At 36.2% G+C, this 41,979-nt stretch carries 39 protein-coding genes; 38 read left to right on the forward strand and 1 reads right to left on the reverse strand.

From position 1 onward, the window contains the following. Nucleotides 1–355 precede the first annotated feature (355 nt). The gene (locus JUJ52_RS13785) at nt 356–991 is read right to left on the reverse strand and encodes a YigZ family protein (protein ID WP_026682034.1); all 636 of its coding nucleotides are present in this window, start codon (nt 989–991) and stop codon (nt 356–358) included. A gap of 162 nt (nt 992–1,153) precedes the next feature. On the opposite strand from JUJ52_RS13785, the gene JUJ52_RS13790 reads away from it, so the two are divergent. From JUJ52_RS13790 to JUJ52_RS13975, 38 genes are all read left to right on the forward strand, one after another. Continuing rightward, nucleotides 1,154–2,293 (forward strand): sensor histidine kinase, encoded by a 1,140-nt coding sequence (locus JUJ52_RS13790; protein WP_026682033.1) that lies wholly within the window; start codon nt 1,154–1,156, stop codon nt 2,291–2,293. A gap of 120 nt (nt 2,294–2,413) precedes the next feature. Further along, a complete protein-coding gene (locus JUJ52_RS13795) occupies nt 2,414–3,106 on the forward strand; it encodes a response regulator (RefSeq protein ID WP_026682032.1) in 693 nt (230 codons plus the stop codon). Between the two features lie 707 nt (nt 3,107–3,813). After that, on the forward strand, nt 3,814–4,656 hold the full coding sequence (locus tag JUJ52_RS13800) for a DegV family protein (protein WP_026682031.1): 843 nt from the start codon (nt 3,814–3,816) through the stop codon (nt 4,654–4,656). Nucleotides 4,657–4,988: 332 nt separating this feature from the next. Next, the gene (locus JUJ52_RS13805; RefSeq protein WP_121605939.1) at nt 4,989–6,371 is read left to right on the forward strand and encodes an ATP-dependent helicase ComFA; all 1,383 of its coding nucleotides are present in this window, start codon (nt 4,989–4,991) and stop codon (nt 6,369–6,371) included. Nucleotides 6,372–6,375: 4 nt separating this feature from the next. Further along, the gene (locus JUJ52_RS13810; RefSeq protein WP_026682029.1) at nt 6,376–7,053 is read left to right on the forward strand and encodes a ComF family protein; all 678 of its coding nucleotides are present in this window, start codon (nt 6,376–6,378) and stop codon (nt 7,051–7,053) included. Between the two features lie 43 nt (nt 7,054–7,096). Further along, complete coding sequence (locus JUJ52_RS13815) at nt 7,097–7,507, forward strand: TIGR03826 family flagellar region protein (RefSeq protein ID WP_026682028.1); 411 nt, start codon at nt 7,097–7,099, stop codon at nt 7,505–7,507. A gap of 89 nt (nt 7,508–7,596) precedes the next feature. After that, nucleotides 7,597–7,857, forward strand: a complete 261-nt coding sequence (flgM, locus tag JUJ52_RS13820) for a flagellar biosynthesis anti-sigma factor FlgM (protein WP_026682027.1) — start codon at nt 7,597–7,599, stop codon at nt 7,855–7,857. Between the two features lie 136 nt (nt 7,858–7,993). After that, the gene (locus JUJ52_RS13825) at nt 7,994–8,488 is read left to right on the forward strand and encodes a flagellar protein FlgN (protein WP_026682026.1); all 495 of its coding nucleotides are present in this window, start codon (nt 7,994–7,996) and stop codon (nt 8,486–8,488) included. A 23-nt stretch (nt 8,489–8,511) separates the two neighbouring features. Continuing rightward, complete coding sequence (gene flgK, locus JUJ52_RS13830) at nt 8,512–10,038, forward strand: flagellar hook-associated protein FlgK (RefSeq protein ID WP_026682025.1); 1,527 nt, start codon at nt 8,512–8,514, stop codon at nt 10,036–10,038. Between the two features lie 9 nt (nt 10,039–10,047). After that, the gene (flgL, locus tag JUJ52_RS13835; protein WP_205388819.1) at nt 10,048–10,917 is read left to right on the forward strand and encodes a flagellar hook-associated protein FlgL; all 870 of its coding nucleotides are present in this window, start codon (nt 10,048–10,050) and stop codon (nt 10,915–10,917) included. 67 nt (nt 10,918–10,984) lie between these two features. Then, nucleotides 10,985–11,548: a DUF6470 family protein gene (locus JUJ52_RS13840; protein ID WP_026682023.1), complete on the forward strand. Its 564-nt coding sequence runs from the start codon at nt 10,985–10,987 to the stop codon at nt 11,546–11,548. A 15-nt stretch (nt 11,549–11,563) separates the two neighbouring features. Then, a complete protein-coding gene (gene fliW, locus JUJ52_RS13845) occupies nt 11,564–12,013 on the forward strand; it encodes a flagellar assembly protein FliW (protein ID WP_121605681.1) in 450 nt (149 codons plus the stop codon). 3 nt (nt 12,014–12,016) lie between these two features. Then, nucleotides 12,017–12,235 carry a carbon storage regulator CsrA gene (csrA, locus tag JUJ52_RS13850; protein ID WP_205388818.1) on the forward strand — a complete coding sequence of 73 codons (219 nt, stop codon included), beginning with the start codon at nt 12,017–12,019 and terminating at the stop codon, nt 12,233–12,235. Between the two features lie 71 nt (nt 12,236–12,306). Further along, a complete protein-coding gene (gene flaG, locus JUJ52_RS13855; RefSeq protein ID WP_226983542.1) occupies nt 12,307–12,669 on the forward strand; it encodes a flagellar protein FlaG in 363 nt (120 codons plus the stop codon). A gap of 26 nt (nt 12,670–12,695) precedes the next feature. Continuing rightward, complete coding sequence (locus tag JUJ52_RS13860) at nt 12,696–14,174, forward strand: flagellar hook-associated protein 2 (RefSeq protein WP_205388817.1); 1,479 nt, start codon at nt 12,696–12,698, stop codon at nt 14,172–14,174. Between the two features lie 30 nt (nt 14,175–14,204). Further along, on the forward strand, nt 14,205–14,606 hold the full coding sequence (gene fliS / locus JUJ52_RS13865) for a flagellar export chaperone FliS (RefSeq protein WP_205388816.1): 402 nt from the start codon (nt 14,205–14,207) through the stop codon (nt 14,604–14,606). Continuing rightward, nucleotides 14,606–14,959 (forward strand): flagellar protein FliT, encoded by a 354-nt coding sequence (fliT, locus tag JUJ52_RS13870; protein ID WP_205388815.1) that lies wholly within the window; start codon nt 14,606–14,608, stop codon nt 14,957–14,959. The genes fliS and fliT overlap by 1 nt, the downstream gene beginning before the upstream one ends. 477 nt (nt 14,960–15,436) lie before the next feature. After that, entirely contained in the window at nt 15,437–15,994 is a 558-nt protein-coding gene (hpf, locus tag JUJ52_RS13875) for a ribosome hibernation-promoting factor, HPF/YfiA family (protein ID WP_026682016.1), read from the forward strand. A 544-nt stretch (nt 15,995–16,538) separates the two neighbouring features. Further along, the gene (gene ahpC, locus JUJ52_RS13880; protein ID WP_026682015.1) at nt 16,539–17,102 is read left to right on the forward strand and encodes an alkyl hydroperoxide reductase subunit C; all 564 of its coding nucleotides are present in this window, start codon (nt 16,539–16,541) and stop codon (nt 17,100–17,102) included. A 12-nt stretch (nt 17,103–17,114) separates the two neighbouring features. Beyond that, a complete protein-coding gene (ahpF, locus tag JUJ52_RS13885; RefSeq protein WP_205388814.1) occupies nt 17,115–18,644 on the forward strand; it encodes an alkyl hydroperoxide reductase subunit F in 1,530 nt (509 codons plus the stop codon). 712 nt (nt 18,645–19,356) lie between these two features. Then, a complete protein-coding gene (secA, locus tag JUJ52_RS13890; RefSeq protein ID WP_026682013.1) occupies nt 19,357–21,870 on the forward strand; it encodes a preprotein translocase subunit SecA in 2,514 nt (837 codons plus the stop codon). Between the two features lie 71 nt (nt 21,871–21,941). Continuing rightward, a protein-coding gene (gene prfB, locus JUJ52_RS13895; protein WP_205388813.1) for a peptide chain release factor 2 occupies nt 21,942–23,043 on the forward strand; the annotation gives its coding sequence in 2 pieces (ribosomal slippage) (nt 21,942–22,013 and nt 22,015–23,043; 1,101 coding nt in all). Between the two features lie 231 nt (nt 23,044–23,274). Beyond that, entirely contained in the window at nt 23,275–23,643 is a 369-nt protein-coding gene (cccB, locus tag JUJ52_RS13900; protein WP_166530823.1) for a cytochrome c551, read from the forward strand. 484 nt (nt 23,644–24,127) lie between these two features. Beyond that, nucleotides 24,128–24,814: a cell division ATP-binding protein FtsE gene (gene ftsE, locus JUJ52_RS13905; protein ID WP_026682010.1), complete on the forward strand. Its 687-nt coding sequence runs from the start codon at nt 24,128–24,130 to the stop codon at nt 24,812–24,814. Further along, nucleotides 24,804–25,697 carry a permease-like cell division protein FtsX gene (gene ftsX / locus JUJ52_RS13910; protein WP_026682009.1) on the forward strand — a complete coding sequence of 298 codons (894 nt, stop codon included), beginning with the start codon at nt 24,804–24,806 and terminating at the stop codon, nt 25,695–25,697. The genes ftsE and ftsX overlap by 11 nt, the downstream gene beginning before the upstream one ends. Nucleotides 25,698–25,775: 78 nt before the next feature. Continuing rightward, nucleotides 25,776–27,146: a murein hydrolase activator EnvC family protein gene (locus JUJ52_RS13915; protein ID WP_205388812.1), complete on the forward strand. Its 1,371-nt coding sequence runs from the start codon at nt 25,776–25,778 to the stop codon at nt 27,144–27,146. Nucleotides 27,147–27,382: 236 nt separating this feature from the next. Then, nucleotides 27,383–28,840, forward strand: coding sequence for a S41 family peptidase (locus tag JUJ52_RS13920; protein ID WP_205388811.1), 1,458 nt, complete (start codon nt 27,383–27,385; stop codon nt 28,838–28,840). Nucleotides 28,841–28,950: 110 nt separating this feature from the next. Continuing rightward, on the forward strand, nt 28,951–30,150 hold the full coding sequence (locus tag JUJ52_RS13925; RefSeq protein ID WP_226983541.1) for a PDZ domain-containing protein: 1,200 nt from the start codon (nt 28,951–28,953) through the stop codon (nt 30,148–30,150). A gap of 335 nt (nt 30,151–30,485) precedes the next feature. Further along, a complete protein-coding gene (locus JUJ52_RS13930) occupies nt 30,486–30,680 on the forward strand; it encodes a hypothetical protein (protein WP_121604059.1) in 195 nt (64 codons plus the stop codon). A gap of 392 nt (nt 30,681–31,072) precedes the next feature. Beyond that, complete coding sequence (locus tag JUJ52_RS13935; RefSeq protein ID WP_162986481.1) at nt 31,073–32,818, forward strand: cache domain-containing sensor histidine kinase; 1,746 nt, start codon at nt 31,073–31,075, stop codon at nt 32,816–32,818. Then, nucleotides 32,815–34,311, forward strand: a complete 1,497-nt coding sequence (locus tag JUJ52_RS13940; RefSeq protein ID WP_121605672.1) for a response regulator — start codon at nt 32,815–32,817, stop codon at nt 34,309–34,311. The genes JUJ52_RS13935 and JUJ52_RS13940 overlap by 4 nt, the downstream gene beginning before the upstream one ends. A gap of 184 nt (nt 34,312–34,495) precedes the next feature. Beyond that, nucleotides 34,496–35,803: an extracellular solute-binding protein gene (locus tag JUJ52_RS13945; RefSeq protein WP_121605671.1), complete on the forward strand. Its 1,308-nt coding sequence runs from the start codon at nt 34,496–34,498 to the stop codon at nt 35,801–35,803. A gap of 25 nt (nt 35,804–35,828) precedes the next feature. Then, complete coding sequence (locus JUJ52_RS13950) at nt 35,829–36,719, forward strand: carbohydrate ABC transporter permease (protein WP_121605670.1); 891 nt, start codon at nt 35,829–35,831, stop codon at nt 36,717–36,719. After that, nucleotides 36,716–37,540, forward strand: coding sequence for a carbohydrate ABC transporter permease (locus JUJ52_RS13955; protein WP_051388225.1), 825 nt, complete (start codon nt 36,716–36,718; stop codon nt 37,538–37,540). Before JUJ52_RS13950 ends, JUJ52_RS13955 begins: the two co-directional genes overlap by 4 nt. 31 nt (nt 37,541–37,571) lie before the next feature. Further along, nucleotides 37,572–38,144 carry a DUF624 domain-containing protein gene (locus tag JUJ52_RS13960; RefSeq protein WP_226983666.1) on the forward strand — a complete coding sequence of 191 codons (573 nt, stop codon included), beginning with the start codon at nt 37,572–37,574 and terminating at the stop codon, nt 38,142–38,144. Between the two features lie 407 nt (nt 38,145–38,551). Then, on the forward strand, nt 38,552–40,036 hold the full coding sequence (locus JUJ52_RS13965; protein ID WP_228089008.1) for an alkaline phosphatase family protein: 1,485 nt from the start codon (nt 38,552–38,554) through the stop codon (nt 40,034–40,036). Between the two features lie 100 nt (nt 40,037–40,136). Continuing rightward, nucleotides 40,137–40,685 (forward strand): YkoP family protein, encoded by a 549-nt coding sequence (locus JUJ52_RS13970; protein ID WP_228089009.1) that lies wholly within the window; start codon nt 40,137–40,139, stop codon nt 40,683–40,685. Nucleotides 40,686–40,726: 41 nt separating this feature from the next. Beyond that, the gene (locus tag JUJ52_RS13975; RefSeq protein ID WP_121605668.1) at nt 40,727–41,845 is read left to right on the forward strand and encodes an MGDG synthase family glycosyltransferase; all 1,119 of its coding nucleotides are present in this window, start codon (nt 40,727–40,729) and stop codon (nt 41,843–41,845) included. Nucleotides 41,846–41,979: the final 134 nt, after the last annotated feature.

The raw sequence follows: 41,979 nt of genomic DNA on the forward strand, positions 1-41,979 counted from the left end.
ATACTCGGTGACAACCTTCACTTTAAATTCTTCACTATATTTAGCCACAAAAACACCCCCTGAAATTAGATTTTTTACTCTAACTTCAGGGGGTCGGTACCTAATTAGTTAAAATTAATTATCGTTCGTTTTTGATGAAAATTATAATTTAGCACCTGAAATAGGCGAGACTCCGGCGGGAACAGCACGAGTCCGCAGATCCACTTGGTAACGTGTTTTTCTTTACCAGGTTAGCTGTGGCCGTGCCCACGGAAAGAGCGTATAGTTTCACAGTGCGGCGATGATAATCCTATTGATAACATGATTATTCGTATTTTGAGTAAAGAAGTTGTGTTTTGTCTCAGCTTCCTTAATATCAATTCATATCTATTTCCATATAAATCGTATTCGTTGGAGTCATTACAGCCTGATCACTTGTTAAATCTACGATCGTTTCTTTAAATTCCTCTTCTTGACCAATTTCAACGAAGACTACAAACTCTACTTTGTCTGAATAGTTTATCCCCTCTAATCGATATTTGGAACGACGAATTTCATGTTCTAGCTTCCCTGATTGCGTATAATCAACCGTAACCGAAAAACCTTGCATCCGTTGACGTTTTACTACACCAGTAGTCTTAATCGCTTGTGAAGTAGTACTTCCGTAGGCGCGGATTAAACCACCAGCACCTAATTTTATACCACCAAAATAACGGGTAACAACCACAACCGTATCCTTTAGGTGTTGTTTTTTTAATACTTCTAGTATTGGAACACCAGCAGTCCCGCTTGGTTCACCATCGTCGTTTGCCTTTTGAATTTGATCATGTTCACCTACTAGATAGGCTGAGCAATTGTGTGTGGCATCATGATGCTTCTTTTTTATTTCTTGGATAAATGACTGTGCAGCTTCTTCTGTCTCTACACGCTTAACGTAGCCGATAAAACGAGATTTTTGGATGGTTAGCTCATCTCGACCTTCAAGTTTTACTGTTAAATAACTATCTAGCACCTGTGTTCACTCCTCCTATTCAAGCATGATAGAATAAGGGATATAAAAATTAACATACCATAAGAAAAAAGTTTCACAATAAATAATCACTAAGTATGCAAAAAGACCCTATAAAAAATATTAATATGTGCGTATAATTATAACATAGGTTGGTGGATAATGATGGCGCAGAAAATCAGTGATAGAGCATTAGATTATATTATCAATGAAATGATTGAAGTGGTTGAGAACAGCAAAGATGAAATTTTTAACATTAGTGAAGAAGCTAGAAATGAACATGAACATCTCGTTAAGGAATTGAAGGAAACAAAGGTCAAGGTAATGCAACATATCGAAGACGGGGATCAGCTCGAGCAAAAAGTCCGATTTTCTCGACAACGGTTAGCTGAAGTTAGCAAATATTTTGATCGTTATTCTGAAAATGAGATACGAGAAGTGTACGAAATGACACATGCCATGCAAACAAAGCTAGCTGTTCTGCGTCAGGAAGAAAGTGTTTTACGTGAAAAGCGAGACGATCTGGAGCGAAGGTTGATTTCTTTAAATCAGACGATAGAGCGAGCAGAAGGATTGGCTGGGAAAATCTCTGTCGTACTAAATTATTTACATGATGATTTTCGACAAGTGAACGAAATGATTGAAGAAGCAAAGGAAAAACAAGAATTTGGTCTGAAAATTATTGAAGCACAGGAAGAAGAACGAAGAAAGATTTCTAGAGAAATACATGACGGCCCAGCACAAATGCTTGCGAATATCCTCTTGCGTTCTGAATTGGTAGAAAGAAATTTCCGTAAGCAGGATATCGATCAAGGACTTATTGAGATTAAGAGTGTTAGGAAGATGATCCGCTCTTCTTTATATGAAGTACGTAGAATTATATATGACCTTAGACCAATGGCGCTTGATGATTTAGGACTAATACCTACGATAAAAAAATATGTCGCTACTATTTCTGACTATAACGATTTGAAAATTGAGTTTACATCTATGGGAGAAGAAAAGCGATTAAATCAGAAATATGAGATTGCTTTTTTTCGGCTCGTACAGGAAGCGCTACAAAATGCGGTAAAACACGCTGAAGCATCGTTAATTCAGGTTAAGCTTGAAATAGCAAAAAATAATTTAACGATGATTATTAAAGATAATGGAAAGGGATTTGACCCATCCATGAAGCGAGATAAGTCGTTTGGATTAATTGGAATGCGTGAACGCGTAGAGATGCTAGAAGGAAAAATGGATATTAAATCCATGATAGGAAAAGGTACAACTATCTCCATTAAGGTTCCCTATGTACCCTCATAGCGGTATAATAGGTTAAATAGAGTTTTATCTCACCTTACTTAAAATAAAGAGAGAACATAGTTCTATCATAGTAAACTACTAGGGTAAATGAATAGAATAAGATGTAGGAGGAACATAACGATGAACACAGAAAGAAAAATACGTATTGTATTAATTGATGATCATAAGCTATTTCGTGAAGGAGTAAAGAGAATATTAGACTTTGAGCCTTCTTTTGAAGTTGTAGCAGAGGGCGACGATGGATCAATCGCAGCTAAGCTGGTTAAGGAAAATAATCCTGATGTCGTATTAATGGATATAAATATGCCAAATATGAATGGGGTACAGGCAACATCTGATTTAGTTCGTTATTTTCCAAATACAAACGTTATTATTCTATCGATACATGATGACGAAAGCTATGTGACCCATGCTTTAAAAACAGGGGCGCAAGGATACTTACTAAAAGAAATGGATTCAGATGCATTAATTGATGCGATAAAGGTTGTTAGTGACGGTGGTTCCTACCTTCATCCAAAAGTTACACATAATTTAGTTATGGAATATCGGAGACTTGCTAAAGAAAATGCCTCTAATATTTCAGAAAATGGTATTGAATATCGCAAGCCATTACATTTATTAACAAAAAGAGAATGTCAAGTATTACAGCTGTTAGCAGATGGAAAAAGCAACCGTGCAGTAGCAGAAACGCTGTATATTAGTGAAAAAACGGTTAAGAACCATGTTAGTAACATTTTACAGAAAATGAATGTAAATGACCGTACACAAGCTGTTGTTTCAGCGATACGAAAAGGTTGGGTTGAAGTAGTCTAGCCATTCACATGATGTTCTGCTACATTTCCTTTTTAATATATGATAGATGTTTACTCTGATACTACGTAAGAAGGTATCAGAGTTATTTTTTTATCGTATATTTTTGCTTGCTAATACGAAGTCCTGTATATTATAATTCATTCGCTCTATGAATATGAATCCATTTGGTGATAGTTTCCAGCATAGTATCTGTATCAGCTTTAAAGGAACCATAGAAATGCTCCAATTACCTTCGTTTTAACTTGAAGTATGCACGTGCTTTTTTCACTTTACTGATGCATTTTTTAATAGGTTCATGTAAAATAAATGAGTGTAATATAACATTAGTGCTAGTTAACGTGCAGCAGTTAGTAGCGACGTTTTTTTGTGAATAGAGTATGGAAACAGGGCAGATGACAGAAACTATTGAAACGCTATTTTTTAGCTACGAAATATATAAAATAGAATTAATACCAATGTCGGATTTATCCCGCATATAACTGGCAGTAAGATCCGCACTTTAAGCAATCAAGTGAAACCAATATGGATAAGTGTGGATCAACTGCCAGTAAATGTCCGATTGGTTTAACTAACCATCCGTGGGGAAAAACAAAACCCCCCACGGATGGAAGGTTCACTTTATATAACAGTTACTACAAACACATGAAAATTATTCAAATAGTACTAATTTGATGACCGTAAAACATTAGTAAAGAGGAGAAGGTGTCATGAAAATCGCTGTAATGACAGATAGTACAGCTTACATAACCAAAGATGTTCGTGAAGAAAAACAGATACATATGGTTCCTTTAAGCGTTCAGTTTGAAGAAGCATCCTTTCAAGAAGAAATAGATATTACAACCGATCAATTTTACGAGAAATTAAGAGAGGTAAAGGAACTTCCAAAAACATCACAGCCATCTATAGGGTTAATCACGTCCAAATTAGAAGAATTAGCCAAGGATTATGATGCGGTCATATCTATTCATCTTTCTAGTGGTATTAGTGGTACGTATCAAGCAGTTGCAAGTGCAGGAGAAATGGTTGAAGGTATAGAAGTGTATCCCTATGACTCTGAAATAAGCTGTATGGCACAGGGGTTTTATGTATTAGAGGCAGTTGAAATGATACAAGAAGGTAAACAACCAACGAAAATTATGGAACGCCTTGATGAAATAAAGTCATCACTACGGGCCTATTTCATGGTAGATGACCTAAGTAATTTACAACGTGGTGGAAGGTTAAATGGTGCCCAAGCAATCGTAGGGAGCTTATTACAGGTTAAGCCAATCTTACATTTTGTTAATAAAATAATTGTTCCTTTTGAAAAAATCCGTACAAAGAAAAAAGCAATTAATCGGATCCTAGGATTATTGGATGAGGATGCAGGTGAAGGCAAGCAATTAAAAGTTGTTTTTATCCATGCAAACGCTGAATCAGATGCCATTGCGTTGCAAAAAAGCTTTTTGGAGAAGTATCCAGAGATGGATACTTCGATTAGCTACTTTGGTCCTGTTATTGGAACACACCTCGGTGAAGGTGCACTCGGTGTAGGCTGGTATAAGAAATAAGCTTCAACTTATGGAGCTGCCTAATATGCAGCTCCTGTCTACTCATTGGAAGGATAGCTCTATCGTAAAGCCTCAATTTCTCCATAAAAACTATCATTCATTTTTTACTGAATTACCCTCTACCACTTCTTTATCCTCGCATATAACTGGCAGTAAGCCCCCACCTTAAGCAATAAAGTGAACCACTATGGATAAGAGTGGGATCAACTGCCAGTAAATGTCCGATTGGTTCACCTAACAATCCAAAACCCCCCCACGGATTGAAGCTTCACTTTATCTATAATTAGATAACCATACTTTTTAGAGAAAGGAAGTGATTTTATTTGCAGCAAATGAAGGCTCTCCATTTAGATACCATCGCCTTATTACTCTCCGGAAAGTTACTATTAAGAAAAGAGATACCTCTAGATGATAGACAATTTCACACACTCCTAAATCATCGCCTTATTACTCCAGTACCATCAATAGTACGTGAGCGTTTTACTTGGAAATGCCAGCGTTGTGGTAATCGACATAGATTTTTATTTTCTAGCCTTGATAAAGCTTCTATCTATTGTAGAAAATGTATTGAGATGGGAAAAGTTATTAAATCTGAATGCCTTTATATATGGAGTGGAGCCATACCAACTTGGAAAAAATATGAAGCTGCTTGTTCTTGGAACGGAGAATTAACACTTGCGCAGGCTAAAGCAGCAGAACGCATTGTACAGACTATACAGAAACGGGAAAGCACCTTGCTCATTTGGGCTGTTTGTGGAGCTGGAAAAACTGAGATGCTTTTTCCAGGAATGGAGGAAGCTCTCCGGTATGGAATGAGAATTTGTATAGCAACCCCCCGAACAGATGTTGTTCTAGAATTAAAACCTCGTATTAAAAAAGCATTTTCAACTGTACCTATAGATGCATTATATGGGGGGAGTAAAGTTAAATTAGCAACTGCTCAAGTGGTTATCTGTACTACTCATCAGCTCTTACGTTTTCAACATGCCTTTGACTTAATAATTATCGATGAAATTGATGCATTCCCTTATCATAAGGATCCATCCCTTGCTTTTGCCGCTAAGCGAGCAAAGAAGCTAAACAGCACTACCATCTATTTAACCGCTACACCCAGATTGAAATTCCGATTACAAATGGCAACAAAGCAATTGTCGTATACTTTTGTCCCAATAAGATTTCATGGATATCCACTACCAATTCCAAAATTAAAACTATGTAGATCATTAAGAAAAAACCTTCAATATTCAACTCCACCACCAGCACTACTTCACTGGATACAACAGAGGGAAAATAAAGGTAGACAGCTACTCATTTTTTTACCAACGGTAGAAATCACGAGAAAATTTGAAAAATCGCTTACGACGTTTTTTCTAAAGCATGGGATTATTATAATGCCCTCGGCATTAAGTTGCGTACATGCTCAAGATGAAGATAGGAATTGGAAGATCAAACAATTTCGTGAAAAAGAAATCCAAGTATTATTGACAACTACTATTTTAGAACGTGGTGTTACGTTTCCAGCTGTTGATGTTGCTGTGCTTGATGCAGGACATGAAGTATTCGATGAAGCGGCCCTTGTCCAAATCGCAGGGCGGGCTGGAAGAAGTTTTGATGATCCTACCGGTGAAATTATTTTCTTTCATGACGGTAAAACAATAGCTATGATCAAAGCAGTTGAAATGATAAAAGAAATGAATAAACAGGGAGGGTTTTAAAAAATTGTATTGTTTATGGTGCTCCGAACCAATCATACAGCAGCTGACCTGGCAAAATTTCTTTTTTCCAGATATAAAAAAACTATGTGTGTATTGTGACTCACTGTTAGAAAAAATTGATGGGGATCGTTGCCACAAATGTAGTCGACAATGTGATCAAGCAATATGCTTCGATTGCCAAAGGTGGGAAAAGGAGAAGGAACGTGATACACTCGTTTTTAATTATTCTATTTTTCAATATAATATATTTATGCAAGAACTTATTGCGAAATGGAAATATCGTGGAGACGTTGAACTGGGCAATATATTCCGCGACGCAGTGAGAAAGGGGTTTACTCCTACATTTGCTGCCATGAAAAAACATGCGATAGCCGTACCTATTCCATTAAGCAAAGATAGGGAAAAAGAGCGTGGTTTTAATCAAGCAAAAATTTTAGCAGATTTTCTACCAATTAAATCTGAACTCGTATTGCATCGTATGGAAGGTGAAAAGCAATCGAAAAAATCGAGAAAAGAAAGAATTCAGTCGATAAATCCATTTACCATTACTAAAAGTATTAACAAACCAGTCATACTTGTCGATGATATATATACAACCGGAACGACGCTAAGACATGCAGGAAAAGTGCTAAAGGAGAATGGTTGTCCGGAGGTTTTTGGTTTTACCTTAATTAGGGGTTAAAGTACGAAAAAATATATATGTAAATGAAAAGAGGGAATTTTCAATGGCTGAATTGGCAAATTGTTCTCGTTGTGACAACTTATTTGTAAAAGGAGTTCGTGATATTTGTCAAAATTGCTACAAACGGGAGGAAGAGGCATTTCAAAAGGTTTATCAATTTTTACGACAGCGCAAGAATCGAGAGGCGACATTAAGTGAAATTGTTCAACAAACAGGAGTTGATGAAGAGCTAATCATCAAGTTTGTGAAGGAAAAAAGGCTTCGACCCACCGAATTTCCGAACGTGGGATATCCGTGTGAAAAATGTGGGGAAGTCATTACATCAGGAAAACTATGTCAACGTTGTTCAGAGAAGTTAAAACAAGAGCTACAGCGATATGAGGAACATGAGCAGCGGATGAAACAAGAACAAAAAAAAGACAAGGTTAAAACATACTATATGTTTGATAAATAATATTTTTTCTTAAACTTTCCGGTATAACAACCGATATTAATAATGATAAAATGGATACCGGTTATAGCTTTCAAAAGAGGTGAGTGGAAGTGAAAATTAATGGATTGAATCAACCTAATTATAATCCGTATAAACAACAAATAAACAAACAAGTGGAAGTAAAACACGATATGAAAAAAGATCAAATTGAAATTTCTAATCAGGCAAAGCAATTACAAGAAGACGAAAAACCGAATCCTGCTCGTTCAGCACGTGTTGAGAAATTAAAAGAAGCGGTTGAAGCGGGAGAATATAAAGTGAATTATGACAAAACAGCTGAAAAAATGATTGATTTTTGGTCAGGAAAATAAAGCACTACCAAATGTAGTAAAAAGGTATGGGCAGGGAGAATGATGATTGAATCGAGCATTTATCTGTTACGAAGAGAATTCACTGCCTACTAATCTGTCAAAAAATAAATGAAGTTCTGAATAGGGAGGATTGTCATTGACTTTGCAAAAAATAAAAGAAGCCATGGATGTATTGGTTGACCTTCACCATAAGCTGATTGAGCTTTCAGAACTAAAAACTGATCTATTAAAAAAAGGATCTTTAGAGGAACTACAGGGATTGTTAGTTAAAGAAAGGAAGCTTATTCGGAAAACGGAACAAGCAGAAGCGGACCGAATTCAGGCTGTAAATTCATGGTTTCAAGCTATGGATGTAGCCAGTGAAGATAAAACAATATCCACCATACTTGAAATTGCTAAAGATGGTCATGAGAAAAACGAGTTAGCGACAGTGACAACAGTATTAACACAGGCGATTACGAAATTAAAACAGCTAGAGCAGCTTAATCACGCTTTAATAAATCAGTCTATGCAATTTGTACAACTATCACTGGATGTTATGAGTCCAACCATACGCAATATTAATTACGGAAATAAGAATGAAAAAAACACGGATACAGCAAAACGTTCCGTATTTGACTCGAAAGCGTAAACGAATTCGTTAGGAGGTAGCACATGAGTACATTTCACGGATTAGAAATGGCAAAACAGGCACTTTTTGCTCAACAATCTGCACTTTATACAACAGGCCACAATATATCAAATGCAAATACAGAGGGATATACAAGACAACGGGTTAATTTTGAGACCATGAACCCGTATCCTTCAGGTTCTAGAAATAGACCTCAAATACCAGGGCAAATGGGGACTGGCGTACAGGCAGGATCTGTTCAGCGTGTTCGTGATCAATTTTTAGATTATCAATACCGTGCTGAGAGTAGTAAATCTGGCTATTGGGCAGCAAGAGCAGATGCACTAAGTCGTATGGAAGGAGTTTTAAATGAGCCTTCAGATAGTGGACTCTCTCATACGATTGATCAGTTCTGGAATGGCTTACAAGATTTAGCTGTCAATCCAGATAACTCAGGTGCTAGATCAGTAGTAGCTAACCGTGGTCTTGCAGTAGCTGAGACATTCAATTATCTATCCGAATCATTATCATCGATTCGCTCCGATTTGAAGAACCAGATTGATACATCTGTAAAAGAAACAAACGCATTATTAAGGCAAATTCATAATATTAACGAACAAATTAAAGAGCTTGAGCCACATGGTTACTTACCAAATGACTTATACGATGAAAGAGATCGTTTAATTGATGAGCTTTCTAATAAAATGAATATTAAAGTTACTTACTCCAAAAGTGGCGAAGGCTCTCCAGAAATTGCTGATGGTATGGCAACGATAGAAGTTGTAAATGAAAAAGGGGAACCATTTAACCCAAGTGTTGTGTTAGTCAATGGTCAAACTGGTCAAGAGCAAGTAAATGAAATAGAGGTAACATATGGTAATGATTCTTATGCTGCCGTGAGTGGAATTTCAGTCAATGGTCAGCAATTAGATGTAATGAATACGAATGGCTCACTAAAAGGATTCATAGATTCATATGGTCATGATTTTGATGGTGATGGGGATGTAACTGGTACATATACCGACATGCTAGCTGATCTTGATAAACTAGCTAATACGTTAAAAGAAGAATTTAATAAGGTTCACCATAACGGAAAAGCGCTTGATGGGTCTGATGGAATTGACTTCTTTGTGTTTAAAGATGGAAAAGATGGAGCGGCAGGAATTACGGTCAATAAAGACATTTTGGATGACCCAGATTTAATTGCTGCAAGTACAAATGATACGGATGGAGAAGGTGCAAATGCACTGAATTTAGCTGAAGTATTTAATAATAAGAATTTGAATGGAAACCCATTGGGAGAGAGTACTTCGATCAACAGTTTCTATCAGTCATTAATTGGCGAAATGGGTGTTAAAGCTCAAGAGGCAAATCGAATGACGAACAACACAGCCATTCTTCGTTCCCAAGTGGAAGATCAACGTATGGCGGTGAGTAGTGTTTCGTTAGATGAAGAAATGTCAAATATGATTAGGTTTCAGCACGCTTATAATGCTGCAGCAAGAAGCATGACTACAATGGACGAGATGTTAGACAAAATCATAAATAGTATGGGACTTGTTGGAAGGTAGGGGAAAATAATGCGAATTACGCAAAGTATGCTTTCAAATAATATGCTCCGTAATTTATCAAATAGCTATACGAAGCTTGACCAATATATGGATCAGGTAAGTACAGGGAAAAAAATAAATCGCCCTTCTGATAATCCAGTAATAGCGATGAAAGGGATAAATTTTCGCAGCCAAGTAAATGAAGCTGAGCAATATATGCGAAATACAGGTGAAGTTCATAACTGGATGGACAATTCTGATGCTGCTTTAGATAAAGCAACACAAACAATGCAAAAGTTAAGAGAATTAGCTGTTCAGGCTAGCACTGGTACTTACGATGAAGAAGAACGAGAAAATATAAAAAAAGAGGCTGAACAGTTAAAGGAACATTTAATTAATATAGCCAATACGCAAGTAAATGGGAAGTATATATTTAACGGTACGAATACAACAGAGCCCCCATACGACGCAACAAATGGATTTAATGCTAATACGGATCCAATAAAAATACCGGTTGCAGCTGGTACTGAACTTCAAGCAAACGTAAATGGAGAAGAAGTATTTGGTAACGAACTTTTTGATAAAATAGATACCTTCATAGAAAATCTTGGGAACGATAACCAAGCTGGTATTGGAGCAAGTATTGAAGATCTTGATACTGGTATTAATCAAATAGTTAACGCCCGTGCAGATTTAGGTGCAAGGATGAATCGCTTGGAGCTTGTTGAAAATCGACTAAGTGAACAAGAGATCATTGCAAAGAAAACAATGGCTGAAAATGAAAGTGTAGATTATGAAGAGGCAATAACCAATTTAATTACACAGGAAAGCTTACATCGTGCAGCATTGTCTGCAGGTTCAAGAATTATTCAGCCTTCACTTATTGATTTTCTTCGTTAACATTTTATAAGCCCTGCCCCTTTTGGGTGACAGGGCTTTTGTACATAATGAAAGGAAGTAGTTAGTAATGAAATTTCCTCAGCTACGCATGCATTCACAAATGGCTAAAATTCAAATCGAACAGATTCCTGGCGATCAAACTATTCGACAGCCGAAAGCAGATTTGTCAATACAACAGCCAAGAGCAGAAGTTACCATTACAAAGACTCCTTCCAAGCTGGAAATTGACCAAACTAAAGCTTTTGCTGATATGAACCGTATGTCTATTATAAAAAGGAATGAGCAATTCGCCGAAAAAGGAAAAAGCGCAGTTCTGGAAGGAATGGGACGACGTGCTCAGCAGGGAACGGAATTAATGAAGATAGAACGTGACGGGGATTCCATAGTTAATCAAGCTGTACAAAATTCACAATCACCACAAAAATCTTTAGGGATAGCCTTTATTCCTTCCCTTTTTTCTGTAAAAGTCAATTATCAACCATCAAAGGTACATATTGATGTAAAAACCAATAAACCGATCATTGAAGCAAAACAGAATAAAGTGGAGCACCACTATAAACAGGGAGAAGTAGCGGTAAGTATGAAGCAGTACCAGGATTTAACCATTGAAGTTGTTAATCTTTATGCTTAGGAGAGGGGAAGTAATATGCGTATTGAAACGAAGTACTTTGGAGAGGTAGCTATAGAATCAACAAGTGTTCTTGACTTTCCATCAGGAATACCAGGATTTAATCATGAAACACAATTTGTTTTGCTTGATTTTCCCGATAATCCATTATTTCAAATTCTTCAGTCTACTACTAGTAAAGAAACTGCTTTTATTGTAGTAAACCCTTATCATCTTTATGAAGAATATACGTTGAATTTGGATGAAAGTATAATAGAGATACTTCAATTATCTAGTGAAGAGGAAGTAGTTGTCCTTTCGATTGTTACATTAAAAGCACCTTTTACTTCTAGTACCATTAATTTAAAAGCACCAATCATTATAAATTCTGTTAAGAATAAAGGAAAGCAATTAATTATAAATACAGATGAATATCCGACAAGAGCACCGATTTCACCAAAGCACTCTTCGAAAGTGAAAGGGGAATAAAAGATGCTTGTATTAACTCGCAAAGTAAATGAGTCCATCCAAATAGGGGAAGATATTGAAGTTAAACTACTCGCTGTTGATGGAGATCAAATAAAAATTGGAATTGGTGCTCCAAAATCAATCGATATTTATCGCAAAGAGCTTTATTTAGACATAAAAGAAGAAAATAATCAGGCTGCTAACATCTCTAATGAGTTAGTACAATTATTAAAAAATAAGTAGTTGTTTCACTCTATTTAATAAATTTTGCTAATGTACCGATATAAAAAGAAAAGAAAAGGGTTGGAAGTAATATGGGTATGCGGTTAGATCAAATAGTGACCGGATCACATCCACGGCTTCATGATCAGAGTAACAACCAAGTAAGAATGTCGGAAAGATCCGAAGGTAACAAAGGGTACAGCTCACAACAAAATCAAACAGAGGAAGTAATAGGTAAGCAATTAGAGACAGCTATTTCTAAGCTGAATAACTTCATTGAGCCATTGCGAACAGATTTACGATTTAAGTACCATGAAAAATTAAATGAGTACTATGTCACTGTTGTGAATCCATTAACAGATGAAATTATAAAAGAGATACCTCCTAAGAAGATGCTAGATATGTATGCTGAAATGGCTGAATTCATGGGAATATTAATCGATGAGAAAATATAGGACATATTTTAAAAGGAGAGATAATCATGCGTATTGGCGGATTGGCTAGTGGAATGGATATTGATTCACTCGTAAACAAACTAATGAGTGCTGAACGAATACCATTAGATAAAATGGAACAAGAAAGAACGACGCTTGAATGGAAAAGAGATGCATTTCGAGAAATTAATAAGAAATTAACCGAGCTTGATAACCTCATGTACGATATGAAAATGAGTTATACGTATAATTCGAAATCAGTAAGCTCATCGATAGACGATGCCGTTACAGCAACAGCTACACCGAGTACATCTAATGGAACTTATCAAGTCAAAGTAAGTCAGTTGGCTAGCTCTGCAATTAATGTAAGTTCAGGAGAACTTGCGATTGATCCAACAGAGGAATTAGACGCTTCCTATCATGGAACCAAGGTTGAATTTTCCACATTTGATGAAAATGGTGATGAACAGAAGTACTCCTATACGATAAAGGAAGGAGATACACTGAATGATGTACTGAAGCGTATATCGAATGATGATAATAATGTTCGAATGTTTTATGACAATCAATCGAATAAAGTGATTATGGAGACAACTAGAACAGGTGATTACAATCAAGGAACAGCCCCTGATGGTGCTGAGATTCAATTTGCTAATGGATCATTTTTACAATCTGTACTAAAAATGGATGTAGCGAATGAAAAAGGCGGAGAAAATGCTAAGTTTGAGTATAATAACAGTGGATTAGTAATGGAATCTAAAACCAATTCTTATTCTTTGAACGGAATTGACTTTGAATTTAAAAATACTACGGATGGTAAAAACGCTAAATTAACTGTCACCAATGACGTAGAAGCTTCCTATGAAGCTATTATGAAGTTTGTAGATAAATACAATGAAGTGGTCGAGGCGCTAAATTCTTCTCAACAAGAGGAAAAATTCAGAGATTACCAACCGTTAACAGATGAACAAAAGAAAGAAATGTCTGATAAAGAAATCGAACTGTGGGAAGAACGAGCAAAAAGTGGATTGCTTCGTGGAGAATCTACTATTTCAGGAGGATTATTTAATTTAAGGCAGAGCTGGTACTCCAAGGTTGAAACAGGCGGAGAATATACTTCTTTGACACAAATAGGAATTGAAACATCCAAGAATTACTTAGATGGTGGTAAGCTAGTCGTAGACCCAAAAGAATTGAGGAAAGCACTTCAAGATAATCCAGCAGATGTGAAAAAGCTATTTACTAACAACGATGAAGGTGCATCACGTGGATTGGTAAATCGTTTAGAAGATGCATTAAGTTCAACAATGTCTAAGATTGGTGAAAAAGCTGGTGGCGGTACAGATACATTAGAAAACTATACATTAGGAAAAAGAATGAAAGATCTGGATAAAAGAATATCAGCTTTTGAGGATCGTTTGGTTAAAGTAGAAACACGTTACTGGAATCAATTCACAGCTATGGAAAAGGCAATTTCACGGATGAATCAGCAGTCAGCACAGCTAATGTCGCAGTTTGGCGCTTAAATGTAAAATGTAAGTTAAGGAGTGAACCAAATGTCACCGAATAAGCAACATCAAGCATATAAAAATAATGCTGTCAATACAGCCTCTGGTGCGGAACTAACTTTAATGTTATACAATGGATGTATTAAATTTATAAAACAAGCAATGAAGGATTTGGATTGTAAAAACTATGAAGCCAAAAATACGAATATACAAAAGGCACAAAAAATAATTCAAGAATTAATGATCACTTTGGATCCAAAAATTGAAATATCTAATCAATTCTTGCCACTTTATGAGTATATGTTATTTCAGTTAAAGGAAGCGAATATAAAAAATGATACATCCTTATTAGAAGAAGTACTTGGTTATACTATCGAATTCCGAGATACATGGAAACAAGTTATATTAGAGACGCGCAAAAAACAATATGCACAAGGTGCTCATGTCTAATGAATCGATTAACTCCTTTATATGAAACTACAATAAAACTAAAAGAATTATTAGAGCAAAAAATCGATGCAAAGGATCGTGAATCTGTCATATCACAAATAAATTCCCTGATTGAAAAAAGGGGAGAACAGATGAAAGCATTGACTCCACCCTATTCAGATATGGAGAAGGAAACGGGACGAGCATTAGTGGATTTAAATGATGGGATTCAACATAAGATGCAGCAACTATTTCATGAATTAAAGCTAGAAATGAAGCAAATAAAGAAACAAAAACAATCCAATAGAAAGTATAGTGATCCGTATAAAAATGTTCAGTCCAAAGATGGTATGTTTTTGGATAGTAAAAATTAAGTATATTTTCCCCGCATATAACTGGCAGTAAGCCCCTACCTCAAGCAATGAAGAAAAACCAATATGGTGAAGTGAGGGATCAACTGCCAGTAAATGTCCGATTGGTTCGGGCCTACATGGAAGTAGGTCACAAAGGCGTTGCCACAGGACGTGGCGAATGAAGCCTTTGTACGTATTTCTTTCAGTAAAAAGCGGATGGAAGCTTCACTTTATAGAATAGTGAATAGGAAAAAGAGAAAATTTCTACAACTGTAGTTATTTTCTCTTTTTAAGATTTATTTACATTTCTAACTATGTTGAGAAATAAGTATGAAGTAGTTGTAAATTTTTTAAGGAAATTGTAAACCGTCAATTCTAGCAATAGCAAGGCATAGACCAATATTCCCCCTGTTTTATTTGCTGTTTGAATAGTTTAGAAAGGAATTTCCTTGGGAAACGTTGTATAATATATATATAAGCTGAAAGGAGGACACTTTAATGAAATTTAACATTCGTGGTGAAAATCTTGAGGTGACAGGATCAATAAGAGATTATGTGGAGAAGAAAATAAGTAAACTAGAAAGATATTTTGATACACCACCAACATCTGAGGTACATGTTAATTTAAGTGTCTATAATGATGAGCAGAGAATAGAGGTTACTATCCCAATGACCAATCTGTTACTACGCGGAGAGGTTCAACACGTAGATCTTTACGCTGCCATCGATTTAGTTGTCGATAAGCTTGAAAGACAAATCCGAAAGCATAAAACGAAAGTAAATCGTAAATTTAAACAAAACGGTGCAGCGAAACATGTGTTTGCTGAATTAGAAAAAGAAGCAGCAAGTGTTGCTTTAGAAGAAGAATCTGATGAAATTGAAATTGTAAGAACGAAACGATTTGACTTGAAACCAATGGATTCTGAAGAAGCTGTTCTGCAAATGGACATGTTAGGACATGCATTCTATGTTTTTGAAAATGCAGCAAATGGAGATACAAATGTTGTTTACCGTCGTAATGATGGGAAATATGGATTAATTGAACCGAATGCATAAAACCGAATCGAAAATATAAAAGATGTTATCGAAAAATACAATTAACCGAAAAGCCCACGGAGAGATATAAATTTTCTTCGTGGGCTTTTTCGTAGTCTTGGGAATTATAAAGATAAATCTGGGTGTGTTGAGCCTCGTCCTGCTTCAGTACCCGGAACTAGGCGACTTTACGTATCGCTCTACGATAGTCATCATCGGCTCGCAAGCACACCATAATTCCTTTATCTCCGTTGAATCGCTCCAGTAGCAACATGTCTAATCGGGCGCTTGCGTTTTTGTTCCTCTAAACAACAGCTACTATACTTCCTTCTAGTTTGTAAGTTTAGTTGAGAATAATAATCAATAAATATTCTTACATATACATAGAATGTTGATATAAAACCTTTAAAGGCTCTTTAATGTGACATAATTCGAACATATACAGTGTTTTTCTTGACAAAAAACGACATCCACTTAATAATAAGTACGTGATTAGAATTATTTTAGGAAATGAAAGCATAAGCTTCATTTCTTTTCAGAACACATTTTAGGAGGAAGATTATTTATGTCACTTATTGGTACTGAAGTACAACCATTCACAGCAAATGCTTATAAAAATGGTGAGTTTATTGAGGTAACGGAAGAAAACTTTAAAGGCAAGTGGAGTGTTATCTGCTTTTATCCTGCCGATTTTAGTTTTGTATGCCCAACGGAACTTGAAGATTTACAAAATCAATACGCCACGTTAAAGGAGCTTGGAGCTGAAGTATATTCTGTTTCTACAGATACACATTTTGTACACAAAGGCTGGCATGATAGCTCTGAAAAAATTGGAAAAATTACATATGCGATGATTGGTGATCCTTCGCAAACTATTTCTCGTAATTTCCAAGTGCTAAATGAACAATCAGGTCTTGCAGATCGTGGTACATTCATTATTGATCCAGATGGTATTATCCAAACAGTGGAAATTAATGCAGATGGTATAGGACGTGATGCAAGCACGCTAGTAAACAAAATTAAAGCTGCTCAATATGTTCGTAACAACCCAGGCGAAGTTTGCCCAGCTAATTGGGAAGAAGGCTCTGAAACGCTTAAACCAAGCCTTGATCTTGTAGGTAAAATCTAAGGAGTGCACGAAATGGTACTTGAAGCAGATATCAAAGCACAATTAAATCAATATATGCAGCTATTAGAAAACGATATTGTTATTAAAGTAAGTGTGGGTTCGGATGCTATTTCTAATGAAATGCTGGCTCTACTTGAAGAACTAGCTACTATGTCTACTAAAATAACTGTTGAAAAAGCTCCTTTAGAAAGAACCCCTAGCTTTAGTGTGAATCGAGTTGGAGAGGATACAGGAGTTGTATTTGCAGGTGTTCCTTTAGGTCATGAGTTCACATCATTAGTGTTAGCGTTGCTGCAGGTTAGTGGTAGGCCACCAAAGGTAGACCAAAGCGTTATAGATAAGATTCAAACTATTAATGGAGAATATCATTTTGAATCTTACATTAGTCTTACTTGTCATAATTGCCCGGATGTTGTTCAAGCACTAAATATAATGACCGTGCTTAACCCTAATATTACGCATACGATGATTGATGGCGCAGCATATAAAGAAGAAGTAGAAGATAAAAATGTCATGGCAGTGCCGACGGTTTATTTAAATGGGGAATCTTTTGGCAGTGGCCGTATGACAATGGAAGAAATTCTTGCTAAGTTAGGTAGTGGATTGGATGCCTCTGAGCTTGCTAACAAAGATCCCTATGATGTCCTTGTTATTGGCGGTGGGCCAGCTGGTGCAAGTGCAGCAATTTACGCAGCGCGTAAAGGAATCCGAACAGGTATTGTTACGGAGCGTTTTGGCGGTCAAGTTCTTGATACACTGAGCATCGAGAACTTTATTAGTGTAAAACATACAGAAGGTCCGAAGCTTGTAGCAAGTCTTGAAGAACATGTGAAAGAATATGACATAGATGTAATGAATTTACAGCGATCTAGTAGCTTAAAAAAGAAAGACCTCTTTGAGCTTACGCTTGAAAATGGAGCAGTCCTTAACAGCAAAACGATCATCCTTGCAACAGGTGCTCGTTGGCGTAATGTCGGCGTTCCTGGAGAACAGGAATTCAAAAATAAAGGCGTTGCCTATTGTCCACATTGTGACGGTCCTTTGTTTGAAGGAAAAGATGTAGCGGTTATCGGTGGTGGCAACTCGGGAATTGAAGCTGCAATAGATCTTGCTGGCATAGTAAGACATGTAACTGTTCTTGAGTATAATCAAGAATTAAAAGCAGATGATGTTTTGCAAAAGCGCCTTAATAGTCTAGCTAATGTCACAGTCTTGACAAATGCTCAAACAACTGAAATTACAGGAACCGACAATGTAAATGGGATTACGTATAAAGAACGTCACACAGGTATGGAAAAACATATCGATTTACAAGGTGTGTTCGTACAAATAGGTTTAGTACCAAATACGGAGTGGCTAGATGGTAAGGTTGAGTGTAATCACATCGGTGAGGTCATTGTTGATAAGCATGGAGCTACGAATGTTCCGGGATTGTTTGCAGCAGGAGACTGTACGGATGGACCGTATAACCAGATCATTATTTCTATGGGATCAGGAGCGAACGCATCTTTAGGTGCATTTGACTATCTTATCCGGAATTAGTAAATAAATAGCCAATAATAAAAGGACCTCTATACTACCAATCGGCAGTAAGAGGTTCTTTTAATTGATAGTACAAATGGATCAATGTCGAAAATTGTAATTAAAATTGCTGAAATCTTAAAATGGATTAGATTATCTAAGGCATTCTTGGAAAATGTCATTAAAATCTTATCCGAACAGCTTATTTCGTTTGAATTATTTGTCGAATTTAACTCTAAAATTTAAAAATGGTGATTAGTCATGATACCCAGTGTTGTGATATAAATAAGGCAAATGATTTAGGAGGTGAATGATCTAACACGTACATTTTACAGCAATGTCAGTCTAAAAAAGGAATGTTTATATCGCTTTGTCTCTCCGACAGTCTTTTATAAACATTCCTAAGCATACTTCGCTAGAAAAGCGACTGTCTTTTCTCACAGAATCCTCTATAATCCCTTTCCTTAGAAGAGTGGTTTATCCTCAAACCACTCTTTTTACATTGATTTGTACTGATACATACTTGAAGTGGAACATATTCCCTTGATAATTCATTTGAAAAACAGAAGAGATACAAGAATTTTCATCTAAGAACTGTGCAATGTCAGTAGTTGTCATCTTTCTTTAGAAAGTGTTATTATTGATAAAAGACGCTAATTCTTTACGTACGATAATTATAGTATAAAATCAGATAGAAAATCTTATTTAAGATAGATATTGAGGTGCATGTATAATGGCTGGAATATTAAAGAAAATTTTTGGTGATGGAACGCAAAGACAATTGAATCGGCTGCAAAAAACAGTGGATAAAATAGAGGCTTTAGAACCAGAAATGGAAAAGTTAACTGATCAGGAGCTACAAGAAAAAACAGAAGCGTTTAAAGAAAGGTATCAAAATGGAGAAACTTTAGACGATATGCTTGTAGAAGCATATGCAGTGGTTCGTGAAGGATCTAAACGTGTACTAGGAATGCGACCTTTCCAAACGCAGTTAATGGGTGCTATTGCTTTGCATGAAGGTAACATTGCTGAGATGAAAACCGGGGAAGGAAAAACATTAGCTTCTACCATGCCTGCATACTTAAATGCACTTTCTGGTAAAGGTGTTCATATAATTACAGTCAATGATTATTTGGCAAGTCGTGACGCGCAGGAGATGGGAGAGCTCTATCAATTTTTAGGACTAACAGTTGGGCTTAATGGAAATGGGTTATCAAAAGAACAAAAAAGGGAAGCGTATAATCAGGATATTACCTATGGTACGAACAATGAATATGGTTTTGATTACTTGAGAGATAATATGGTCCTTTACAAGGAGCAAATGGTACAACGTCCTTTGAATTTTGCAATTATTGATGAGGTTGACTCGATATTAATAGATGAAGCACGAACACCTTTAATTATTTCCGGTTCAGCTAAGAAGTCTGCGTCACTTTATCAGCAAGCGAATAGCTTTGTAAGTACACTTTCCAAGGAAGGTGATTATACCTACGATGAAAAAACAAAAGGGGTACAACTTACAGAGGAAGGGATAAATAAAGCGGAAAGCTATTTTTCGATTGAGAACTTGTTTGATTTAAACAATGTATCATTAACGCATCATATTAATCAGGCTCTGAAGGCTCATGTTTCGATGCATCGTGATGATGACTATGTGGTAGAAGAAGGAGAAGTAGTTATTGTAGACCAATTCACAGGTCGATTAATGAAAGGTCGTCGTTATAGTGATGGCTTACATCAAGCAATAGAAGCGAAAGAAGGATTACAAATTCAAAATGAGAGTATGACGCTTGCGTCTATTACCTTTCAAAACTTCTTCCGAATGTATAATAAATTGGCAGGTATGACTGGTACGGCGAAAACGGAGGAGGAAGAGTTCAGAAACATCTATAATATGGATGTTATTGCTATTCCGACAAATAAACCGATTATCCGTGACGATCGAGCTGATTTGATTTATAAATCCATGCAAGGTAAGTTTCAAGCAGTTGTAGAGGAAATAAAAGAACGTCACTTAACAGGACAGCCAGTATTAGTTGGTACTGTTGCTGTTGAAACTTCTGAGTTAATATCCAAATTATTGAAGAAGGCTGGCGTGAAACATGATGTATTAAATGCTAAAAATCACTTTCGCGAAGCAGAGATAATAGAGAATGCTGGACAAAAGGGAGCCGTAACCATTGCTACTAATATGGCTGGACGCGGAACCGATATTAAGTTAGGTGAAGGTGTTGTTGATCTTGGAGGACTTGCTGTTATTGGTACGGAACGTCATGAATCACGTCGTATCGATAATCAGTTACGTGGACGTTCTGGACGACAAGGTGATCCAGGGATGTCTCAATTCTACCTATCCATGGAAGATGAGTTAATGCGTCGATTTGGCTCTGATAATTTGAAATCGATGATGGAGCGACTCGGAATGGAAGATTCACAGCCAATTGAAAGTAAAATGGTATCTCGTGCTGTTGAATCAGCTCAGAAACGAGTGGAAGGGAATAACTTTGATGCACGTAAAACAGTCCTATCTTATGACGATGTTTTACGAGAACAAAGAGAAATTATTTATAAGCAACGCTTTGATGTTATTGAATCTGAAACAGAATTACGAGAGATTATTGAGAACATGATTATTTCAACACTTGAACGTGTTGTAGCAACACATACGCAGGATGATGATGAGGATAATTGGGATTATAAGGCGATTGTTGAATATGTACAAGGTAGCCTCCTAGATCAAGATCAAATTGCTGTAGATGATTTAAAAGGAAAAGATCCAGAGGAAATCAATGAATGGATTATGGAGAGAGTGAGAGCTCGCTATGATCAAAAAGAACAAGAACTAACAGAAGAACAAATGCGCGAGTTTGAAAAAGTAATTCTCTTAAGAACGGTTGATACGAAATGGATGGATCATATTGATCAAATGGATCAATTACGTCAAGGAATTCATTTACGTGCATATGGACAGAATGATCCGTTACGTGAATATCAACTTGAAGGCTTCTCAATGTTTGAAGCAATGATCGAAAATATTAACGAAGAAGTTGCCAAGTACATTATGAAAGCTGAAATTAGAGATAATCTGCAACGGCAGGAAGTTGTGAAAAATACACAGGCAGTTTCCGGCAGTCAGGAAGAGAAAAAGAAAACACGTAAGCCATTTGTAAAACAACAGGATATTGGTCGTAATGACCCTTGTCCGTGCGGCAGTGGTAAAAAATATAAAAATTGCCATGGGAAATAGTGAAATGGATAAAGCACTCCGCTGAAACCAGTGGAGTGTTTTATTGCCAAATACAAATTGAGGTGATTAGGATGGAATTAGTTGAAATAAGAAATGAATTAGACCAAATGAGTAAGCGAATTAATGATTTTAGGGGGTCTCTTTGACTTAGACGAAAAAACTCAACGTATTAAAGAGTTAGAATTAAAAATGGCTGCTCCATCATTCTGGGATGACCAAGAAACAGCACAAAAAGTCATTAGTGAGGTTAATGGTTTAAAGGAATATGTGAATAAATTTGAGGAATTAGAAGAGTTTCTTGACAATTTAGAGGTATCCTATGAGTTAGTAAAGGAAGAAAATGATGCAGAGTTATTTGAGGATCTTACAAAGGATCTCCATGAACTGCGCATACAAATGAATAATTTTGAGCTACAACTTCTTTTAAGTGAGCCGTATGATGCTAATAATGCGATTCTGGAGCTACACCCAGGCGCTGGTGGAACAGAGTCTCAGGATTGGGCGAGCATGCTATTAAGAATGTATCAACGCTGGGCAGAAACAAAAAACTTCAAAGTAGAAATGTTAGATTACTTAGCCGGTGAGGAAGCGGGATTGAAAAGCGTTACGTTATTAATTAAAGGTCACAATGCTTACGGTTATTTAAAGCCTGAAAAAGGTGTACACCGATTGGTACGAATATCACCATTTGATTCTTCAGGGCGCCGCCACACATCCTTTGTGTCCTGTGATGTAACGCCAGAAATGACCGAGGATGTAGATATTGAAATGAAATCAGAAGATATTAAGGTAGATACGTATCGAGCGAGTGGTGCAGGAGGGCAGCATGTTAATACTACTGATTCAGCTGTGCGTATTACCCATTTACCTACAAATGTAATCGTGACGTGTCAAAATGAGCGCTCACAGATAAAAAACAGAGAAGCTGCGATGAAAATGTTAAAATCGAAATTATATCAATTGGAAATTGAAAAACAACAGCAGGAATTAGCCGAAATTCGTGGCGAGCAAATGGAAATTGGCTGGGGAAGTCAAATTCGCTCCTATGTTTTTCATCCGTATTCTATGGTAAAGGATCACCGTACAAATGTAGAAGTAGGAAATACACAAGGTGTAATGGACGGAGAGATTGATCCATTTATTGATGCTTATTTAAGATATCAGATGAAATAAAATAAGTAAGAAATCACCTGTAGATAATTAGAGCTTAGAAAAATGCTGCAAATAGCTGTTATTAGCAATAATTTCATGAAATGGACACAAATGGTCTTAGTCCGTATGGCAATTGCTTTCTAGCCTTTTTCGTGTTATTTAATGTTGGTATAAAGGGTTTTAAAACCCACATAATGGGTTATAATAAAACTGTTAAGCCATTACAATATTTTTGATAGGGGGATTTAGGCTATGAAAAAGTGGTTATTAACAATGCTTTTCGGTACTGCACTTGTGCTCGGTGCATGTGGCGGTGGGGACGATAATGCTTCTGAAGAGCCAGCTGATAACGGGGATACTGGCACAGAAGAGCCATCAGATTCAGAAGGTGGAGCTGTAGATACCGCTGCTGCTGAAGATGTATTCAAAAGTAATTGTGCTTCCTGCCACGGCGCTGATTTATCAGGTGGGAATGGCCCTGATCTAACACAGGTTGGTTCGAAGCTTTCCTCAGATGAAATTGCCGACATAATTAAAAATGGTAAAGGATCTATGCCTGCTGGCATGGCATCTGGAGATGACGTACAATTACTTGCAGATTGGTTAGCTCAAAAAAAATAATGTATGATTAAAAGGCTTGTCTGATTGAAGATATTCAGTAGACAAGCTTTTTATTTTGACTTCAATAACTATCCTTCGACAAAAAAAGCTTTAAAAACAGAATCCTTCTCGAAACCACCCCCTGCTTCTCAAAACAATTAACGTATATATATAGATAGCGCAACCGTTAAATGATACTAGGTCTGAAGTGAGTTGAAATTCAGTTTAATTTATGAAAATAGGTATTTTTCCTCATATTTCCACTTGATTTTCGCCTGAAAACCCACTTATTTATTTAAAATATGACAAAATATTTCAATAAACTACGACTTTTGAAATATAAATGTAATAATTTTATGTCTAAAAATCCTGGCGAAAGATGTTATAATGATGGAGTATCACTTACATATGATTAATTAAAAATGGAAGCGTGTATTGTTATGAATTCTAAAAAAAAGAGGCACACATCTAAGAATGACAACTAAAAGATAAAGGTGATTGCATTATGATATTAATGAAAGACGTATATAAAACATATGCCAATGGTGTAACAGCACTTAATGGTATAAATGTCGATATTAAGCAAGGCGAATTCGTCTATATTGTAGGACCAAGCGGTGCTGGGAAATCAACATTTATAAGATTAATGTACCGGGAAGTCAGGCCAACTAAAGGTTCCATCTACATAAACGATGTTAACGTAAATGAAATAAAAGAAAAAAGAGTTCCCCTGTTACGTAGGGATATTGGAGTTGTATTCCAAGACTTTAAATTACTCCCAAAACTAACAGTCTATGAAAATATTGCTTTTGCATTAGAAGTAATAGAGCAGCCCCCAAGTTTGATTCGAAAACGAGTGATGGATGTTCTAGAGCTTGTTGGTCTTAAAAATAAGGCTCGGTTCATTCCTGATGAACTTTCAGGTGGTGAACAGCAGCGCGTTTCTATAGCTAGAGCTATTGTAAACCATCCCAAAATTGTGATTGCTGACGAACCAACAGGGAATTTAGATCCAGATACGTCCTGGGGCATCATGAAAATTTTAGAAGAAATCAATGATCGTGGAACAACGGTAATTATGGCTACACATAGTAAGGAAATTGTTAATACTTTCAAAAACCGTGTAATTGCCATTGAAGATGGATTAATCGCAAGAGATGAACACCGAGGTGATTACGGCTATGAAAATTAGAACATTAATGCGTCATATACGTGAAGGGTTTAAAAATATTGGACGAAATGGTTGGATGACGATCGCATCAGTTGGTGCTGTAACAACTACGTTGATTTTAGTTGGTGCTTTTTTAGCGCTAATGATGAACTTAAATCAGATGGCTGACAATATTGAGGACGATGTTGAGATTAATGCCCTGATAGATTTGACTATAAACCAACAAGAGATACAGCAACTAGGTAACGAGATTAAGCAGATTGATGGTGTAGATTCGGTTGTTTTCTCATCTAAGGATGATGAGTTAAATAAATTAATTGACAGCATGGGTGAAAATGGTCAAACGTGGCAAATGTTTGAACAGGATAATCCTTTAAACCATGTTTACATTGTACGAACAGCAGATCCTCAGGATACTGCTCCGGTCGCAAAGAAGATTTCAGAGCTTAAAGGCGTTCAAGAGGTTAATTATGGTCAAGGTGTTGTAGAAAAGCTTTTTGAATTTAATAAATACGCACGATCAATCGGATTGGTCTTAATTGTAGGCTTGTTATTTACAGCTATTTTTCTTATTTCCAACACGATTAAAATTACAATTATGGCACGTAGTAAGGAAATTGGCATTATGAAACTAGTTGGTGCAACCAACGGCTTTATCAGATGGCCGTTTTTTATCGAAGGGATGTTGCTCGGAATATTAGGATCAATTATACCAATTGCCATTGTGCTTTCAGGCTATTATTACTTAGCTAATACAGTGAGCCAGCGTATTCACTACAGCTTCGTTGAAATTTTGCCATATAATCCATTCGCGATACAGCTATCGTTGATTATTTTAGCCATTGGTGCAGTCATTGGTGTATGGGGAAGTGTTATGAGTGTACGTAAATTCTTAAAGGTTTAGTTTGTGCGTTTGTCATTTGTGAGGAGCCATTTTGGAGCATTGTTTGAAATTTATACAGAGGGAAAGGGGAATATTTGAATGAAGAAAGTAATACCATCTTTGCTGACGGTCATTTTAGTAAGCACATCACTATCCTTCTATACTAGCCCAGTGTCAGCTGAGTCAACAGACGAGCTCGATAAAAAGATAAGTGACTTGGAAAAGGAACAAAAGGAACTCGAAAAAGAGCAAAGCGAATTAAATCGTGATAAAAAAGAAACGGAAGAAAAAATTGATAAAAATTTAAACAAGCAGGATTCGGTAGAAGCTGATATAAATTCAATTGACCAAAAGCTTTCCAATACTAGGAATAAAATTGAAAATAAAGAAAATGAGATTTCTACGACAAATAAAAAGATTGAGGATTTAAAGAGCCAAATTGAAAAGTTAAAAGAAGAAATTGTACTATTGAAAGAACGCATAAAAAAACGTGAACAGTTACTGAAAGACCGCCTACGTAATATACAAAAGAATGGCGGTAACATGAAATACATAGAGGTTATTCTTGGTTCGCAAAGCTTCGGTGATTTTATTAGTCGCTCTTCAGCGGTAAACACAATTATGGATCAAGACAAAACAATAATGGAAGCACAAACTGCTGATAAATTGGCCTTAGAAAAAAACAAGGCGGACATTGAGAATAAGAAAAGTGAAGTAGAAGATCGTAAGTTAGCATTAGAGGCTCAGAAATCAGAGCTAGTTGCTTTGAAATCGCAACTTAACAAGCAAATGTCTGAGAAAGAAACGATGATGGCTTCACTAGAAAAAGAGCATGAAGATTTAGAAGAATATAAAGTGAGTGTGCAAGAAGAAAAAGAGATACTTGCTGCACAAGCGTCAGCTGTGGAAAAAGCGAAGCAGGTAGCGGAGAACGAAAAGAGTAAGTTAGCACAATTAGCTAAGGAGAAGGAAAAACAAAAAAAGGCAACCACTAATTCTTCTTCTGGTAATTCTCAGTCTTCTGTTAGCTCAGGCTCTGGTGGATCAGGTGGAGGAAGCGGTATCTTTATTTGGCCAGCAGCTGGTTATAAAACCTCTGATTATGGATATAGAGTCCACCCTATAACAGGTAAGAAAAAGTTACATGCTGGTATGGATATTGGAGCATCTATAGGCACACCATTAAAAGCTGCTGCTTCAGGTGTCGTTATTAGAGCGGGTGTTATGAGTGGATATGGTAATACCATTATGCTTACCCATAACATTGACGGTACAACCTATACAACATTATATGCACATTTAAGCAGTATATCCGTTTCAGCTGGACAGGTTGTTAGCCAAGGTCAGCAAATTGGGGCAACAGGGAACTCTGGTGCATCGACTGGACCACATTTACATTTTGAGGTACATGTTGGTGGCTGGAATGCTGCAAAAAGTAATTCTGTAAACCCATTAAATTACTTAAATTAATTGCAAAGGCTGTTTTCTAAAGATTGTTAGTGTATACGAAAATAATAGCAGTGGATTGAAATGAGCAATTGTAAGTATTAGAAAAAGGCATCATCCTTTATGGTATGATGTCTTTTTCTGCTCTTTCGTTGTATAATTACATAAAAAGCGTAGTAAAACCATAGTCATAAGAGAAAGATAGTGGTATGCTTTTTAATATTACATGTTATTTTGATTAAAATAGTTGGGGTGAAATAATGAATTTAAGAAAGATACATATAGTACTACTTCTCGTTTGTGCATTACTTTTAGGACTTGGAGGCGGCTATGCTGGTGTAAAGCTTGCTCAGTCTAATAATAATGACGCACAAGATAATAAAGCGATAACTGAAAATATAGAGGGGGCTAAAGAGACAAATACCCCAAAGGAAATGAACAAAGTAGGTCAAGCGTTTAATCTTATAAAAGAAAATTATTTAGAGGTTGTAGATGATCAGCAATTAATTGAAGGAGCAATTCAAGGGATGCTGACATCATTAGAGGATCCGTATAGTTCGTATATGGACGTGGAGACAATGAAGCAATTTAATGAGCAAATTGAGTCTTCGTTTGAAGGTATTGGTGCGGAAGTAAGTATGGTGAATGATACAGTAACCATTGTGGCCCCAATTAAAGATTCACCAGCGGAAAAAGCTGGCCTACGACCTAACGACCAAGTGCTTCAAGTAGATGGGGAAAGTTTAGATGGGTTAAATCTTAATGAAGCGGTGGCTAAGATTCGCGGTGAAAAAGGGTCTAAAGTTGAGCTAGAAATACAGCGTGCTGGAGTTTCTGAACCATTTAATGTGACAATTACACGAGACACTATTCCAGTTGAAACCGTTTATAGCAAAACGGAAACAGTAGATGGAAAGAAAACGGGTATTATCGAAATAACCAATTTTTCTGAGCGTACAGCTGATGAATTTACAGAACAGCTAGATAAGATGGAAAAGGATGGAATTAAAGGGCTGGTTATTGATGTCCGAGGAAATCCAGGCGGTTTATTAGATGTCGTGGAGGATATATTAAAACAATTCGTCCCAAATGATATGCCTTACGTTCAAGTAGAAGATCAAAATGGAGAAAAATCTCCTTCATATTCTGAACTTGAGGAGAGAAAAGAGTATCCAATTAGTGTATTAATTGATGAGGGAAGTGCATCAGCATCTGAAATTTTGGCAGTTGCTATGAAAGAAATGGGCTATGATGTAGTTGGTCAAACAAGTTTTGGTAAAGGTACCGTTCAGCAAGCAGTTCCATTGGGCGATGGAAGTACCATCAAATTAACATTTTTTAAATGGCTCTCCCCTGAAGGCAATTGGATTCATGAAAAAGGGGTAAAACCTACCATTGAAGCAAAGCAAGCAGATTATTATTATACAAATCCCGTACAGATTGAAGAACCACTGACTCTTGATCATACAGGAGATAATATTAAGAATGTGCAGATTATGTTAAAAGGATTAGGTTATGATCCTGGAAGAATAGATGGCTATTTTAGTGAAAAAACGGAAGAAGCTGTTAAAGATTTTCAATCTGCCAATGATGTGAGTTCAACTGGTAAGGTAGATGAAAAAACGGCAGGATTAATCGAAACAGCGGTTGTTGATAAAATAAGAAATGGTGAAGACGATAAGCAGTTAGAAAAAGCTTTAGCAGAAATATACGAATAATAGTAATCCGCGGGTATTACTCGCGGATTTTCCAATCGAGCAGGAAGTCATTCCCTTGATGTCGAATAAATGAAATAGTACATCGTTGCATAGAGAAGGTGAGTATATTGTTGGAAGCTTGGTTCATTGAAATCGTTAAGGGGATTGGAAGGGTCCTTCTAAATCCATTATTATATTGGGCCATATTATTAGTTTTTCTTGCAGGGAAAAAGAGAATTAGAAGAGAGAGAATGGATTTTGGGATAAAGATATTTGATATGTTCTCTGAGTGGAAGGGCACATGGCTTTATTCTATTCTATTAGGACTAATTGTGTCAGCTATAACTATTGGGCTAGGGGTTGTTTTTTCATATACAACGATCCTGCTATTTTGTATCATAACAATTCTTGTCAGTATTACTGGGAGATTCACATTACTTTCTGCAAGCTATACACTGGGAATTTCCTATTTCGTAATCCTATTCCTTCCAACTGTAATGGAGAAGCAAAAGATAGTCTCAGCCGAATTATTTTCTACTATTAATTACCAAGGATTAGTTATCTTAATAGGTATATTCCTTGTTGCTGAAAGCATTCTCTTATTAAAGGCACGCAAAGGCAAAACCTATCCAGAACTTGTTCAAGGTAGCCGAGGGGGGTGGATGGGACAGCATCATATAAAAAAGCTGGCTGTGATTCCTTTTTTCATACTTATACCAACAGGCTTAATAACCTCTTTTGCTCCATATTGGCCCTATTTTACAATAGGGGAGCAGTCCTTTAGCTTAATATTGATTCCTTTTATCATTGGATTTGATCATATTGTTCGAGGTAACGATCCCATGGTTTCGGCTGGTAAATTGGCGAAATCCATGATGATTCTCAGTTTCCTTGTGCTTCTAACTGCATGGGGAAGTAGCTATTATTCATGGCTTTCCTTGGCAGGAGTAATTGTAGGAATAGCTGGAAGAGAGTATCTAAATTATCGACATCGTACGAAAGATCATGAACGATCAGGCTTTTTTCAACCTACTGATAAGGGGCTAAAAGTTTTGTCTGTTATTCCTAATTCTCCAGCAGATCGTTTAGATATATTAGCTGGAGAATCAATTGCGAGAGTAAATGGAAATAAAGTTGTCAGTATTACGGAGTTCTATGAGGCGCTACAGAAAAGCGGTGCTTTCTTTAAATTAGAAATAATTGATCGAGCCGGTGAGAAGCGTTTTCTGCAAGGCGCTTTATATGAAGGGGATCATCATGAATTAGGGATTATCTTTACCTCCAGCCCGCATCGTAGAATTAAACAAAACAAAATAGGATATGGAAGTTAGAAGGACAAACTGCTTGAAGATGGCTATCCCATCCCAAGGCAGTTTTTTTAATAAGTTAAGAAAGTATAAAATCAGTGCAATGACTGCGTTAAGCGAAGTAGTTATTTTGAAATGTTTGATGTATATTGGCAATGCTCCGACTAATTACTTCGCTTTCCGTGGGCACGGCCTCAACTAACTTTGCAAAGAAGAACACGTTGCAAAGTGGATTTTCAGCTCGCGCTAATCCCGCAGGAGTCTACGTAATTAGTCTCCGCTTTGAGAAGGTGCAACAATTCTTGTCATAAGTAATAGGTTGACTTTTTTTACAATGGGTAAAGTGAAAATCGCTATCCGTGAGTATAAAAGCAGCTGTGTTACTTCATGCTAGCGTTGTAGAGCCTGATAATAGCGAAGGCCGGCCACTTCAACTCCTGTGGGAAATGTTTGACCTAAAGATCCACTTTTTTGAGCGGGTTTTGCTAAAAAAGTTAGCTGAAGGACAAACCCCACGGAAAGGGAAGTGGGCAGCCGGAGTGGTGGTCAAGTAGTAGCTATTATTCCATAATAGCTACTAGAGGAAGCGTAAATCTGAGCATTTAGTGATAAGGACTGAGCGAATTTTGCTCAGTTTTTCTTATGTATTCAAGTAAAAAAGAAAAGCCGTGTTAACTTTCTGTTACAGTGCTCAGCTACTAATAGACTTCCCTGTTTTCGTCGCGAAAGTTAACACCAACCCGCTCATCTCATGCGAAGTGGTTCAGTACTTAGTCGCTTACCGAGTGTTTCTGTCTTTGTGCTTAAGCTAAAATCTATAAAAAGTTCGTCGTACGGGTTTGTACTAAACGAAATAAGGTGTTATATTAAATATACGATTAATTCAGAAAACTATAATAATTCACGTTGTCTGAGTAATCTGCAAATCGGGTAAGGAATGCTAGGAATGAAAAACTGGTTTCGCCGTTCAATTAAGAATCAACTTATACTTTTTATTTTAATCGTAGTATTAGTACCAATATGTGTTTTAGGATTAGTTTCGTATTATACGACAGTAAAGGTATCAAAGGAACGAGCAGCCATTTCAGGTGAAAGTTCCTTGGAGCAGATTCAGGATTCTATTGAATTTATTGTAAATGATGTTGAAAATATGTCAGTATTTTTAATTGGTAATCAAGCAGTGCAAGCGTATTTACAAGTGGAAGGAGATCCAATATATCCACAACGTGATATTTATGGGTTCTTATCGAATTTGGCTTTTTCGAAAAGATATATTAATGATATTATCATTTACCCGATAAATGGTAATTCACCAATATCCACAAATCTGGTGATGGATACGAATGCAGGTATTGATATTAAACAAATTCCTAATGGTAAATGGTGGTCCTATCGTAAGGTTAACAAAACGGTAGACGGCAATAAGGACATGATAACGTTGACTCGCCCTATTCGTAGTACAGGAGATTTCGAACGGATTGGTTATTTATCGATTAGTCTCAATCAACGGGTAGTTGAGGAATATTTAAGCTCAGGAGATTCAGAGTGGAGTACATCGGTCTTTATTCTAAATGATGGAAATGTATTAGCGCAAAGTCAAACAAATATAAAAGAAAAAATTAATCTAGATAAACTTACTTTATTATTGGATCAAAATAATAAAGAACGCTTTTCTTTCCTTGCAGAAGAGGAAGAGGTAACTGTATTTACGGAAGAGATTGGGAAGGTGGGATGGCACATAATTAGCCTCGTCCCATCAAGAGAATACAGTTCTCAGAATCGGTATTTTTTATGGTTAACCATCTATTCCGTTGTGATTGCCATCCTTCTTGTAGCAGGTCTCGTTATATTTTTTGTATCAAAAGTATTTAAACCGTTAACTACACTAACTAATTCCATTCAAACAGTGAACCCGGGTGAAACAATTAAAACAATTAATAATGACGCAAATAATGAGATTGGTGAATTAATAGGTAGTTATAATCAATTAAATCAGCGGATTGCCAAGTTAATGAATCAGGTTCAGAAAAGCGAAGCACTAAAGCGGGAATTGGATATGAAGGCTTTGCAATCTCAGGTTAATCCTCATTTTCTATACAATACATTAGCTGCAATTCATTGGATTGCGTTAAGTTCCAAGGCGCATGATATCTCAAAGATGGTTTCTTCATTAAGTACATTGTTACGGTTTAGTTTAAATAAGGGAAATGAGTATTGTACCGTTGAACAAGAAATCGGTCACTTGCTCCATTACATAGAAATTAAAAAGATCCGTTTTCCAAATAGGTTTTCCATAGACTTAGAAATTTCCAACGACTTGAAACAGCATAAAATGCTAAAACTTGTTCTGCAGCCATTAATTGAAAATAGTATTAAACATGGATTTTTTCCACTTCCTAATCACTTTGGTAAAATATCTGTTCATGTACAAATACAAGGGAATTTTATCCACTTTTCAATTATTGACAATGGTGCTGGAATGACAAGTGCAAAACTGCAAGAAATTAAACATCAGTTTTTACATGATCAAGAGACAGAAGCTCTTATTGGCACTAATTATGGAATTCGTAATGTGAATTTGCGACTCCTGTTACATTATGGAAAAGAAAGTGGCTTACGAATAGATAGTAAAGAAATGCAAGGAACAATCGTTGAGTTTGTTATTCCGATAAAGGAGGGGGGAATGCTATGAGAGTACTAATCGCAGATGATGAGATTATTATAAGAGAAGGAATGGCAAATGTCATCCCATGGAATGACTATGGTTTAACCCTATTAAGACCAGCCGCATCAGCTGAAGAGGTAATTGAACGCTTGGACGATGAAAAACCAGATATTCTAATTACAGATATTCAGATGAATGACATGAATGGTTTGGAGCTTGTAGCTTATTTAGGTGAAAATGAATATCAAATAGAGAGTATTTTACTCACTGGATACGATGATTTTCATTTCATTCAGGAAGCGATTCGTCAAGATGTTTGTGATTATTTATTAAAAACCAGTAGTCCAGAAGAGATCATAACAGCAGTTAAACGAGCAAAGAAAAGATTGGAGAAGGATAAAGAATATAGTCAATGGAAAGAGTCAGAACAAGAGCAATTAAATCGTATGAAACTTGAAAAATTAATAGCCGAGGGATTGGACTATCACGAGTTAATGGATGTAGTTGATGTTATTCCTGAGCTGGCTCATCCACCTTTTCAGCTTTTATATATGGATATAGAGCTAGAACTAGAAACGTTAAGGAAATATGAGGCCTTGTGGAATAGTTATTTATTTGGAAAGTGGTTCACACATGAAAATGCATTACTGATAGTGGTAAAGCGAGATCCCTATTTGGCAGATGATTATTTATTACAGATGGCAATAAAGAAAGTGAATGCATTGTTCCATAAACCGATATTGGCAAGTGAGGTAGTAACAACCTTATCAAGCATACGAGAACTATATAGTGAGATAACATCTCTACAACTGTTCCAATGGATTCTAGTGGACTGTAAGCTTATTCAAGTGGAACACATTCGTCAAAGAAAAGGAATCGTATGTGATGATACGATGGAGGAGAATTTGCAACATGTTATTTCACTTATAAAGATGGGAGACAAGAGTAAATTAGAAGAATGGATTAGAGAAATAGTACATGGGTTATTTTCACATCCGCAAGCAACACCGGATTCCATTCAGTTTTATGTACAAAATCTCTATATGGAAGTTATAAAGTATGTAGATCAGATGGCTGGACGTATGGAAAATTATCGAGCGATACCTTCAGCATCAGAATGGTTCAAACAACCTATTCCGATTTTATTTGCATTGTTCCAAATATTACTAACGGACTTTCAAACCCATTACCAAAAACATGCAAACTATGTAGAGGAAACCATTTATTATATAGATAAACACTTAGGTCAAGCTATTTCCCTGAATGATGTCGCAAATCACATTCAAATTCACCCAAATTACTTAAGTGAGTTAATTAGAAAAAGAACTGGAAGATCCTATATTGGACTTTTAACGGAGCTTCGTATGAAAAAGGCTACGGAATTTTTACAACATTCTTCCATAGCTATTAATCATATAGCAAAACGTGTGGGATATAATGATCGAAAATATTTTACAAAACAATTTAAAAAGAAGTATGGCTACACCCCTACCCAGTATCGGCGCAAACATGATAGATAAGCTTATTATCTCTAGATAGTAGTTTCTTTGACCAATCCATATCGAAATGATTAAGGAAGATCGGTTAATTATTAGAGTAAATTTAAAACACTTTGATTTTTCACCCCTAATCTGGTATTCATCCCCCTTATCTATATGAAAGCGCTATTTTAAACTATACATAATAATCAAAAGGGGGGATAAGATGAGAAAAATAAAGATTGCCTTTCTAGGAATCATCATGATGTTCATTTTAACAGCTTGTATAGGGAATGGAGATAGTAAAGCGACAAAACGTTCTGCAGCTGATGGAAAGATTTCTATTTCCATATGGCATAACTTTGCTGGAGATGATTTACGAGCCCGAAAAGTGCGAAATATGATTGCTAATTTTGAAGAAGAGAATCCCACGATTGAAGTTGATGAGCAAGCAATCCCAGTAGATGGGTATCGCCAACGAATAAGCACAGTTGCTGCTGCGAATGAACTTCCAGATATATTCTTGACATATGCAGGTAGTTTTACCGATGAATTTTATAATGGTGAGCTTATTCAGCCTATTACATCCTTATTTGAGGAAAATCCAGAATGGAAAAATTCATTTTTAGAAGGCGCGTTAGAACCTTACAAGTATGATGGAGAATTATATTCTGCGCCAATTGCAATGTCTGCTACATCCTTTTTGTATTATAACAAAGATTTGTTCACAGCGAATAATTTAGAGGTTCCAGAAACATGGGCAGAATTTGTTCAAGTAATAAAAGTGTTTAACGATAAAGGTATCACACCAATTGCTATGGGGAATAAGGCTCCTTGGGTAGCTCAATCAACTACCTTTGGTGCTATAGCTGATCGTGTTACAGGAACAAATTGGTTTTTAGATGCGGTGGAGCAGGAAGATGCCTCATTTACAGATCCGATATTCATCGATGCGTTACATCGTTTTAAGGAGCTAGTTGATAATGGAGCTTATTCAGATGGAGCAAATAGTATGGATAATACGCAGGCTGAACAGTATTTTGCGCAAGGAAAAGCAGCTATGATGATTAATGGCGCTTGGACATTAAGTAGTCTAGGTGCTTCTCAATCTGAACAAGTTTTAACTAATATTGGTGTATCCGTTGTCCCAGGCATTGAGGGTGGTAAAGGATCAGGAAATACAATTACTGGTGGACCTGGTGGTGGTTTCTTACTTAGCAGTGAGACAAAAGGAGAAGATAAGCAAGCTGCATTAAAGCTTATTTATAAATTGAGTAATGCAGATGCCCAGAAAGAAATAGCTGAAAGTAATTCAATGGTTATGTATGATGTAGACATTGATAAAGAGAATGTTAACCCGTTATTTTTTGAAGCATTTAATTTAATTCGTGAAGTTGAATTTGCCCCTGTATATGATCTGTACCTAACTTCAGAGGCTGGAGAAGCCGTTAATAATGGATTACAAGAAATTATGTTAGGAGGAGATCCAGAGAAGGTAGCTGAATCAATACAAAAAGCACAGTCTTCTAATTAATGAATCGAGCAAAGGGGGGACAGTTATGCAATCTAATTTAAAGTTAAAGGGTTTGTTGGTAATTACTTTACTTCCAGCCCTTTTACTTTATTCTTTTTTTGTTATTATTCCAATATTTTGGTCATCCTACTACGGGTTTTTTGAATGGTCTGGATTAGGGGATGCCACGTATATTGGCTTGCAAAACTATATTGATGTGATGCAAAGCCCTGTATTTTGGCGTTCTCTCAAGAATAATCTGATAATTGTTGCCGCATCTGTTTTTGGCCAAGTACCGATTGCATTAGCTTTAGCGTTAATGCTTCGTAAAAGTAACTGGTTTCAAATATTTGTACGGTCAGCTGTTTTTTTACCAATGGTTATCTCCACAGTAGTAGTAGGTCTGATTTGGGGATATATTTATGATCCAGAAATAGGTGTTATTAATACCGTATTACGTGCCGTTGGTTTAGAGTCGTGGACAAAAGCTTGGCTAGCAGATCCTTCTGTAAATATGTATGCAGTTGCTGTTCCTATCATTTGGAATTATATTGGACCCTATTTAATTATTTTTATTGCAGCTATTCAGAATATACCTTCTGAGATGGAGGAGGCTGCTATGATTGACGGAGCATCTGGATGGAAAAAACTGATCTACATTATCTTACCCAATATGTGGACAACAATTAAAGTAGCTGTCGTCTTGTGTATTTCAGGTAGTTTAAAGGCATTCGATCAAGTATTTGTCATGACAGGTGGTGGACCAGCAGAATCCACAGAAATATTAGCAACGTATATGTATAATAATACATTCCTTGTGTACCGCTACGGATACGGTTCTGCAGTAAGTACGATGATAATTCTATTAAGCCTTATCTTAATTGGTATAAGTCAGGTGTTAATGAAGAGAAAGAATGAGGGGATGACTATTCGATGAAATTCCATCTTTTTAAAGGAATAAGAATTTTATTTTTAGCAGTTTTTTCCTTAATGATGATTTACCCTTTATATTGGCTAATCACTAGTGCTTTCAAGACAAACAAAGAATTTTTTGCCCGACCTCACTCTTTTCCTACCAATTTCTCCTTTGAAAACTTTACGAGAGCTTGGGAAGTTGCTGATTTAGGAACAGCAATGATGAATTCAACTATTGTTACAATTACTGCAACGGCATTAACTGTTTTTCTTGGCGCACTAACTGCCTATGTTTTATCCAGATTCACGTTCAAATTAAAAGCATTTTTAATGGTTTTCTTTTTACTGGGAATGTTAATACCTATTCATAGTACGCTAGTCCCGTTGTTTACTATGATGGATCAAATAGGATTACTGGATACGTATTGGGCATTAATTTTGCCGTATACTGCCTTTGAATTACCTATTGCCATCTTTTTAACAGTTGCATACATGAGTTCAATACCAAAGGAATTAGAGGAGGCAGCTGTTATCGATGGAAACGGTTATTGGGGGGTTTTCTTTCGAATTATGCTTCCTTTGAGTGTTCCTGCACTTTCAACCGTAGCTATTCTATCGTTTTTAAGATATTGGAATGAATTTGTTTTTGCTCTAGTATTTATTAATGATAGTACATTAAAAACATTGCCATTAAGCTTATCCATTTTTTCAGATGGATTCAGTACGGATTATGCATTGACAATGGCCGCAATGACAATTGCAGTCATCCCTACAATTGTCATGTATCTCATTTTCCAAGAGCAAATTATGAAAGGAATGGTTGCTGGATCAGTAAAAGGTTAGATATAGAATGGTGGTGTTAGATGTGAATATCATGATAGAAAGGTATGCTTTATTTATACAAAAATTATACTGGTTTGCGTATTTACAGCTATTATGGCTTTTATTTACTACTTGTGGGTTAATCATTTTTGGAATATTTCCTGCTACCTATGCATTATTCTCTGTATGGAAGATGCAAAACAATGTTTCAACTGGGGAAGTGTTTCGATCATTTCGTAACGAGTATTTTTCTTCATTTATTCTTTTAAATAAAGCGGGACTGATTTGGCAAGCCATGTTGGTAATAATAAGTTCTAACCTTTTGATTGTGGATAGGGAATATAGTCTTGTAAAGCTGGCAGTGCTTGGAATGTTAGGATTAATCACTTTAAGTATTATTCATTTCTTTCAATATGCAGATCTGGAACGACAAGCGATTCTACAAATAAAACGGTCGTTTTCTCTTCTGTTTTTACATCCAAGAGAAAATGTAATTTATATGATGATTTTTATAGGGATGATAGTAACAATTCGTTTCCTCCCAGGACTTTCTTTCTTTTTTGGAATCAGCTTCCCCGTTTATTTAACCGTAAAGCTAGGTAAAGTTAAATCAAGTATAGTGTAATAAGACGTATGCTACGCTTAAATACATTGCTTTTTTGTTGTCTAGGAAATTATAACATTTGCCCATGTGGTTAAATAGGGGCGTGTTGAGCCATGTCTAGCTCCAGTGCCCAGAAACGAGGTAACTTCACAATCGCCCTAATCTAAGTCATGACGACTCGCAAGCTCACTGTGATTCCTTTATCTCCGTTGACTCGCTCCAGTCGCTACGTTTCTAATCGAGCGCTTCTTTTGTTCCTAAAGCTGAATCGTTGAACATGAGAAGGAAGTATACTTCTATACAAAGAGAGCTGTCTTTCGGGGCAGCTCCATTTTCATATGGCTGCCTTTTTATTGGGGATGTATATTAATCTTGTAGTTGTTTACATTAAAATTAGCTTCGGTTATTAATACGAATTTTGGGATGTGGTGGAAATCGATAATCATGTTGTATCAATACCTAAACCTGTCATATTATTAAATATTGATTCATTAATGCCTCAGCCATTAGAAATTGCCATGCAGACTGGACGTGCACCAGCTTTAAAATTTTTAATGGAGCAAGGTCGTTATATTGCTAATATGGTAACATCGTTTCCGACCATGTCAGTAACCATTGATAGCAGCCTTTTAACCGGAACATATGCAGATAAGCATCATATTCCAGGTTTGAATTGGTTTGATACGGAACAGAATCAATTTGTCAACTATGGTACAGGGTTTAGAGAAACGTTTCGTATGGGAATGAAAAAGTCCATTCATCATATGCTTTATAATTTAAATAATGTACATTTGAGTGAAAAGGTCTCAACTATTTATGAAGAATTAGCTCGAATCGGTTTATCTTCAGCGTCTATCAATTCTTTTGTGTATCGAGGAAATAAATTACAGCAATTAAAAATCCCAAAATTTCTTCGTACATTCACTTATTTTGAGGATGGAAAATGGACCATGAAAGTACCTTCAATCTTTTCATTAGGACTCTTTTCGAAACTTCGCCCTGTGGGGTTCACAGCACAACTAGCAGCTGGAAATTATAAATATATGGCACGAGAGCTTCGGTACCTTATTCATAAACAGAAACTTCCAGCATTTACTTTTTGTATATTTCAAGATATGGATGCGCGTATTCATTTTAAAGGACCTATGGATATAAAAGGTATTATTAAAATTGATCGTCAAATTCAAAAAATGTTGAATATGTTTGATAGTTGGGAAGAAGCAGTAAATAGCAATATTTGGATGATTATTGGAGATAATGGTCATTCCGCAACAGGAACGAAGTACCGTGACTATATTATTGATTTGCGTAAGCTTTTAAATAACTATCGAATAGTTCGAATTCAACGTGCAGTTCATAAAAAAGATGAACTAGCGATTTGTGTTAACCAGCGAATGGCTTATGTATATATGTTGGATCATGTAAACATCGGGACAATTGTTGAAAAACTTAAACACGATAAGCGAATTGATATCATTGCATGGAAGGAAAATGATTGTATTCGTGTGGAATCTGGGATGAAAGAAGGGACATTATACTTTAGACCTAATGGGAAATATGTAGATGAGTTTAATCAATCATGGTGGATAGTAGGAAATCATGAATTATTGGATTTGAAATGGATAGAAAATCATATCGTTTATAATGATTTTCCAGATGCATTAGCTCGATTGCATGGGGCTTTATATTCTCATCCTGGACAATTCCTTGTTGTAAATGCAAAACCAGGATGTGAATTTAAAGCTCAGTCTACTCCTTTTCACTTAAGCGGAGCTGCTCATGGATCCTTACATAAGCAGGAGTCAATTGTCCCCTTAATAATAGCTGGGACGAATGAACAGCCCATTACACCGCGGATAATAGATCTAAAGGAATTTATATTTAGGGTTATTCAAGAACAATTAAATGAATAAAATACCAATTCGTTCTGTAGATTTCACCAAAAAATTCCGTTTATAATATTTCTTTATAGCTACAAAATAAGTAGGAGAAATTTTATGGAGTGGAAAGAATATGACAATGAGAAGCTATCTATTAGGTGTCTGGGACAGTATTGATCCAATTTATTTTGCTTGTTCCCGATTATCCTATATATCAGATAATAATCAGCGTAGAACGATGCTTCGGGTTCGGCTCACTAGATATAAAGGTGGAAAAGTCGTGCTCGAAGATGGAACAGTTCTACGAAAAAATGACTTATTACTAAAGATTCACCTTCACAATGTAAAACTAATAAAGGAATTAAATGCATTTCCTAATGATATTAAACGTGCAGTATTTATTTATCACAGTATTAAACAAGCCATGCCAAACTTAGCAATGTATGTTCATGCACACCCAAAAGCAGCGGATATAAAGGCAGTTATAGGAATCACAAGTTTGTATCGAGGAGCAGAACGATTGGGGTTTGAAAAAAGCGCATTAAAAAATAGATTTTATCGTTACTTTAAAAGGATAACTTTAATGCCAATTAATATGTTGACAACAAAAAAAGATGCTGAGCCTGTTTATCTATTCATGTCAAAAAACAAGATAATGGATAAATACTATCTTGAGGGTTAACACAATATTGTTTTTTTGAAATTAAGGACGGGGCTAAAAACATGGATAAACCTAAACAATCAGATGCGTTATTTCTACCTTTTCTGCAAATGCCAAGTGGCCATCATCATGTTGCAGATACGCTCATAACGGATTTATTACATTATAATAATAACAAGCGAACGAACAAAGTTGAATTATTATCTTATAGTTATGGGAGTTTAGAAAAGATAGTAACCTCAACGTATATTAGCTGGATAAAACGATTTCCAGGCGTATATGATCGACTATATACATTACTTGCCTGTAGAAATATGTCGAAAAGGAAAAGGCACCGCCATTATGAATTACTATTCCGCCCTTTTTTAAACAAACTTGTGAAAGAGGAAAATCCAGAAATTGTCTTTTTAACCCATGCCCTGCCTTCGAGTATCGTAAGTGTCCTAAAACAAGAAAATAAGCTACAAGCAGTTACGGTTAATGCGTATACAGATTTTTTTGTGAATCGATTATGGGGGATAAAAGGTATTGATTATCATTTCGTACCTACCGCCTCTGTAAAGAAATTCTTACTTAAATTAGGTGTGAAAGCAGAGCGTATATTTATCACTGGGATACCCGTTCATCCTGTATTTCGAGAGGAATTTTCTTTAAAGGAGAAAAAACAAGCATTACTCATTACAGGCGGAAGTTTAGGGAGTTGTGGTATGGATGAACTATTATCAGATAAGCATTTGCCGAAAAAGATGCATCTCTATGTACTTTGTGGAACGAACGAACAATTGTATCAAACGTTAAGCAAGCAAAATAATTCAAATATTACACCTATCCCTTATATCGAATCTAAAGCGCAGATGAACAAATTGTATAATGAGGTTGACGCTGTTTTAACAAAGCCAGGCGGTGTAACAATTAGTGAATGCTTGATGAAACGGAAGCCAATTTTTGTTTATCATGCTTTACCAGGTCAGGAACAAATCAATTTGCAGGAGCTCATACAGCTTGGATTGGTAAATCCTATCGACTTAAATAAAGAACCATTGGAGGAACAAATAAATCAATTTTTTCTGGATACGCAAAAGAAAAATCGGTATACAGAAAATGTAAATCGATATCATCAAAATTTATCGACGCAATCAATTGGAGCACTTATTCAACAAGTGATGAATCAAAGTCAATAGCCAAATAAAGGCTGTTGACTTTTTTATAAGTTAAGAAAGTATAAAATCAGTGCAATGACTGCGTTAAGCGAAGTAGTTATTTTGAAATGTTTGATGTATATTGGCAATGCTCCGACTAATTACTTCGCTTTCCG

This window comes from Virgibacillus sp. AGTR (assembly GCF_016919725.2).
GTDB classification, from domain to species: domain Bacteria; phylum Bacillota; class Bacilli; order Bacillales; family Amphibacillaceae; genus Virgibacillus; species Virgibacillus salarius.

Bases quoted from the DNA above. Each gene is read 5' to 3' on its own strand.
- JUJ52_RS13790 (WP_026682033.1), top strand. From the start codon at position 1,154: ATGGCGCAGAAAATCAGTGATAGAGCATTAGATTATATTATCAATGAA.
- JUJ52_RS13795 (WP_026682032.1), top strand. From the start codon at position 2,414: ATGAACACAGAAAGAAAAATACGTATTGTATTAATTGATGATCATAAG.
- JUJ52_RS13800 (WP_026682031.1), top strand. From the start codon at position 3,814: ATGAAAATCGCTGTAATGACAGATAGTACAGCTTACATAACCAAAGAT.
- JUJ52_RS13805 (WP_121605939.1), top strand. From the start codon at position 4,989: ATGAAGGCTCTCCATTTAGATACCATCGCCTTATTACTCTCCGGAAAG.
- JUJ52_RS13815 (WP_026682028.1), top strand. From the start codon at position 7,097: ATGGCTGAATTGGCAAATTGTTCTCGTTGTGACAACTTATTTGTAAAA.
- flgK (WP_026682025.1), top strand. From the start codon at position 8,512: ATGAGTACATTTCACGGATTAGAAATGGCAAAACAGGCACTTTTTGCT.
- flgL (WP_205388819.1), top strand. From the start codon at position 10,048: ATGCGAATTACGCAAAGTATGCTTTCAAATAATATGCTCCGTAATTTA.
- JUJ52_RS13840 (WP_026682023.1), top strand. From the start codon at position 10,985: ATGAAATTTCCTCAGCTACGCATGCATTCACAAATGGCTAAAATTCAA.
- fliW (WP_121605681.1), top strand. From the start codon at position 11,564: ATGCGTATTGAAACGAAGTACTTTGGAGAGGTAGCTATAGAATCAACA.
- csrA (WP_205388818.1), top strand. From the start codon at position 12,017: ATGCTTGTATTAACTCGCAAAGTAAATGAGTCCATCCAAATAGGGGAA.
- flaG (WP_226983542.1), top strand. From the start codon at position 12,307: ATGGGTATGCGGTTAGATCAAATAGTGACCGGATCACATCCACGGCTT.
- JUJ52_RS13860 (WP_205388817.1), top strand. From the start codon at position 12,696: ATGCGTATTGGCGGATTGGCTAGTGGAATGGATATTGATTCACTCGTA.
- fliS (WP_205388816.1), top strand. From the start codon at position 14,205: ATGTCACCGAATAAGCAACATCAAGCATATAAAAATAATGCTGTCAAT.
- fliT (WP_205388815.1), top strand. From the start codon at position 14,606: ATGAATCGATTAACTCCTTTATATGAAACTACAATAAAACTAAAAGAA.
- hpf (WP_026682016.1), top strand. From the start codon at position 15,437: ATGAAATTTAACATTCGTGGTGAAAATCTTGAGGTGACAGGATCAATA.
- ahpC (WP_026682015.1), top strand. From the start codon at position 16,539: ATGTCACTTATTGGTACTGAAGTACAACCATTCACAGCAAATGCTTAT.
- ahpF (WP_205388814.1), top strand. From the start codon at position 17,115: ATGGTACTTGAAGCAGATATCAAAGCACAATTAAATCAATATATGCAG.
- secA (WP_026682013.1), top strand. From the start codon at position 19,357: ATGGCTGGAATATTAAAGAAAATTTTTGGTGATGGAACGCAAAGACAA.
- cccB (WP_166530823.1), top strand. From the start codon at position 23,275: ATGAAAAAGTGGTTATTAACAATGCTTTTCGGTACTGCACTTGTGCTC.
- ftsE (WP_026682010.1), top strand. From the start codon at position 24,128: ATGATATTAATGAAAGACGTATATAAAACATATGCCAATGGTGTAACA.
- ftsX (WP_026682009.1), top strand. From the start codon at position 24,804: ATGAAAATTAGAACATTAATGCGTCATATACGTGAAGGGTTTAAAAAT.
- JUJ52_RS13915 (WP_205388812.1), top strand. From the start codon at position 25,776: ATGAAGAAAGTAATACCATCTTTGCTGACGGTCATTTTAGTAAGCACA.
- JUJ52_RS13920 (WP_205388811.1), top strand. From the start codon at position 27,383: ATGAATTTAAGAAAGATACATATAGTACTACTTCTCGTTTGTGCATTA.
- JUJ52_RS13935 (WP_162986481.1), top strand. From the start codon at position 31,073: ATGAAAAACTGGTTTCGCCGTTCAATTAAGAATCAACTTATACTTTTT.
- JUJ52_RS13940 (WP_121605672.1), top strand. From the start codon at position 32,815: ATGAGAGTACTAATCGCAGATGATGAGATTATTATAAGAGAAGGAATG.
- JUJ52_RS13945 (WP_121605671.1), top strand. From the start codon at position 34,496: ATGAGAAAAATAAAGATTGCCTTTCTAGGAATCATCATGATGTTCATT.
- JUJ52_RS13950 (WP_121605670.1), top strand. From the start codon at position 35,829: ATGCAATCTAATTTAAAGTTAAAGGGTTTGTTGGTAATTACTTTACTT.
- JUJ52_RS13955 (WP_051388225.1), top strand. From the start codon at position 36,716: ATGAAATTCCATCTTTTTAAAGGAATAAGAATTTTATTTTTAGCAGTT.
- JUJ52_RS13960 (WP_226983666.1), top strand. From the start codon at position 37,572: ATGATAGAAAGGTATGCTTTATTTATACAAAAATTATACTGGTTTGCG.
- JUJ52_RS13970 (WP_228089009.1), top strand. From the start codon at position 40,137: ATGACAATGAGAAGCTATCTATTAGGTGTCTGGGACAGTATTGATCCA.
- JUJ52_RS13975 (WP_121605668.1), top strand. From the start codon at position 40,727: ATGGATAAACCTAAACAATCAGATGCGTTATTTCTACCTTTTCTGCAA.